General features: G+C 36.8%; 38 protein-coding genes and 1 riboswitch (1 of these 39 only partly in view). Of the genes, 14 read left to right on the plus strand and 24 right to left on the minus strand.

The genetic code is table 11. The annotated features are described in order from the left end of the window. From TY11_RS06430 to TY11_RS06460, 7 genes are all read right to left on the minus strand, one after another. Positions 1–771: the 5' portion of an iron-containing alcohol dehydrogenase gene (locus TY11_RS06430; protein ID WP_042144087.1), read on the minus strand. It extends 402 nt beyond the left edge of the window; only the first 771 of its 1173 coding nucleotides appear in the window; it begins with the start codon at positions 769–771; its stop codon lies off the left edge, out of view. Positions 772–783: 12 nt separating this feature from the next. Then, positions 784–1161, minus strand: a complete 378-nt coding sequence (locus TY11_RS06435) for a RidA family protein (RefSeq protein WP_042144089.1) — start codon at positions 1159–1161, stop codon at positions 784–786. Between the two features lie 60 nt (positions 1162–1221). Continuing rightward, a complete protein-coding gene (locus tag TY11_RS06440; protein WP_042144091.1) occupies positions 1222–1827 on the minus strand; it encodes a lysozyme family protein in 606 nt (201 codons plus the stop codon). A gap of 137 nt (positions 1828–1964) precedes the next feature. Then, the gene (locus TY11_RS06445; RefSeq protein WP_042144093.1) at positions 1965–3311 is read right to left on the minus strand and encodes an MATE family efflux transporter; all 1347 of its coding nucleotides are present in this window, start codon (positions 3309–3311) and stop codon (positions 1965–1967) included. 104 nt (positions 3312–3415) lie between these two features. Beyond that, entirely contained in the window at positions 3416–5362 is a 1947-nt protein-coding gene (locus TY11_RS06450; protein WP_081755855.1) for a TRAP transporter permease, read from the minus strand. Between the two features lie 52 nt (positions 5363–5414). Beyond that, positions 5415–5945 (minus strand): DUF1850 domain-containing protein, encoded by a 531-nt coding sequence (locus tag TY11_RS06455; protein WP_042144097.1) that lies wholly within the window; start codon positions 5943–5945, stop codon positions 5415–5417. 93 nt (positions 5946–6038) lie between these two features. Continuing rightward, positions 6039–6983, minus strand: a complete 945-nt coding sequence (locus tag TY11_RS06460; RefSeq protein ID WP_042144099.1) for a TAXI family TRAP transporter solute-binding subunit — start codon at positions 6981–6983, stop codon at positions 6039–6041. Between the two features lie 325 nt (positions 6984–7308). On the opposite strand from TY11_RS06460, the gene TY11_RS06465 reads away from it, so the two are divergent. Further along, complete coding sequence (locus TY11_RS06465) at positions 7309–8928, plus strand: long-chain fatty acid--CoA ligase (protein ID WP_042144102.1); 1620 nt, start codon at positions 7309–7311, stop codon at positions 8926–8928. A 268-nt stretch (positions 8929–9196) separates the two neighbouring features. Next, positions 9197–10489: a hypothetical protein gene (locus TY11_RS06470; protein WP_042144104.1), complete on the plus strand. Its 1293-nt coding sequence runs from the start codon at positions 9197–9199 to the stop codon at positions 10487–10489. A 362-nt stretch (positions 10490–10851) separates the two neighbouring features. Here the strand turns inward: TY11_RS06470 and TY11_RS06475 are convergent, their stop codons facing one another. The 4 genes from TY11_RS06475 to TY11_RS06485 form a co-directional block, all read right to left on the minus strand. Next, complete coding sequence (locus TY11_RS06475) at positions 10852–14022, minus strand: DEAD/DEAH box helicase (RefSeq protein WP_042144107.1); 3171 nt, start codon at positions 14020–14022, stop codon at positions 10852–10854. A gap of 162 nt (positions 14023–14184) precedes the next feature. Then, positions 14185–15381, minus strand: a complete 1197-nt coding sequence (locus tag TY11_RS06480; protein ID WP_042144110.1) for an MFS transporter — start codon at positions 15379–15381, stop codon at positions 14185–14187. A gap of 309 nt (positions 15382–15690) precedes the next feature. Next, positions 15691–15876 carry a putative holin-like toxin gene (locus TY11_RS21085; RefSeq protein ID WP_369797396.1) on the minus strand — a complete coding sequence of 62 codons (186 nt, stop codon included), beginning with the start codon at positions 15874–15876 and terminating at the stop codon, positions 15691–15693. 139 nt (positions 15877–16015) lie between these two features. Next, positions 16016–16615 (minus strand): superoxide dismutase family protein, encoded by a 600-nt coding sequence (locus TY11_RS06485; protein ID WP_042144112.1) that lies wholly within the window; start codon positions 16613–16615, stop codon positions 16016–16018. Positions 16616–16723: 108 nt separating this feature from the next. On the opposite strand from TY11_RS06485, the gene TY11_RS06490 reads away from it, so the two are divergent. After that, complete coding sequence (locus tag TY11_RS06490; RefSeq protein WP_042144115.1) at positions 16724–17101, plus strand: PH domain-containing protein; 378 nt, start codon at positions 16724–16726, stop codon at positions 17099–17101. Between the two features lie 47 nt (positions 17102–17148). Here TY11_RS06490 and TY11_RS06495 read toward each other — a convergent pair whose 3' ends face one another. Next, on the minus strand, positions 17149–17655 hold the full coding sequence (locus TY11_RS06495; protein ID WP_042144117.1) for a DoxX family protein: 507 nt from the start codon (positions 17653–17655) through the stop codon (positions 17149–17151). 345 nt (positions 17656–18000) lie between these two features. Here TY11_RS06495 and TY11_RS06500 point away from each other — a divergent pair, with 345 nt between their 5' ends. Genes TY11_RS06500 through TY11_RS06525 form a run of 6 tightly spaced genes read left to right on the plus strand, consistent with a single transcriptional unit; the run spans position 18001 to position 22913 of the window. Beyond that, complete coding sequence (locus tag TY11_RS06500; protein ID WP_042144119.1) at positions 18001–18729, plus strand: hypothetical protein; 729 nt, start codon at positions 18001–18003, stop codon at positions 18727–18729. A 14-nt stretch (positions 18730–18743) separates the two neighbouring features. Continuing rightward, the gene (locus TY11_RS06505; protein WP_042144120.1) at positions 18744–19469 is read left to right on the plus strand and encodes a hypothetical protein; all 726 of its coding nucleotides are present in this window, start codon (positions 18744–18746) and stop codon (positions 19467–19469) included. Positions 19470–19487: 18 nt separating this feature from the next. Next, positions 19488–19889 (plus strand): GntR family transcriptional regulator, encoded by a 402-nt coding sequence (locus tag TY11_RS06510; protein WP_042144122.1) that lies wholly within the window; start codon positions 19488–19490, stop codon positions 19887–19889. A gap of 1 nt (position 19890) precedes the next feature. Continuing rightward, positions 19891–20799 (plus strand): ATP-binding cassette domain-containing protein, encoded by a 909-nt coding sequence (locus TY11_RS06515; protein ID WP_042144124.1) that lies wholly within the window; start codon positions 19891–19893, stop codon positions 20797–20799. Next, the gene (locus TY11_RS06520; protein WP_042144126.1) at positions 20768–21700 is read left to right on the plus strand and encodes an ABC transporter ATP-binding protein; all 933 of its coding nucleotides are present in this window, start codon (positions 20768–20770) and stop codon (positions 21698–21700) included. The genes TY11_RS06515 and TY11_RS06520 overlap by 32 nt, the downstream gene beginning before the upstream one ends. Beyond that, entirely contained in the window at positions 21693–22913 is a 1221-nt protein-coding gene (locus tag TY11_RS06525) for an ABC transporter permease (RefSeq protein WP_042144127.1), read from the plus strand. Before TY11_RS06520 ends, TY11_RS06525 begins: the two co-directional genes overlap by 8 nt. Positions 22914–23018: 105 nt before the next feature. Here TY11_RS06525 and TY11_RS06530 read toward each other — a convergent pair whose 3' ends face one another. Next, positions 23019–23810, minus strand: a complete 792-nt coding sequence (locus tag TY11_RS06530) for an RDD family protein (RefSeq protein WP_042144129.1) — start codon at positions 23808–23810, stop codon at positions 23019–23021. Between the two features lie 82 nt (positions 23811–23892). Between TY11_RS06530 and TY11_RS06535 the strand changes: the two genes are divergently transcribed. After that, positions 23893–24873, plus strand: coding sequence for a stage II sporulation protein M (locus TY11_RS06535; RefSeq protein WP_042144132.1), 981 nt, complete (start codon positions 23893–23895; stop codon positions 24871–24873). On the opposite strand, the gene TY11_RS06540 is transcribed toward TY11_RS06535, so the two are convergent. From TY11_RS06540 to TY11_RS06565, 6 genes are all read right to left on the minus strand, one after another. After that, positions 24851–26209 (minus strand): DUF58 domain-containing protein, encoded by a 1359-nt coding sequence (locus TY11_RS06540; protein ID WP_042144134.1) that lies wholly within the window; start codon positions 26207–26209, stop codon positions 24851–24853. The two genes, TY11_RS06535 and TY11_RS06540, sit on opposite strands and share 23 nt — an antisense overlap. After that, the gene (locus TY11_RS06545; RefSeq protein ID WP_042144137.1) at positions 26160–27089 is read right to left on the minus strand and encodes an AAA family ATPase; all 930 of its coding nucleotides are present in this window, start codon (positions 27087–27089) and stop codon (positions 26160–26162) included. Before TY11_RS06545 ends, TY11_RS06540 begins: the two co-directional genes overlap by 50 nt. Beyond that, a complete protein-coding gene (locus TY11_RS06550; RefSeq protein ID WP_042144139.1) occupies positions 27086–28207 on the minus strand; it encodes a DUF4350 domain-containing protein in 1122 nt (373 codons plus the stop codon). Before TY11_RS06550 ends, TY11_RS06545 begins: the two co-directional genes overlap by 4 nt. A 14-nt stretch (positions 28208–28221) precedes the next feature. Further along, the gene (locus TY11_RS06555; protein WP_042144140.1) at positions 28222–28869 is read right to left on the minus strand and encodes a DUF4129 domain-containing protein; all 648 of its coding nucleotides are present in this window, start codon (positions 28867–28869) and stop codon (positions 28222–28224) included. Positions 28870–28891: 22 nt separating this feature from the next. Then, a complete protein-coding gene (locus TY11_RS06560; protein ID WP_042144143.1) occupies positions 28892–29806 on the minus strand; it encodes a hypothetical protein in 915 nt (304 codons plus the stop codon). 465 nt (positions 29807–30271) lie between these two features. Next, a complete protein-coding gene (locus TY11_RS06565; RefSeq protein WP_042144145.1) occupies positions 30272–31048 on the minus strand; it encodes a 3-hydroxybutyrate dehydrogenase in 777 nt (258 codons plus the stop codon). A 173-nt stretch (positions 31049–31221) separates the two neighbouring features. Between TY11_RS06565 and TY11_RS06570 the strand changes: the two genes are divergently transcribed. Next, complete coding sequence (locus tag TY11_RS06570) at positions 31222–32061, plus strand: N-acetylmuramoyl-L-alanine amidase family protein (RefSeq protein ID WP_052345764.1); 840 nt, start codon at positions 31222–31224, stop codon at positions 32059–32061. Positions 32062–32192: 131 nt separating this feature from the next. On the opposite strand, the gene TY11_RS06575 is transcribed toward TY11_RS06570, so the two are convergent. Both TY11_RS06575 and TY11_RS06580 read right to left on the minus strand, forming a co-directional pair. Then, a complete protein-coding gene (locus tag TY11_RS06575; protein WP_042144147.1) occupies positions 32193–32663 on the minus strand; it encodes a GyrI-like domain-containing protein in 471 nt (156 codons plus the stop codon). 96 nt (positions 32664–32759) lie between these two features. After that, positions 32760–33788 (minus strand): MerR family transcriptional regulator, encoded by a 1029-nt coding sequence (locus TY11_RS06580; RefSeq protein WP_042144151.1) that lies wholly within the window; start codon positions 33786–33788, stop codon positions 32760–32762. Between the two features lie 122 nt (positions 33789–33910). Here TY11_RS06580 and TY11_RS06585 point away from each other — a divergent pair, with 122 nt between their 5' ends. Together TY11_RS06585 and TY11_RS06590 are read left to right on the plus strand one after the other, a co-directional pair. Then, complete coding sequence (locus TY11_RS06585; protein WP_042144153.1) at positions 33911–35158, plus strand: hypothetical protein; 1248 nt, start codon at positions 33911–33913, stop codon at positions 35156–35158. A 347-nt stretch (positions 35159–35505) separates the two neighbouring features. Further along, complete coding sequence (locus tag TY11_RS06590) at positions 35506–36285, plus strand: TerC family protein (protein WP_042144155.1); 780 nt, start codon at positions 35506–35508, stop codon at positions 36283–36285. A gap of 373 nt (positions 36286–36658) precedes the next feature. Here TY11_RS06590 and TY11_RS06595 read toward each other — a convergent pair whose 3' ends face one another. From TY11_RS06595 to TY11_RS06605, 3 genes are read right to left on the minus strand one after another with little or no spacing between them, the layout of a single operon-like run. After that, entirely contained in the window at positions 36659–37702 is a 1044-nt protein-coding gene (locus TY11_RS06595; protein ID WP_042144156.1) for a ribonucleotide-diphosphate reductase subunit beta, read from the minus strand. Further along, positions 37683–38120 carry a flavodoxin gene (locus TY11_RS06600; RefSeq protein ID WP_042144159.1) on the minus strand — a complete coding sequence of 146 codons (438 nt, stop codon included), beginning with the start codon at positions 38118–38120 and terminating at the stop codon, positions 37683–37685. The genes TY11_RS06595 and TY11_RS06600 overlap by 20 nt, the downstream gene beginning before the upstream one ends. Next, on the minus strand, positions 38105–40309 hold the full coding sequence (locus TY11_RS06605; RefSeq protein WP_369797398.1) for a ribonucleoside-diphosphate reductase subunit alpha: 2205 nt from the start codon (positions 40307–40309) through the stop codon (positions 38105–38107). Before TY11_RS06605 ends, TY11_RS06600 begins: the two co-directional genes overlap by 16 nt. A 138-nt stretch (positions 40310–40447) precedes the next feature. After that, a riboswitch (cobalamin riboswitch) is annotated at positions 40448–40626 on the minus strand. 147 nt (positions 40627–40773) lie between these two features. Here TY11_RS06605 and TY11_RS06610 point away from each other — a divergent pair. After that, complete coding sequence (locus TY11_RS06610; protein ID WP_081755844.1) at positions 40774–41523, plus strand: SIR2 family NAD-dependent protein deacylase; 750 nt, start codon at positions 40774–40776, stop codon at positions 41521–41523. Positions 41524–41884: the final 361 nt, after the last annotated feature.

Consider the following 41884-nt stretch of genomic DNA (forward strand, 5'->3'; position numbering starts at 1 on the left):
AAGCATATTGTTTAATGCGAGTGTTCCGGATAACATAATGGTTTCCCGTAGCTCATAATTTTCCAAGTCCATCAAAAGTTTTGGAGCTGTTTCCATAACTGTAATTAAGACAGATTCACAAAAACGGTCTTGCACTTTTGTATTTGTAGTTTGATGGAAATAATGCTCCAATACATGTGACATCATGTCAACTATCCCATAAATAGTTTGATTTTCTGGTACGGAAAACGTATGGGTTGGATCTAAGATTGAAAACTTGGGAAATGTGTATGGTGCTGCACCCCAGCCATGCTTTTCATTCTCTTCCCAATTTGTAATCACAGAACCACTATTCATTTCTGAACCTGTTGCAGAAAGTGTTAATACAGTTCCAAACGGAAGGGCATCACTCGCAATATGCTTTTTCGTCACAATATCCCACATATCTATTTCGGTTTTTGCACCTACTGCAATTGCCTTTGTACAATCAATTGTGCTACCACCACCAACAGCTAGTAAAAATTCAATTCCTTCCTTCTTACAAATTTCAACCCCTTTACGTACAGTTGATATTCTTGGGTTTGGCTCAACTCCTGGTAACTCAAAAACCTCTGCATTGATTTCAGCAAGCTTTTCCATAACAGTATTATAGATACCATTATGTTTAATGCTTCCACCACCGTAAATAAGAAGCACCTTTCTACCATACGGTTTTACTTGGTCGGGCAGTGCATCTAATTGCCCTTTACCAAAGATAAGTTTTGTTGGGTTGTAATATGTAAAGTTATCCAATTTTTATTCCTCCTATTCAAAAACTACAATTGCATCTATCTCTACTAGTACATCCTTTGGTAACCGACTCACTTCAACTGTCGCACGTGCAGGATAAGGTTTTTCTAGATAACTACCATAAATTTCATTTACCGTAGCAAAATCCTCCATTGAAGATAAGTAAATTGTAAACTTACCAACTTTAGAAAAGTTAGCCCCTGCTTCATGTAGAATTGCCTTTAAATTTTCCATTACTTGTTTTGTTTGAGCCTCTATTCCTGTTACAACCTCTCCAGTTTCCGGATTAATACCAATCTGCCCAGATACAAATAGTAAATTGCCTAGTTCCACTGCCTGAGAATATGGCCCAATTGCGGCAGGGGCTTTTTTTGTAAAAACTTCTTTTCCCATGCTATTTCCTCCTTCAATACTTTTGTTTACATCATAGCGCTTTTGAATCCTGATAGCCATTTATTGATGTTCTTTTATACGGTCTACATAGCCCATGACTGATTTTACATAATAGATATCGCCGTAACAGGCATTGAACTGCTTCGCTTCTTTTCTTAAGCAAGTGTATATGGATTGGTCTGGGGCGTTTTCATACATCTCTTTCGAAAAAGAAATGGCTACTTCTTGTGTATAGTGTCCGGTTTTTTCCTGTACATAATTAATAAACCCTCTTCCAAAATTATAAGATTGGATGGCTAGTTCTAGATCATAACTCGCATCTTTTAGTGTTTCTGAAAAGTAAAATACGCCTTGTTTAATCGAAAGTTCAGGATCATCAATACATCCAATTTGTCCACAATAGCTTTCCGATGATTGCATGGGGTCAGTCCCCCTTCCACCGGATTCCTGCATCATCATTGCTAACAATATATCAACATAACTCGCTATCTGGTATTCTTCTGCATATTTTTCAACAAGTGGCTTATATTTCAGGACTTCTTCATTAACAGCTGGCTCTTTCCATTGGTTTTTATCAACAACAAGTGATAGTAACACCAAAACCACTACAAGACCCACAGCTAAATATGTCGTTTGCTTGATCGCTTTTTTTGTTTGTTTTTTCATATCCCCATCACTCTACATCTATAATATAGTTATCCACAGAAAAAGCATAAAACATGTCAATATTTCGTACCTTTTGTCAAAACCCACTACAAAATATTGAGGTTATCCTCAATCTATCCACAATTTGTGTATAAGTTTCAATTTTTTCTCTCTTTAAATAATACCTTCTCTCGCCATCTTCCAAACCGAAAGTACAGAAAGGCAAATACACTACTAATCATGAAGCTCACACCCATTCCCATCGCAATCCCACTATTGCCATATAACGCTGAGAAAAGAAATGTTAATGGATATCTCAGTATCCAGAACGAGATAATATTGAGCACTAATACCTGGTACATGGCTCCAGCAGCACGTACAACTCCATTTAATATGAAATTAATTCCTAAGAATGGATAGCAAAGTGCGATTACTTTTAAATATGTTGCACCAAATTGAACAGCTTCCTCTTCTTGGATAAAAAGTCGAACAGCATGTTCTGCTAGTAACACCACTAGTAAACCAATGAAAACCATGATTACAAAGTTATACAAAACACCGTATTTGGCAATTTTATTTACACGGTCCCAATTCTTAATCCCAATATTCTGCCCACTCATGCTTCCTACCGCAGTTCCAAGTGCATGTGCTGGAAGCATAATGATACTATCTAAACGTTGTGCTGCACCAAATCCACCAACTACTGAAGGACCAAAGGAAGTTACAACACTCATGATTGCGGCAGAACCTGCAGATATAACAGACATTTGTAACCCTGAAGGAATGCCTAAATGTAGAATCAGCTTAATTTCCTGCCACTTCGGAAGCCTTGGTACAGTAAACGGAGCAAGCTTTTTATGTAGGACATGAATAATTCCATATAAAAAAGCAAATCCCTGTGAAATTATTGTTGCATATGCCGCACCTTCTACTCCTAGCTTAAATACAGCAATAAATAGCGGATCCATCACTAGGTTTAACATAACCGCTATAAGTACAAATTTCAATGGGGTTTTACTATCCCCTAATGCACGAAGGGCTGTACTAATAAAGTTGTATCCAAATAAGAACAACATTCCAAGAAAGTTAATCTGTAAATAGGATGTAGCTAGTCCTAGTATTTCAACTGGCGTTCCTAATAAACGAAGAAGATTTTCAGCAAATACAAACCCAATAACTCCTAAGGAAACAGACATGATTGTCAATAATACAACAAATGCATTTAAATATCGTTTTAATCCATCCTGATTCTTTTGACCTTTTTGTTGTGAAAGAATAGTTAATGCTGCATTATTTAATCCAATGATAAAGGATAGTACAGTAAAAATAATCGTTCCTGAAACAGCAACTGCACCTAATGCATTCGCACCAAGCAAGTTGCCAACCCATAAGCTATCAATTAATTGATAAGAAGTCTGGAGTAAATTCGCTAGTAGTATTGGTCCAGAAAATACGATTAACTGTCTCCAAATATTCCCTTGTGTAAAATCATGTTGCTTTTTCATTCTGAAAAACAACCCTTCCATTTATAATCCAATATCAATTGTACCATTTCGAAATGAAAAGGGAAGGTTTCTCAAAACTTGAGAAACCTTCCCATATTCTATTATTAAGCTTCTGCTTGTAATTTCTCACCTGAACCTCGATTGCCTTTGAATAAGAATTGATAAGCAAGCATTAGAACAAATAATACTAGGCCAATAATATCACTATAACCTTCTGGGTACATGAGTAGTAGACCGGTAATAACGGAAATGGTTCTTTCGATACCGTTCAGTTTCTTATACCAGAATCCTATCAACCCAGCCCCAATAGCTATCATACCCGTTAATGCTGTGATTAATATCCACACAACGCCTCCGATTGTTGTATCAATCATAAGCATCTCCGGATTTAATACAAACATATATGGAATGATAAAGGCTGCAATTGCAAGTTTTGAAGCATTAAAACCAGTTCGTATTGGTTCTCCACCAGATATTCCCGAGGCAGCAAACGCTGCTAATGCAACCGGTGGTGTTATATCCGCAACAATTCCAAAATAGAACACAAACATATGTGCAGCAAGTACTGGAATTGCAACATCAAGCTGAGAGTTTAATGCCAAAATAGCAGGCAATGCAATGGTTGATGTAATAATATAGTTTGCAGTTGTTGGTGAACCCATTCCCAAGATAATAGATGCAACCATAGTAAATGCTAGGGTTAATAATAATTGAACGTTGATGTTTGATGTAAGAGCACCAGCAATATCAACAATTCCATTGCCAAGCTTTAATCCTAAGCCTGTTTTCGTTACTACCCCAACAATCATACCTGCACTTGCCGTCGCGGCAGCAACCCCTAATGCCGTACGAGCACCTGAAGTTAATGCATCCACAAATTTTCTCGGAGTAATGCGGGTTTCTTTCATGAACAAGCTAACAATAATGGCAGAAAGAATACCTAATAATGCAGTTCTTTCAATACTGTAACCCATGAATAATAAAATAATAATGACAAAGATTGGAATTAATAGATGGATCTTTTTGAATACCTCTTTCTTTGGAGGTATTTCACTCTCTGGTAGACCTGTTAAACCTGTTTTCTTAGCTTCCAGATGCGTCATGATCCAAATTCCCGCAAAATATAGTATTGCTGGGATTAGCGCGGCTTTTGCAATTTCCCAATATGGAACTCCTGCAAATTCAATCATTAAGAAAGCTGCAGCACCCATAATTGGTGGCATTATTTGACCACCTGTTGAAGCAGCAGCCTCAACAGCACCTGCGAATTCTTTTCGATAACCAAGACGTTTCATCAGTGGAATCGTATAAGCACCGGTCGTAACCGTATTGGCAACCGAGCTACCTGAAATAGTACCGTTCAAAGCACTAGAGAAAATCGCAACTTTAGCTGGTCCACCTGTTCTTCTTCCAGCTAGAGAAATGGCTAGATCATTGAAATACGTACCAACACCTGTCTTTACTAGAAACGCACCAAATAATAGGAATAAGAAGATAAATGTAGACGATACCTTTAATGGAGTACCAAGAATACCTTCCGTAGTGAAAAACATCGTATTAATCAACTGATTTAAACTTAAGCCTCTATGCGCTAGCATTCCTGGCATGAACTGCCCCAGAAGTGCATAGAGCAAAGCCAAACCTGCAATGATTGTAATTGGCAGTCCAACAGCACGTCTTGTAGCTTCCAAGGTTAGCAATATTGCAATACCACCAATGATCATTTGCACCATGTCTATTGAGCCTATTTGTTGTACAAGTTCTTCATAAAATACCGGCCAGTATAAACACACGACGATAGATAATCCCGCAAGTATATAATCAAACCATGCAACCTTTCGTTTATTTCCACCCTTCTTAGCTGGGAATAAAAGAAAGATTAGCACTAAAGCAAATCCTAAGTGGATTGTACGTTGAATATAGGCTGTATATGCTCCAAAATAACCAGTAAACAATTGGAAGAGCGAGAATGCAATTAACAGAACAAAAACTATTATAGCAGCAATACCTGTTAAATTACGTGTATTTGACTCTTGATCATATTTTTGCATTAGGGCTTCTTGTTCTTCTGGTGTTAGTTCTACGTTTTCGTGCTTATTCTTTTCAGTCACGAATTTTCACTCCTTTCAGTAATTGCCATAATGATAGATTCTTAATTTTAATCGTAAATCTGGCACCTGGTTCAAAGTAATCTTTAAACCATGCGATATGTTCGTTTTGATCTCCCCATACCAGTCGATGCCTAGGAACCGTTTTTCCATTTCGCAGATTGATAAAAGGAAAAACCCTATTCATATCTTTTATATGAATTTTTCCATCTTCATATTCTAAAGTTCCACCTTCAACAGAATTAGCTGGCATACCAATACCATACTGCTCGTAAATCATTCCATTTTGTTTAATCGAATGATCTGGTAAGACTTCATAGATTTCGACTACATCTGTCAGGTGTATAGAATGCGTAAATATAATTTGAAATGAGTCCCCTTCTTCAGTTGGAAGGAACGCCTCAATATGGTTTGTATTTTCTTTGTAAAATACTAGGGCAGTTCGGAAGGGAACAAAAAGTATCAATGATAGGGCTAACAGTAGGAGAAAAATAATTATAAATCGTTTTTGTACTAGTTTTAGCATGCTGACACAACCCAAAAAATGGACTGACCGGCTATCTGATCCTGTATCAGGCAATAAGCCGGCCAATATCCATCATACTATATTTTATTTATATTAATCTAGTAATCCTGCTTCTTTGAAGTATTTTTCTGCTCCTGGATGAAGGTCAATTCCAATACCATCAAGTGCGGATTCTTTTGTAATTAACTTACCTTTTGCATGTGTAATTTTACCTGTGTTTTCATAAACTGCTTTTGTCATTTCATAAACATCATCTTCAGATAAGCTATCTGATACAGCAAGCATTGCAAGAACTGCAACTGTTGTAACTTCACTTTCTAGTCCATACGTACCTGATGGAATTGTATCTGCAGCATAGTATGGGAATTCTTCTACTAGCGCATCAATTTTATCTTGAGCGATTGGAACAATTGTAATATCAGAAGTTGCTGCTAATCCTTCTACACTACCAGTTGGTGTACCTGCAGTAATGAATGCAGCATCAATGTTACCGTCTTGGATTCCACCAGTTGACTCATCGAAGTCAAGATCCTGAGCTTGAATATCACTATCAATATCTAGTCCATGTGCCGCCAAAATTTGCTCAGCATTTACACGTGTACCTGATCCAGGTGCACCAACAGAAACTTTTTTACCTACTAAATCTTCAACAGAAGTAATTCCAGAATTAGCAGATGTTACAATTTGAATTGTTTCTGGATATAAAGAACCCATTGCTAATACATTATCTACAGCTTTTCCTTCAAATGAGTTCGTTCCTTCAACCGCATTAGCCATTACATCTGTTTGGGTAAATGCAATGTCTGCTTCTTCATCTGCAAGTGCTTGAATATTATCTGCAGAAGCATTAGAAGACGATGGTGTTACTTTCATTTCCGCCTCATCAGAAATAATCTTAGAAATTTCCCCACCTAATGGGTAATAAGTACCACCAGTACCACCTGTTAACATCGTTAATTGTTTACTTCCACCACAAGCTGCAAGTGCTAATGACAGAACTAGTAGCACGGCAAAAGTAATTATATACTTCTTTTTCATGGAAAAAACTCCCCCTTTTTTAAATTCCTATCTAGTATTCTACTTAAAAACACCTAATATTGTCAAACTATTGTTAAAACTGAAAGCGTTGCATCACGCTAGATTCCTATTAAATTAGGGTTTCCAAATAAATATTAATTTTATTACAAATTATCTAAATAATGTGATATTATATAGTCAAGTATCTAAACTTATGGTTCTTTTTACTTAGATTATTGATTTATAAAAGCCTGCATGTGATCTAATCTCTTACCTTGTACTGCGCTTGTAAACTCAATAATCTAATTTTGAAAGGCCAAATTTATCGAAGGAGTTGAAGATAAGTATGATGCAGGTTCCGTTGTCGGTTGGATCATTGATGGAGCACGCGGAGAGTTTTTTCCCAAAAAAGGAAGTTATTTCTCAGACGCACGATAAGCTTCACCGGTTAAATTACGGGGAAATTGGCCAGCGAACTAGACGGTTAATGAGTATCTTGAATGAGCTTGGTATCAGTAAGGGGGATCGGGTAGGAACGTTAGCCTGGAATCACCATCGTCATTTGGAAGTTTATTTCGCAGCGCCAGGAATGGGAGCCGTCCTACATACGATTAACATACGTCTATCCCCAGAAGACATTATTTACATTATTAATCATGCAGAAGATAGGATTTTGTTTATTGATGAAGATATTTTACCTCTCATTGAGCACATACACACTCATTTAGCTACTGTAGAAGCTTATGTAGTTATGACAGATAAAGCTGAACTCCCAGATTCTACTATTCAACCACTCTACTCTTATGAAGAACTACTCTCAACTGGTGATCCATCCTATGAATTTGCTAAAGATATTGATGAAAATCAACCCGCTGGTATGTGCTATACATCTGCAACAACCGGCAAACCAAAAGGTGTCGTGTACACCCATAGAGCAATCGTATTGCACAGTTTTGCTTTAGGTCTGGCTGATACAGCAGCTATATCAGAGTCTGATGTATCCATGCCTGTTGTACCACAGTTCCATGTTAATGCTTGGGGTACACCTTTTGCTTGTACGTGGTTTGGTTCTACACAAGTATTGCCTGGTCCACGTTTCACACCAAAACGATTGGCTGAATTCATTGACCGCTTCAAGGTAACCATTACTGCTGGAGTACCAACTATTTGGTTAGGTTTATTACGGGAGTTAGAACAAGGTGACTATGATACTTCTAGTCTAAGAGCTGTTTTATGTGGAGGTTCTGCAGCACCACTAGGACTAATTAAGGCATTTGAAGAAAAGTATAAAATACCATTCTATCACGCTTATGGTGCAACAGAAACGACACCATTAGCAACGATATCCCGTTTAAAAAGCTATCAACAGGATATTTCACAGGAGGAAAAATTCCAGGAACGGGCTCGCCAAGGTATCCTTGTCCCTGGCCTTCAGATGAAGGTTGTTAGTGATAAAGGAGAGGTTGAGTGGAATGGGAAAGACATGGGTGAATTATTACTAAAAGGACCATGGATTGCGGATGAGTATTATAAGGACAATCGAAGCTTAGATGCATTTAAAAATGGTTGGTTCCATACTGGCGATGTTGTAACAGTTGATGAAGAAGGAACAATTAAAATCGTTGATCGTACAAAGGATTTAATAAAAAGTGGTGGTGAATGGATTTCCTCGGTTGAAATTGAAAACGCCATCATGGCATTTGGACCGGTTTTCGAAGCGAGTGTTGTTGCTATTCCAGATGAAAAATGGCAGGAAAGACCAATCGCATGTGTTGTATTACATGAAGGTTATGAGAATAAAACAACGAAAGAAGATATTCTAGAATTCTTGAAGCCACAATTTCCGAAATGGTGGTTACCAGATGATGTGCTATTCTTTGAAGAAATTCCTAAATCGTCTGTCGGTAAATTCCTTAAAAGAGAGCTTCGTGAACAGGTAAAAGCTAGATATAGTCCACAGGGATAAGAAAAAATACAGAGGAGTTACGGTAAACTCCTCTGTAAATTCTCTAATATAATAGAAATATTTTATTCACTTGACAATATTATGAAAATTCCTTAGACTGAGATAAATTGACAAATCTGTCGCTTATTAGTTCGCTTAATAGGCGTCATTCTTTTACTAAAAATTAACTGAATTTTCATTATTATATAATGATATAATCCTTCTTTAAGGTAGTATCATCATATAACAGTTGATATTGCCTCAATATTACATTTGGGAGGGAAGATTGGTGAAAATAAAGGTTGCTTTATTCGGAAGAAGTGAATTAGTTGACCGCTTTCAAGAATATGTTAAAGACCATAATGAAATAGAAGCAATTCCTTTTATTTATAGAAAAGCAAGTGAAGCTTCCGAACTAGTCGAAAAGGCCTTTATGTGCGATGTTTATTTATTTTTAGAATGCCTTCCATACTTACACGCACATAGCAAAATCAAAAAGAAACGATTACCGACTATTCAAGTGGCCTTTGACGAGTACATGATTCTAACGTCATTCTACCATGTAAAAAACAAATACCAACAACAGTTAACCCGTTTGTCCATTGATGTGCTGGATGAAATCCACGTTTCCGAGGTATTAAGTGAATTAAATCTAGCTGGTGATAATATCTATACATATAGTTATAAACAGGATGATGAAGTAGATATTAAAAAAATTGTTGATTACCATAAACAGCTCTTTGAAGATGGAAAAATTGATTATGTCCTTACATCCCTAAATGAGATTGAAAAGCAGCTAAACGAATATGGAATCCCGACCTATCAAATGGTTATACCTAAACGTAATATGGAACGAGCTATTCAGGAGTGTAAAACAATCGCTACTTTAAATATGAGTAAGAGCGCTCAAATCGTTGCTGGTTATATACGAATAAAGGAAATAGACAAAATCATTGAAGAAAAAGGAGATTCGCATCTAAAAGAACTTCAGTTTAAGCTTTACCAGATTCTTCTTAAATTCGGACATAAAACATATGCTTCTGTACTTACCAATAACGAAAATCAATATGTCATCTTTGGTACTAGAGGCGTTTTAGATCATATTACGAACCACTATCGAGATTTTCCACTAATTAAAGAGATTGAAAATACATTAGATACATCCATTGAGATCGGTTTCGGTCTTGGATTAACTGCAAAACAAGCAGAGGACCACGCAATACTTGCATTGGATGCGTGTACCCATAACAGTAATAGTAGTTGTTATATTATTAATGATCGTGGGGAAACAATAGGTCCACTCGGTGTGAAAAAGCACTTTGACACCTCAAGGCTATATCAAGCACTTATTCATAAGGCAAAGTTAAATAATGAGCTCTCTTATAACTTTATTGATTTTGTTCAACTGCGAAACAATGAGCCATTTTCATCCAACGACATCGCCAATTATTACCGCGTCACAAAGCGAAGTGCTGAAAGAACCGTTAATAAGCTCTTAACGGGGAATGTTATTAAGATCGTTGGGGAAGAAAAGCCATATGTAAAAGGAAGACCGAGGAAGTTGTTTCAGATTAATATGTAAGCACTAGTCGTGGTATGAGTATCAAGGGACAGACCCGTAACATTTGCAAATTACGTTGTTAGGGGTCTGTCCCTTTAATGTCATTATTCTATCACATCATTTCATACCGTTATTGTGTTTGAAATGATGTATGAGAGAGCTTTGTACATTATTTCAAACTAATGTTGCGATGTAAATGATGTATAGGTATGTGATTACGGCTATGATAGTATGGAATTTCAGTGGCATTGCAATAATTTTCTTTTTTTACAAAAAGCTCCCCGAAAGTTAGATGATTTTTTCTCTTACTTTTGGGGTGCTTTTTCATATACGTTCCACTTTAACTTACAGTAATAAACGGATTCTGTAATACTGGTAGACTTTTAAATACTCAATAACTCTCTTACATCATCTTCACTTAAAGAGGACAACATCTTCTCTCCCGGTTGGATGACTTTATCAATTAACTCCCGTTTTTTCTGTTGTAATTCATAAATCTTTTCTTCGATTGTGCCTTCTGTAATGAGACGAATTACTTGAACAACATTCTTTTGTCCAAATCGGTGGGCTCTACCTGTTGCTTGATCTTCAACTGCTGGATTCCACCATAAGTCATATAGAATGACAGTATCTGCGCCGGTAAGATTTAATCCTGTTCCACCAGCCTTTAATGAGATAAGAAACACTTTCTTTTCCCCGCCATTAAACCGTTCACTCATTTCAACACGCTCACTAGATGGTGTTTGACCACTTAGATAGAAGTAATCAATATCGGCTTCATTCAGTTTTTCAATGATAATCTCATGCATGCTTGTAAATTGCGAGAAAATTAGCATACGTTTTCCATTCGCAATAGCAGTTTCGACTGTTTCCATTAATAAATCAAGCTTTCCAGACTTGCCAGTATAATTCTCTATAAACAGTGATGGATGGCAGCAAATTTGTCGCAGCCGCGTTAACCCTGCGAGTATCTTCATTCGATTATGTTGGAAGCCGCTCTCTTGGATAGATTGTGCCGCTTCCTGTTGTACCTGCCTTAAATATCCAACATATAACTCTTTTTGCTCATTGGTAAGTTCGGATACGCTGACTGATTCAATCTTATCAGGTAGTTCTTTTAATACATCCTTTTTCAATCGACGTAATATAAATGGACCTGAAATAGATGAGATTTTATCATGAGACAGTTGTTTGAAAGCTTTTTGATTCGGCATTAACCCTGGTAACACGACCTGGAATATTGCCCATAGCTCATCAATGGAATTTTCAATTGGTGTTCCGCTCAAAGCAAACCGACGGCCGGCTTTTATTTCACGTATTGCTTTTGATGTTTTAGTTGCATAGTTTTTTATAAATTGTGCTTCATCTAAGATTAATGTTTGAAACGTTAGTTCACGGTACTGTTCGATGTCTTGTCGCAATGTTGCATAGGACGTAATCCATACATCAGAATCTTTAAAGAGACTAATCTTTTCCTGACGCTCTTGTGGCGTTCCGGTCATAACCGCTACTTTTAAAGTAGGAGTAAACTTTTCAAATTCATTTTTCCAATTATAAACAACAGATGATGGCACAACAATTAAATTTGGATGTTCTCCAAGCTCAGATGCTAAATAAGCAATGCTTTGTAAGGTTTTCCCAAGCCCCATATCATCCGCTAAAATTCCTCCTAAATGATAATGACTAAGCGATTTAAACCATTGGTAACCAGTCATTTGGTACGACCTTAACGATGCATTCAAAGTACTCGGTAACTCATAGTGCTGTTCTTCTGGCTCTTTTAATTGATGTAGTAATTGCCTAAATGCAGGATCATAGTTTTTCTTCGTATCAATTAACTCGTCAATTTGTGTACCACGGAATACTGGCATTTGAATTTTTCCATCTTGAACATCACTTTTATGAATATCCATGTCTCGGAAGAAGTTCTGGATGGAAGTAAATTCTTCTCCTTCAAGGGATAGCATTTCACCACTTTGTAGGCGATAGTATCGTTTTTTCTCAATCACTGCATCTAGAATCTTATTAATTTCTGAATCATCCATGCCATCCATATCAAAACCAATCTCTAGTAAATTACTAGAGGTTTCCATTCTTACACTTGTTCTAGGTATTGGTTCATTTTCAATAATAAATCCTCTGACCTCAGATGTTAGGAACAATTCAACATATTCATCAAGTACTGGTAAAACCTTATACAGGAAATCATACAATTCTTCCTCATCCGCATCGATAAATAATTCGCGGCCATTATAATGGAAGTTAGCATATTCAATTAACTGCATGATTTGTTTTTCTTTGTCTACATCTCGGATGATAATGACTTCATGATCGTCACGACTACCGAATGGATCGATAATATGATTGCCATAATGGTATTCTAATTTCCCAGTAATCCATTCTTCCTTAGCCTCTAAATATAGCTTCGCTCGTAGCGGAACTTGAATGATTTCTGATGAAACTTTTTCGGAAATCTCAACCTCTCCAACTTTCTTTAGAGATGGAAGTACCTCCGATAAAAAGGCATCCGCTTGTTTTTTAGAAATCGGGAGTTGTTGGTCAATTTTCCCGAACTGACTAACAAGCTCTAAGATTGGTATTTGTTCTTTTAATGGGAAATAGAAAACTCCATTATAGAAAAGCATTTCGTAGTTACTGAAATACACACTGTCTTCTACCTCATGCATGGTTAAGAACAAATCATCTCGTTCATTTTTGTTCAGGGCAAAGTGGAAAGGTAGTCTTCCTTTTTCAATGGAAACATTTGAAAAAGATTGAGAGTTTGCTTCGACCACCAAATCTCGTTGGAGTAACTTCTCCAATAAATTCTCCGCAATTAATGGAGGAATAATAATTGACCTTTTATCACTAACATTACCTCGGTAATGATACACATGATAGCCATCATAAATTTTTTCATTCTTTTGGATAGAGCCAAGAAGTTCAAATATCTCTTGGTCTTCTGGCAGTAAAAAATGCTGACTTGGTGCATATGCAAACAATTTGGTAAAGAAATGTTCATTACCATTTAAGACATCTCGCAAAAATTCATGAACATCTTTCACTACATAATCACGGGATACACCTGCTTTTAATTCAATTAATAGATTTCTATCGTAGGACCACTTCAATATATATTCCACATGAAGGGGCTCTTTTTCTGGCAATATATCTGACATCTCTGTAGGCTGACCAACATTACTTAGCGCTCGGATAAAACGATTGGTAATTTCATAATCATAATTGGAGTAAGACAATTCCTGTGGTGTTTCTTTATTGGCAATGCCAATTAATGTAGCAGCAATATGTTTACATGACCCGTAAGAATCAAAAGCCGGGCAGTCGCAATATGTATCAACTGACCCTTTTTCAAAATCCTTCATATTGATTTCTACAAAATAATCCTCTGAACCTTGTACCGTTGCTGTCCAAACATTATAGTTCATGTCATAGGATAAATCGGAAACAAGACCTTTATTATAATATTCTAATCCTCGTTTATAGATTAATGATGGAAATAGCCTTTGGATATTGATCTCGCTTAGTTTTTTCAAAATCTATTAACCTGCCTTTTAAGAACGCATTTATATACTTATTGTATAAGAGATTTGAATAATTTTAAAATGATTCATTTCTATTCTTATAGGATAGGAAAACCTATGGTAGATTATACCTTTTAGTAAAAAAAAACGAAGCAACTATTAGAATTGCTCCGTTTAATGACTAACTTCCTGTTTTCTGGCTCTTATCACTAATAAAATATAGACTAACATAGATACGAGTATAGACCCGGCTCCTGTTGCATAAATCGTACTATAATTGAATAGAAAGGCAATTTGACCAAATATTATCGCACCCAACCCAATACCTAGGTCAAAGAATGAAAAGAATGTTGCATTTGCCATTCCCTTTCGATTACCAGCAGCCTTTTCCACTGCCCATGCTTGTAAGGCTGGTTGTACAGTTCCAAATCCAAATCCATATAGTCCTGCAGCAACAAGTAAGATAAACGTACTTGGTAACCAAGCTAATAGGATCATGGCGATAAGTATCATGATTGTACCTGGTAAGAATACATACAGATGACCTTTTTTATCATATATTTTACCAGCAAAGGTTCGAGAGATTAATAGAAAAGCTGCATACACAAGAAAGTATGCTTCGATTCCTGCAACATTTCGTTCAATTGCATGTAATGGCAAGAATGTTGCAATTCCACCAAATGTGAATGTGATAAATAAAACTAGAATAGATGGCTGAATTGCCGTCTTCTCAAAGATATCAAATCTTGGTGCGGCTGCTTTTTCCGGTATTTCTTCTACTTTTTTGTAACGAACTTTAGACGAAAGAAGGAAAGCCACTAAACCAAAAGCTGCACAAATTAAAAACAAAGACATAAAGGATATTTTCCCTACTAATGCAAGGCCAAGTCCAGGTCCAAATGCAAGTGCAATATTTCCGGATAATCCAAAGTAACCAAATCCCTCGCCTCTTCTGCTTGCGGGAATAATATCCGTTGCAATAGTACCGGTAGCTGTAGTCGACAATCCCCAACCAACACCTTGCAAGACCCTCACAATCAACAGAATAGCAATACTTCCTATAAACGCAAAGGATCCAACCGAAACAACAAATATAGCTAAACCAGTCATGTATACAAATTGTCGTCCTTTTGATTCTAACGCATGCCCCGCATATGGTCGTAAAACAAGAGCTGAAAAGGTGAATATCCCAACAATAATACCAATTAACTGATCACTACCACCTAATTCTTTAACGAATAAAGGTAAGGTTGGTAAGGTCATTTGAAATCCAAAAAAGATAAAAAAATTAGCCAGACATATTAAAATAAAGTCTCGCGTCCAAATTTTTTCTTGTATTACTTCTTGTTGTACTTCAGCATGTGCCCCCATAGTTATCTCCCTTCTTTCGATACTCGAAACATATTATACAGGAGTCTTATTGGAAATGGAATGGGGGACAGGTAATTAATTTATTATCTCAATTCTAGGTTGTCATCCCCCCTAAATATACCTGCAGAAATTTTCATTCTGTGACATCATTCAAGACCCAGCAGTGCAGTGCTTACCTTGTCCTGGGTAGATGTGGTATAATATGTTTCAAAAATGAAATAGAGTCCAGCTGCAACTGGACTCTTGATAAGTGGTTCCCTATAGGGTTCTGCAACAAAAGTGTTTAGACTCTCCTAAAAGGTGGGTCTATTAATTTTTATTGATCATGGTGAGAACTAAAGCAAGTAGGGATAGTAGTAAGGTACCAAAGTTCCCTAGCACCATCATGACTTCATAAATTCTCAGTGGCATCACCCCCAACTTATAAGCTAAAACCCCTATCGGAACATTATCTTGTCCTCGATTATAGCATAGCATTACCAAAAATACGAACATACATTCGTATTTTGTGTTATTTTTTGTTTATTACATAATCCTCAGCATAGACCCGAGTATACTCCATGAAACTTAAACTGTATTTCACGTTGCAGTAAAAAGGGCTCTGAGAATAAAACTCAGAGCCCTTCTCAACCAATTATTCTGCTATCACACCACAAGCAATACGCTCGCCAGCATTCCCAGCCGGCTGTGATTTATAATCATCTGCTTTGGAATGAATCACCAATGCAGTACCGCCTTCTTTTAATAAGGAATTCTTTTTCCCTTTTTCCAATGTCACCATATTCGCTAGAACAGTTGTTGATACAAATCCATAATTTGTCGTATTTATATTTGGTAAATCACCAGCATGCGGACCTTGCGGATGATCAAAACCGTGCTTTGCATTGGTTGGATTAAAGTGTGCACCAGCTGACTCGAAGGATGGTGCCTCACAGGATCCATTCTCGTGAATATGGAATCCATGTGTTCCTTGTGGTAATTTTGATGCATCTAGGTTAATACTTACACCGTCCGGCTTTTGCTCAAGCCTTGCTTCACCAATCGTTTCCCCATTCGTGTTAACCATTGTAACTAATAGTGATTTACCAGATTCTTTAAGCATCCCAGACGTTTCAATACTTGGATTCTCTTCTCCATTACTAGTCTTGTCGTTATCCACCTTTGTAGCTCCATAAGCAATAAGATATATAACAACAAAAGAAGCTACTATAACTAACCAATTGAATTTTTTCATGTTAATCCCTCCAGATGATGTGTATGGTAATCGTTTACATTATTTACATGAATAGGTATCATTAAACATAGAATAGACATGAATTTTAGGAATCAGGGAGGGATTATCATGGGCTTTTTTGATGGTGTGATGGGAAATGCATCCGAAATAAAGAATGTAGATGCTGAAAAGGAGCTTAAAGAGTTACTATCGGCATCAGAACGTGTCGAGCATGCTTACAAACTAATCCGGGACTTAATTGTTTTCACCGACAGAAGGCTAATCTTAGTAGATAAGCAAGGTGTTACCGGGAAAAAGATGGAGTATCATTCTATTCCATATAAAAATATTTCTCACTTTTCCATCGAAACAGCAGGAACGTTCGACTTAGAAGCAGAGCTAAAAATATGGTTGTCAGGAAGTGCTGCGCCAATCCAAAAGAACTTTAATAAACAGTTAAATATATACAAGGTACAAAGTGTATTAGCTGATTATGTTTGTCGGTAAACTAAAAAGCTGGCCTTCATAATGAAGACCAGCCTTATCTTTATTAATTAAGCAACTACTACTTTTTTAGTATGTTTACGAGTTGGAGTATGGTCCTTTAGGAATGGAATGACCCATCTGTCTAGACCGTAGCGTCCTGCGTTGAAGCCTGCAACTACTAGGAATACTGTTAGTAATACCATTTGAGCGTTTGTGCTTACTGTGCCACTGAATAAGAATGCGAAGTTCATTGTGGTACCCATCAATGCTGCAAAGTTAGTAAAGATTCCTAGAATTAATGCTGCGCCAACTAAAATTTCTCCCCACATTACCATGAAGCTAAATAATTCTGCATTTGGCAGGGCTACTGCCTCTAAGAACGTTGCCCACCAGCCTTGAACAGCTGGATGATCTCCACCTGCACTTGCAATGGCACCTTGGATGAAGCCACTTGCATCGAATCCGCCACCTGTTAATTTACCAATTCCTGCTGTTATCCAAGCATAACCAATATAGATACGAATGATTGCTAGAATACCTGCAACTACCTTGTTTTCGCGAATGAAGTTTAACATAATAGATACAACTCCTTTTGTTTGTTTATATTTTTAATGCTCATCTTTTCACATAAACTGTTACATGCTCAACTTTTCACAATATATTGTAAGTGTGTTTCCTTATTACACTTTGATAATAGCATGGAATTTTTCGTATGTAAATATGTTTTTGCTCACTAATTCACAATATATATTACAAAATTGTGAACTGCTTTGTAGAAGTCACTTAGTATCTAATATGTCGTGTCCTCGTGCTAAGTTCATCCTAATGCCCGAATCAACTATTGACATCATATATCTTTATAGTTATACTGTGTATATAAACATATACACTATAACACTTTAGTAAGGAGGATTACTCTAATGAATAATTGGCGAAAGGCATTTGAAATAACTAAATTAGAACTTCATCAATCCATATACAATATACTACTTGCCTACCTTGTAACAGGTTTATTTATAGCTATGTTTGTTACCCAAATGCCTACATATTTAGATGAGGGAACGGCTTTATATGATCTACTATTTCTTTTGGTATTTGGTTCATCGCCTTTGTTTCCAAAACTAAAAAGCTTTGAAACCCAACATATTGCTCACCAGTTTATTGCTTCACCAATAGTGGTCATGCAAAATCATTTAGCAATTCCACATGACACTATTGTAAAAAGCAGATTAATCATTCATGGTTGCTATACATTTCCAGCACATTTGTTAGGACTGATTATTCTTTATTTCTTCACACCACTCGTTGATATGTTATCAGTTGGTTCGTTTATTGCGTTCTCAACAATCTGGTTATCCTTATCAATCTTCATTGGATACCTCGTTCCCAGATTGAGTATCGGTGTAAGGGGGTTTTGGGTATCCAATTCGGGAATTAGTATAATTTTATTGGTATGTTGCATGTTGTTATTTTTATTAATTGCTATGGTTCACTCCTTTTCTAGTCACGGCATTGTCTATTGGTCCATAGTTTTTGCAAAAGATTTACCTATTTTGGCAACCTGCATATCAATTATCATTGCTATTTTAGGATACGTTTTATGGATAACTAAAATGAAAAAGGTTCTTAGGAAGCTAAACTATAGTTAATAGAGGTGTTTTTTGTGTCTGATGATTTTAAGCTTGCTTTACAATTATCGAAACCTGAGTTAAAGGTATCTTGGAGTAGTTATATCGGGCAATATCTCCTCTACTCTTTATTTACATTCCTCTTTATCCAAGGTTTCAATGCCCAAGAATCTAGATTTGTTGGCTTAGATTTATTCTTTTTAATCCTATTTGTTTATGGGCCAATATGGTCTCGGGTGAAAGGTTTACAGTTTCAGCAAATAAGTGGGAATATTTGGGCATCCCCAACACTAATCATGGGACTGCACCTGCCAGTGAAAAAACAAGTTATCGTATTAAAGTCCATCATTTTATATCTAATTGGGTCATTTCCATTCCAGTTATATATGTTGATTATGTTATACCTCATTAGCCCTAAAGTAAGAGGAATAATGGAATTGGATGCTTATGTTTCGTTTGTTATTATCTGGTTATCTTTTGGAATATATGCTGGTCTTAGTGCACTTTCTGCTGATGTTGGATCGAATATGAAGAGAAATTCTTTATCATTTATATTGTCCCTTCTATTGATTGCTGTCATCATTGCTTTCATATTTTTTATGCCATTCTTCGTGACATATGGAGTGGTAGAATGGACTATTATCCTTGCTAAGAAGTGGAGTATGGCCTCAGCAATCTTATCCATTATATTTGCCATTATAGGCATTCATTATTGGAAGAATAAAATGGTGAAACTAATGAAGAATACGGATTATCTCTAATGGAAAGGAGTGTAGACATTGGAGCTTCCGATCAAAATTTCCAAGGATTCAAGAGAACCTATTTATCACCAAATTGTCAATCAATTTAAAGCACTTATTGCTGGTGGACAACTTCCTACTGGGACACCACTTCCTTCGATTCGTGCATTATCGAAGGATCTCGAAATCAGTATTATTACCACTCGAAGGGCTTATCAGGATTTAGAAGTGCAGGGCTTTATAAAAACACTTCAAGGAAAGGGTACATTTGTAGCCGAATTAGCAGATGATCTAAAACAAGAAGTAAAAGTATCCTCCGTTCATAAAATAATGGAAAATGCTATCAACACAGCCATTAACTATGATTATAATCTCGAACAGATAAAGGATATTTTCCTTGAAATACTTCATACTTATCCAAAGGGGAAGGGAGATAACTGATATGGAGCCATTATTATATATATCGAATTTAGAAAAACATATTATGGATGATTTTCATCTTGGACCGATTAACTTACACCTGGAGCCTGGTACCATTACAGCCTTAATAGGGAATAACGGTTCCGGTAAAAGTACGTTACTTAAAACAATTATGAATCTTGTTAAACCTGATCATGGAAACATTAAGATTGATAATAAGTTTGTTCATGGGGAGAATGAAAGCTGGAAACCTTTAGTAGCCTATCAACCACAAACCATTATTGGATGGAATGCATTTACAGGTGAAATACTAAAACGTTTAATAGCTCCACTTTACCCAAACTGGGATGAGCGACTTTTTCAGAAAATGATAGAATTGTTTGATGTTCCACTTCATAAGAAGTTCAGCAAGCTATCCCAGGGTGTTCAGCAAAAACTAAATCTAGCACTTACTGTTCCCAGGAATGCTCCGTTACTTATTCTAGACGAGCCAACATCCTTTATGGATATCCCTTCTAAGAAACTATTGATTGATTTACTAGTCGATTGGATGGAACCAGGTAATCGATCAATTTTAATTGCAAGTCATCAAATTGATGATATTAAGAAACTTTCCGATTACTTATTCGTATTACATAACGGGAAAATGCTAGGTCACTTTGAAAAAGAGGAGCTTACTTCTACCTACGCCCGTTTTTGGCTAAATGATTCGCTTTCAGACACTAGTATTCCGGGTGAAGTATCACGTGAAGATAGGATGATTATTTCCGACAATCCAGCGGAAACAGAAGCTTTCCTCGAAGCGATGAGCATCAAATGGAGTAATCGTAGTTCTTTAGAATTGGACGACATTATTACCATCCTGTTAAATAATAAAAAGAAAATGGGAGGAATTCAACATGGAAGTCATGTTAACAGTGGAAGGCCTTGAAAAATCCTTTAAAAATAAGAAGGCCCTAAAAGGAATAACCTTTGAAGTAAGAAAAGGTGAAATCATGGCTATTCTAGGACCTAACGGTGCTGGAAAGTCAACAACTATCCGAAATATTATGGGAATCATGTATCCCGATAAAGGCTCAATCACGTTTCATAATCATCAAGGAAAGGAAATCCCAAGACATAAAATTGGCTATTTACCAGAGGAGCGTGGCCTATACAAAAACGTAAAAGTTATGGACATTTTACTATATCTTGCAGATTTAAAAGATTACCCACTTGATAAGGCCAAAGAACGAATATTAATGTATTTAAAGAAATTTGATTTAGAAGGAAAAGATAAGGTTTCAATCGATGAATTATCTAAGGGAATGGGACAGAAGGTACAATTTATTGGTTCCATCCTTCACGAACCAGAGCTACTTATCCTGGATGAACCTTTTTCAGGTTTAGACCCTGTCAGTCAGGAATTATTCAAAGATGAGATTCGTAATTTAGCAGACAATGGCACTGCTATTCTACTTTCCTCACACCAAATGAATCTAGTAGAAGAAATGTGTGACCGATTATTTATGATCCAGAATGGACAAAAGGTAATTTACGGTACACTAGATGAAGTGAAGACAAAATATGCGAACTTTAAATGTACAATACGAGGTAAAAATAGTCTACAAATATTAGAAAGTATCCCAAAGGTCGGGCGCGTAGAACAAAAGGAAGAATCAGCAGTGCTATTTCTTGAACAAGATGTTGATCCGACTAGTTGGCTCAAAGACTTACCTAGTAATGTGGTCGTACAAGAATTAAAGATGAACCGGATTTCACTACATGAGATATTTATTGATATTGCAACTAATAATAACTTAATTCAGGAAGCAGGTGAACTTGATGCGTAATTCTATGAAAGTAGCAAAATGGGAAATAAAGCGTAATTTGAAAAATAAATCATTTGTTATCGGACTATTCCTAACACCAATTCTCATTCTTGGATTTGGATTTTTAGGGAGTTTATTTGGTTCAGATGATGAGCCATCCGAAACGACTGTTTTTGTGAATGATCAACTTGAGATTTTTGATATGTTAGCTGAAACTGTTGACCAGTATGAATTAGGTTGGGAGTTACAGCAAACGGACTTAACAGAAGGTGACATTCATGATGAATTAGAAAACAATGAGGATACAGCTTATATCTTCTTAACACCGGAAGCATTGGAAAGTGGCGTAATTCCTGTTTATACAACAGATGAAATTGACTCAGGATTTAGTTCTCAGGTTCAACTACTGACAGGTCCTTTACAACAAATAAGAATTGCGCAATTAGATTTAACAGAGGAAGAATTAGCAATAATATCTAGTAATGTTGTTTTTGAAGAAACTTCTGCAGAAGATTATGTAGCGGAAGAATCAGTTTCCCTAGCTAGCCCGCTTGAGAAATTAGTACCTGGGATCTTTGCGGGCATCATACTATTTGCGATTGTTGTAACTGGTATGATGATCTTCCAAAGCGCATCACAGGAGAAAAAAGATAAAATTGCAGAAATTATCTTGTCCTCCGTAACTCCTGGAGAGCTAATGAACGGTAAGATTATTGGTTATTTCGTACTTGGTCTTATCCAAGTTGCTGTATTACTCATTTTTGTTGTACCATTTGCTGCGACTAAAATTGATGAACCAATTATCGAATATTTATTCGTACCCGAAACACTATTGCTAGTCTTCATTGCAATACTTGGCTATTTATTATTTGCTGCCATCTTTGTTGGAATTGGTGCTACAATGGCTGATATGACAACCAGTGGGAACTTCCAAGGGTTAGTGATGATGTTACCATTCCTATCCTTTGTATTAATGGCCCCAGTACTAAGTAATCCAAGTGGAATGGTTGCTAAAGTTGCATCCTATGTCCCATTCACTTCACCTGGTGTCCTAATTATGCGATTAACTGCTCTTGATGAATGGCCATGGGTGGAAATTATTATTGCGATAGTCGTTCTGGTAATTAGTATTCTATTATTTATGAAACTAGCAGGTAAGATATTTAAGGTTGGTATTTTAATGTATGGAAAGAACGCTACTCCAGGAGAAATTTGGAAGTGGATTCGTTCTTAATGTTTATGCACATTAGTTAAAACTAAGCACAGAGGGACAGCCTCCCAACATGGTCATCATATTGTGGGGCTGTCCCTCACTCTTTAATCATAGCTATTGCTTACCTTATAATTCATACTCCCATTCATCCTTCGTAATCAAATAAAGAGTTAGGAGGATATTTTCTAGTTCGGTAATTTCTTTATCTCTTGCATCTAGACCAACTTTCGGTAGCAGCTTTGTAGAAAGCTGTCTTGTAAGTTGCACTCTATCATCCAATTTAATATTCAGGAATTTCCCACTGTAAATACGTAGTAGCTCCCACTCTTTTTTTCCTAAAGATCGAAGTGCAAAATCCTCTAGCGATAAACTTTCTTTGGTCAGTCCACGTCGTAAAATTTCTTTATCAATTTTAGAAGTACCCTGTTTTTTAGCACCGCGTTCATGTACAACAATCGTGCCCGCAACCAGATCTCCTAGGCGCTTATGTTTAGAATGAAAGAATATAAACACCATTCCTAAGAAATAACTCGTTGGTAGCATATCAATAATACGTAAAAGGTTGCGAATTAAACTAGATAAAAATGTGATGCTATGGCCATTTTCTTGAATCACTCGAATCCCAATTAGCTTCTTTCCTAGTGTTTTTCCACCAAAGAAATACTCTGACACAAAGAAATATCCCCAATTGATAATAAATACAATAATGATGGCAACTGCGATTGGTACCCATGAGTTTGATAGATAGAATATTTCTGCTACATTTGCCATTAAGAAGATAAGGTAAATAACGGTGTTAGCTACAAGTAATAGTAATTGATCTATAATCATTGCAGCCCCTCGGCTACCTAATCCTGCTATTTGATAATTTAAGGAAACAAATTCCGGTGTTTTTATTTCTATTTGTCCCTGATTCATTTCTGACCCCCTGTTGGTGTTTCACTATTTTTTAAATTATAATAATAGATAATAAAACTAAGCCCTGAAAGAAGGTTCTTAAGTGGATATTAAACAATTTATTAAGCTCCACCGCTCGGAATGGAAACTGCTTGAACAGTATGTTAGCCAATTAAATAAAGGGAGAAAAAACATCTCCAGTGAGACTATCTCTGAATTTGACCGCCTGTATCAGAAAGTAGCTCAACATTTATCCTATAGTCAAACGTATTTTCCAAATGAGGATGTTACGTATTATATTAATGATCTAGTTGCAAAATCTCATAATATACTTTATAAAGATCAGGTAACTAGTGGTAAACAGATTCGAGATTTTTTTACAAGGAAGTTTGTTGGGTTATTATATGAACAATGGAAGTTCATTGTAGTTGCTATGCTCCTATTTTTTGCAGGTGGTCTAGCAGGATTTCTTGCCATTGTAGATGATCCACTTCATATATATTCTGTTCTACCTGCTGACGTTTCTCAAAGCGTTGACCCTGAACGATTAGGAGAAGGACATGACGCAATTGACTCTTCCCTCATGTCCGCTGAAATTATGACGAATAATATTCAAGTTGCGATTCTAGCATTTGCAAGCGGCATTACGTTTGGGATATTAACAGTATATTTAATGGTGTTTAATGGTCTTTTAGTTGGTGCATTGGCCGGACTCTTCTGGCACTATAACATGACATATGAATTCTGGGCCTATATTGTTCCACACGGCATGATTGAATTAACTGCTATCTTCATTGCCGGTGGAGCAGGACTCTTAATGGGTTATAAACTTTTTGCTCCAGGAAAGTATTCCCGCGCATATCAATTAAAATATCACGGGAAACGTAGTGTGCAACTATTTCTTGGAACTGTCCCATTATTTATTATTGCTGGAATCATTGAAGGCTTCATCACACCAGCATCGATTTCATTGGAAGCAAAATATGCTGTAGCAGGAATAACTGTAATTGGATTGATCAGCTATATTGCACTTGGGAAAGTTCTACCTGTACAAAAGCAAACTAAAGCAAGCCTTGATTCATAATGTGTATATATTGGGAGACGGCATCAGTTGCAAGCCGTTCTTCCTTTGCCTCTACCAGTATAAATCCCCTTCGTTCCCATTTCGCCTTTTGTCTCTTCTTGTGTAGTATTTGCTGTTGTGCAACCCCTTTTACCATTGCCTGATTGACGCCGGTTGGTTCCTCTTTAGCTCTTTTCACCATCAACTCATCTTCCACCGTTACTAAAAGGAACAAATGTCGTTTCCTAATTCCTTCAAAGTACATTAGTGTCCTATCCTCTTGCAGAAATGTTTGGATATCGCTAAATAATAGTATTAAACTACGCTTCTTTTGAACGGATTGTAAATATTGTAATGCTTGTAGATAATTAGATTCAGATGCATCAACTTCCAAATGATAAACGGACTCCAGTATCTTATGTAATTGTGCCATACCCTTATCGGGAGGAACAAACACAGATACTTGTTTAGAAAAAGCTATGACACCTACATAATCCCCATTATCTAGAGCTGCAGCCGCAACTGTAATCGCCGCTTCCAATGCTTTTTCCAACCGATTGGTACGGCGTAATTCCGCTCCCATCATCCGTCCACAATCAATTAGAATCATGACATGTTTTCCGTGTTCTGGTTCAAACTCATTTGTCATCACATTTTGTAATTTTGCGGTTTGGCGCCAATTGATTTTCCTCGGGTCATCACCAACTACATAGTTACGAATCTGAGAGAATTCCCCAACACCAGTCTTATGCTTTCGAACTTTCAATCCTTCATGCATGAGGTATTTTTGGGCATCCTCCAGGTATTTTTTTGTTTCTATTAAGTCTGGAATAACATTAACTTCATCGATTACCTCAGCTGAAGATTGCTTTTTCCACAGCCCTAAACTGCTAGCATATCGGAAATAGAGCTTGTTTAACTCGAATTTCCCTCGGACAGGAGCAACAATATGATAGGATAGTTTTACTTTTTCTCTCTTTGGTATTAACCCAATTATTGGAGAATTCACCTTAAAGGACTGAGGTGTACCATCGATTAATTGGACTTTACAGCTTAAATCCGATAGGTTCTCTACATCAATTCCAACCGAATAGGTAATTCCTCTTTCCAGTTGTTTAGGTATACTACGTTTGAGTATAAGTTGGCTTCTTTTTGGGGTAAAGAATAAGTCTATGAAACTTACAAGTAAAATCATTGCATTCAGTACAAATACAGCTACCCAGGAAATTCCGACTAAGGTTAATAAGGTAATAGTAAACGAAATAAAGAGATAAAAAACTAGAAATTTCTTCGTTGGTACAATTCCTCTATCTTGGAACAGGAACCGACCCCACAAGTTCCTCAATAACTTGGTCAATGTTCACTCCCCCCAATTCCATATGCGGAGATAGTTGAATACGATGGCGTAGTGCTGGTTTTGCTACCATTTTCACATCATCTGGTGTTACATAATCACGCTCTTGTATATAAGCCCAGGCACGGGCTGCCTTACCAACCGCAATTGCCGCCCTTGTACTAGCACCGAATCGAATATCTTCCGTTTCCCTTGTACGACGGACAATTTGCATAATATATGCCAAGACCTCTTCACTCAATGTTACTGCTTCAATCTCTCTTCGGATAGATAAGAATGTATTCATATCCATTACCGACTGAAGATCTTCGATAAATTGCTTATTTTCCAATACGTTTTTTAGCACATTTGTCTCCTCTTCTACAGATGGAAAGGAGATGTGTAGTTTGAATAGAAAACGATCTTGTTGTGCTTCTGGAAGAGGATACGTCCCTTCGAACTCGATTGGGTTCTGAGTAGCTACTACAAAGAACACCTCTGGAAGTTGATAGGTTTCCCCTTGGATCGTAACTTGTTTCTCTTCCATCGCCTCTAGTAATGCTGCTTGTGTTTTTGCCGGCGTACGGTTTATTTCATCTGCTAATAATACATTCGCAAATATTGGCCCTTTCAATGTCTGGAATGTACTATCCTTCATATTGTAAATCGTACTACCCGTTATATCACTTGGTAATAGGTCCGGTGTAAATTGAATCCTATTAAAATCACCGCCTAGTAGATTAGCTAGTGTTTTAACCATCTGTGTTTTACCTGTCCCAGGCACACCTTCTAAGAGTACATGCCCACCCGATAGAATAGCAGATAATAGTAAACGTAGATTTCTAGACTGTCCTAGAATTCTTCTTTCATAACTTTCAATTAAGGATGTTAGTTCCATTCTCATCCTTCCTCCACCTCTTTCCGCAATCGGTCAATTCTCCCAGACCATAATAAGTATTCTTGCTTGGTTATCTGTTGTTTTTGCAGTACTGACTCAATGTCATATAAAAATATTGATAATTCTTCATCATTCATCACGTTTATCTTTGGTGTAAGTAGTTCTTTTAGATCCTTCCATTCCTTTTGATAAGATATCCCCCATTTTTCCCCGAGGACTAATCGTAGATATTCAGCTTGGTTATTAAGTGATTCCCGGTAAGCCTTTCCTTTTTGATACCAAGATGCTAATGCGGTTATTCGTTCATCACTAAAACGAACATAGTCCTCCCTTGGAATCCGGGTTGGTCCGAATCTTTTCCCTTTATAAAGCAACCATAATAGTGTAAAAAGAATCAGTTGTAATCCAGCGACTAATAACCACATTGGATATACGTCTGAAATACCTTTTCCTTTGGATTGATGGGTAAACTCATCAATCAATATACTAGTCCAGCTTTCCTCTTCCAACAATCCAAGAACTATGTCTAGATTATTTTCTTCCAAAATATGTTGATTGGTTAACCAGTCAGGCGAATTTACTGCTATTAAATGCCCACTACCGATTTGCCGCTTAATGGCAATAACCCCTAGATCATCTTGCAGTAACACTTGATCATTTGCTTCTGGTAATATTCGTACTTGCGAAAACATCGATGCATGGAACTCAGTTCCAGCATCGTTCTCCAATATGACAGTTTCACTATCTATCATGCCATAGTCTGTACTTATATCGAACATACCCTCTAAATTCCGTTTAAAAATAAGTATCGTATTCCCCGCTTCGACAAATTCAAGATAATCCTTCATGACAGCCTGGTTTGTTATTAATGCAGGTTCAACCATAAGAAGCAGTTGATTCTCCTCCTCTTTTAATAGCGATGGTGCGTGATTCCAGCGTCTTGCAGAGTTCACTTCTTCTTCTAAATATGTATAAAAGCCTTTTATCCCGGACGGAGATGGAGATGCAGAAAGAAATGGCGGATATTCTTTTGGCTTATTCGAACTCAAGACTATACTAACAGTGACAAAGATGATTAACAGTACCAACAGCCCGATCCATGTCTTTTTAATTGATTTTTGCATTTCTCATCGCCCCCTTACCCTTTTACCATTCCACTTTCGGGTGGCTCCTGAATCCAATGTAAAACCATTTCCTTATAACCTTCATAAGATTCTGCTTCTACCGTTCTTTCCCCATAAACAACATCATCAAAATCTCTCGCCAACTGATAAAAACTCTCTGCCCGTTTATTATCTGATCGTTTCAATTCCTCAAAATACTCCCAGTTTGTCTTCCAAATCCTTGCTTCTACATAACCTTTTTCATGAAAATACAATAACAAGGCCAAAAACAAGTGGCGTGTAGAAGCTTGAAGATTTCCTTTTTTCTCCTGTTCCTTAGACTGTACTATGTGGTCCTGATACGTCCAATCCCTCTCACTCTTATGGTAGAGCGGTGATTGCTCTTTAAAAATTTTCTTTCTATTGTAATAACGAACGGAAAAGAAAATCGCAGTAATCACTAAAATGAGGGCAACTAAACTTAATATAATCACCAAACCAGTGGCAAATCCGTTTGAGGGCTCTAGCGAAGTAAAAATGCTCGCTAATAGTTCTTGGAACCATTCCACAACAGAATCCCACCATTCCTCAAGGAAATTCCGGTTATCTTCGTAATAAATTCGGTATTCTCGGGTATTTAATATATCTTCCATCGTATCTCGTGCTTGGTTTAATTCTATCATTATCATCACCTTAGGTTAGGGATTATTCATTTGGAGATTCATAGCTTTCAATCATTTCCATTAGATCATCACCATCATTACGTTGTTTTAAATCAAAGTAGATTAATGCATAGCCTACAGAGAAAAACATGGTTGTGATAATCGTAACGATATTAATAATAATCGAATATAAGACACTATATCCTAGTAATGCGGTACCTAATAGGTCAAAAACAACACTTATAATGATTGTAATCGCACCGATTACAACAATCAGTCCAAATGTTCTCCAAAAGTTTTTACGTGTTAAGTTCCAGCTCCTACCAAGGCCTGGTGCACATGGTTCAAATGCTACTGCTGGAAGGTAAAGACTCCATCTAGTTAGAAAGTAAGCAATTACACTACCTATAGCCAGAAACAAGACAATAAAAATAACGACTCCCGCTATTGGATTTACAAGCGCACCAATTGCCGTAATTGCGGAGATGACTAACACTGGTACAAATACCATTCCAAATACAATAACACCAAATAAAAGTGAACTAGCAAAAATTGGCCAAAATCGAGAAAAAGCTTCCTTAATGACAGATCCTGCTGTAAATTCTTCGTGATTCCGTATTGCTTCAATTGCATAAATAACTGCAGCTTGTGCAATAGGGTATAATACAATAGTCGCAAGTCCTATAAGCAAGGCTCCAAGATCTTCAGCTAGTGATGTTGTTCCATAAAGGGAGTCATCTATTGTGTTTGATAGTTGTTCAAAGAAAGAGCCTCCACCAGCCACATCTCGAAAAAAGCTTGATCCCGCTAATAAAGAGATAAGAGCATCCAATAAAACAATGGGCCCAACAACGATTAACATAATCATAAAAAACGTTGAAAAGTTATTCTTACTAATACGAAAAGTTTGGTCTAACACAGCCCCAAAACTCTTAGGTTTTGTTAAGTGGTCTTCCATTTCAATCCCCCTGTTTTAAGTAGATAAAATATTTCTTACATTTACTTTCTATTTTACCATTATTCGTATCCGATTCGATAAATTTTGTTTAATATAGGAGTTTGTTTTTGAAATGTTTGTTGCTATTATTTTCGTCGTTGATAGAAATTGTTCGGTAACTAAATCAAAAATTACTTTCTTGAAGAATGTAGTGATAGGATACCGCTTCGGCAGAATACTCAGCCTTCACTTTCAGTACAGGGGTGACATCTATTCGAAAATACCTCACAGTGTCTACCTTGCCGTTTAGCGGCTGAGGCCGTGCCCTCGGAAAGCCGAGTGTATTTCCGTAGCGAGTCAGTTGCTCTAACAAGAATATTATTAACCGCACAGTTCCTATCAATTATGTAATTACTAACTATCTTTAAAGAAAACAGCAATAAAAAAATGCCCCACTGGGGACTCTACACCAATGAGGCTCCTTTATTATTGAGCCGTATATCCTCCGTCTAATACTACTGCTTGTCCAGTCACCCCTCTTGCCTTATCACTAGCTAGAAACACTACGTAGTCGGCAATTTCTTCTACATCAAGAAGTCTTTTCTGTGGAACCAGCGGATAAATAACCTCTTCTAAAACTTGATCTAGCGCTACATTTCTTGTCGAAGCCAAATCCTGTAGCTGATTCCGAACAAGCGGTGTATCGACATACCCCGGACATATTGCATTTACCGTAATACCAGAATCTGCTGCTTCTAGTGCAGCAACCTTTGTTAATCCAATTAAGCCATGTTTAGCACTATTATAAGCCGCTTTCCCTGCAAATCCAATTAAACCATTTATGGATGCCATATTAATGATTCTTCCGCTACCTCGCTTCCTCATAAGTGGTAGTGCATACTTTGTCGTAACAAATGGCCCAACAAGCATTATATTAATCATTTTTTCGAAAGTATCCGTTGGAAAATCCTCAATTGGAGAAACATACTGCATCCCAGCATTATTAATAAGAACATCAAGCCTTCCAAATTCAAAAACCGTCTGGTTAATTGCTTTTTCTATATCTTCCTCGCTTGTGACATCACATCTATGACCGGACACTTCATATCCTAATTCTATTAGCCCATTAACAGCAGCCTCTAGTTTTTCCTGATTGACGTCTGATAGCATAACCTTCGCGCCAAGTTCTGCAAATTCCTTCCCGATTGCATAGCCGATACCACTCGCTGCTCCAGTAATAAATACGACTTTATTTTTCACCATCTTTTCCCCTCCAAAGTTCCACTTCAAAAGTAAGTGTGAGATTTTCCCATGTCTTTAACCTTTCGACAGTACCATTTATTTTCCTGCCAAAAAACCCATTAAATCTATTGTTTAAAAAAAGGCATTTAAGGAAAATCTTACATTGGAGTACTTTTTTATTTAAGGAGCTTCGCATGGACTATATAAAACGCATTACAATACTAGCTATTTTTTCACTTTTTTTTATGATCACTACAGCTATAAGCGCACACGCAAAAACTGGACAAACATATGAAGTAAATACTGATTGGTTAAATATTCGTAATGGCCCGTCTAATCATGCGGAAATTGTCGGCAAACTAAAAAAGGGAAACCAAGTCAGGATTTTCGGGGAAATTTCTGGTTGGGCTCAAACCTATTATAATGGGGAAGCAGTATGGATAGCTTCTAATCATTTAGTACCTAAACAGGATAAAGAAGTGTTCTTACCAGATGGGTTGTTAACAGGTTATACCATTGTGATTGACCCAGGTCATGGGGGAAAGGACCCTGGGGCGATTGGGCATAACGGTGTCTTAGAGAAAGATCTCATTCTAGTAACATCGAAAAAGATTGCAGAGCAACTAACAAATAGCGGGGCTACTGTAATTTTGACAAGGGCAGATGATTCTTTTGTTCCCCTAAATGATCGGGTGGCAATTAGTAACAAATCGGAAACAGATGCTTTTATCAGTATTCACTTTAATGCTTTTCCTGAGGATTATGTTGGTGGAATCAATACCTACTATTACCAAAGTGGTCATAGTCTTGCTCAGCATATCCAAAACGCGTTATCTCAGGAAGTACCATTACGTAATAGAGGTGTTATCCAAAGTAATTACCGGGTTCTCCGAGATAATAAGAGCCCTGCCATATTGGTTGAATTGGGGTTTATTACAAATACGACTGAGCTTGTAACCCTTCAATCGGAAAGCTATCAAGATAAAGTTGCTAGAGCCATTACTTTGGGATTGATTGAGTACTTTTGGGAATGAAATAGATAGAATGTTTTCGTAAAATATGTTTATACGGACTTCTCCAAGTGGTAACCAAACTTTTATAAAAAATAATAAAGAGAATGTCTCGCGTGTGGCCATCTAACTCCACTAGCACACGAGACATTCTCTTAAATCATCTTTACTGGAATATTGATTGTTAATCTTGGAGCATCATTTATTGGATGATAATCAGATGGATAAATCTCTAAATGTTGGAGGTTTATTTGATCATCCAATCGATAACCTTCCTCTTTAATCCACTTATAGACAGCTGTGTATGTTTCACTGATATTTTCCTCAGGTTTGTGATAGTAGCTAGCATAAGTTAGCTCCGGGACATTGATTTCAACCATATCTTCAGGTAATGAATACTGTCCTTTTACTTCACAGCAAAGATAATACGTAAAGCCAGTTTCATTAATATCATAGGATACGCCCAAGATAAATTCTTTATTAATCGTTTCAGGTAGATTATCTAACCTCATACGAAATTGCTGCATAAGTTCTTTAATTTCACCTGCTTGAGCTTGCTGAAATGTCCCTTGCCAACGGACGCCAATCGCTTTAAAAGCATCTCGTTTTTTGATTGATATCTCCATTCTCTCATCTCCCTAATTGGTATATTACGCCATCCATATGTATGGTTTTGTAATTGTCTGTCTTTTATTCTATATTAAGGGTTGAGAAAATGGGTTTCAATAGTTTCTTGCGTAAACCAATCCTAAAATATCATTAAATTGTATTGTTTCTATTTGAAATCCATTCTCCCTTAGCCAATTCACCAGTAAAGCTTTATCTGCAAAGTATTCGTCTTCAATTACTTCTATTGCTATATGTTTACCTGCTTGTTGATAGGATTCTATTACCTTTTTACGATGGCTTTGGTCTTCGAACATTAAATCAGCGATACAAATTTGACCGTTGTTTTTTAATACCCTTGTCATTTCCATTAATGCAAGCACTTTTTCCTCGTCTGGTAGGTGATGTAATGCGTAACTAGAGACAATGGAATCAACAGAATGATCCAAGAGAGGTAATGCAAGAAAGTGACCTTTTCTTGTTTCAATTTTAGGGTGTTTTTCCTTACAAACTTTCAGCATCCTCTCTGATTGATCAACACCTATAACATGTACTTCGCCCTTTAAGAATCTTGAACCTAGGTTACCGGTCCCAATGCCAATATCTAAAACAATATCTCCCGCCTCTACGTTCACCAACTCTTCCACTGTTGCAAGTGCTTCATCATATCCTTCGTGGACATTAAATATATGCCCTTCTTTCTTGATGTTTTCATCATAATCCAATGCCTGGTCATCAAAGTTCCAGCGGTCCTGCCATTTACTTCGAATTTCTTTAAGGTTTTTTAAGTGATTGGCTAGTTGATGTATGTTTTCTATGGAGTTATTGCCTGATTCTATCATTTGGTCAATGGTTTCAATCATATCTCGCATTTCAATCCATTGTTCAAACAGAGCAGAACGCTGAATATCTAGATATTGATTCATGCTCAAATTCGGATTGTTTAGTAATGTTTTTATTTCCTCAACAGAAACTCCAATTTCCCGCAATGCAAGTATTGTGCTGATCCGATAGAGATCGTGCTCCGTGTAGTAACGGTACTGATTGTTTTCATCCTTCTCAGGTGTAATTAAACCTTTACTTTCATAAAAGCGAAGTGTCTTTGGTGTCGTGCTTAAGAATTTAGCAGCTTCATTTATTTTCATGGTTACAACTCCTCCTTGGTTTAACTATAAACCTTACCCTTAGGGGAAGGTAAAGTACATTTTATAAAAAATTATTTTATTCTGTTATACTATAATCGAATTCAGCAAAGTGAGGGATAAAGATGAACGAGCAAATTCACGCCATTGCCAATTCGTTACAGAAGGACTATGGTTTAGATGACTATGTACTAAAGCGACATCACATTTTTTCGGAAACTAATGTTGATAATAATACAAACTATATCCTTTCATTAGAGTGGTTTCCAGAAGATCAAGTAAATAAGGAGAATGAGGACTTTAATCCTGATGGTTCTGTTGTGATGGATGTCGATCTCCATACCAATAAAATAAGGCGTATTATATTTGTTAACGATGTCTCTTTTGCTCAAGAAGGAATTTTTCCTTCACCAAATATTGAACATGTTATCGAATGGATAGAGGAACTAACCGGGTTGATGTTTGGTAGGCAATTTAAGCTTATGAGTGAAACAGAGAGGAAATTTACTTTTCATGCAACCATTGATAATATCGATATTGCACCTACAGGGGATATCGAGGTTGCCTTTAATGAAGATAACCAACTCAGCCTATTCTCAATAGGTGGTGTTTTTCCGACAGAAGATGAAGTAGATTGGGAACCTTTTTCTTTAACAAAAGAGGATATTAGGAATGAGGTAGAACAACATATAACATTAATTGATATACCAATTGAAAAAGAAGAAAAGTGGTTAAAAGCTTGGAACTTAAACCAACTTTTTATTCGTAACGATAAGTCAGAGATTCTTTTACCTGAAAGTCTTTATAACCTGAATACCTTAATAGAAATGAATGTTAGTTTAGAGTGGGATAGCGCCAATACATATGAATTAACTCCTAAAGACATTGATTTTTCCACCGAAGTTTCGTATCAGGACGCCATGGAAAAGGTCACCGTAACACCTATTTCAGAAGAAGAAGTTCATCGTTGTATAGAGGAAACTAAAAAACTTGTCAGTAGTTTATTTCCTAAGGATTCCGGAAAATGGACTGTAACTGGCATGTATCCAGAAAAGAACTATATTATAACCGAACTAAAAGGTGATATGTTTAACGCTTTCCGGCGAAAATTAAAAGTAATTATAAGTAGAGAAAACTATAAAACGGCAAATTATTGGGATAACAAACTTTTTCTAGATATGTACCAATCCTATAAGGAATCTGAGGATGCAACAATAAACAAAACCGATGCAATGGAAAAGATGTATAAGCATATTAACGTTACGCCTATATATGTCAAGGAAAACAAATCAAATCGTTATGTCTTATGTGGAAGAGTAGATTGTGACATTATAATTGACGGGGTAACAGGGGAAGTATTAACGATTCAGTAGATCTCCTAATTCCAAAAAATTACAACGAGGCCCCATTACGTACTTGTATAAAAGACTGTAAGTAAAACAAACTAAAATTAGGTAAGGGCACTCACCCAAGTACAGACATTCTATTGACACAAATCCACATTTAGGTTTATAATAATACTATAATTTCAAAGGGGAGTAGCTTTAACAGCTATGTCGTCAATTCAGAGTGTACAAATACTCTCGGCATACCTGGCAACCCTACGGTGTTGTTAGCAAGACCTTTGCCAATGTGGTAAAGGTCTATACTTTTTTAGAGGCCTTTATCATGTTAAATGGTAATAGCCTCTATTTTTTTATTTTGGAAGGGAGAAAATTTAATGGAATCAATTTGGCTAGAATATGCCTGGACCCTGTTAATTCTAATAGGGTTAGAAGGTATTTTGTCTGCTGACAACGCACTAGTTTTAGCGGTAATCGCAAAGCATTTACCGGATGATCAGAAAAAGAGAGCAATTAATTACGGTATTATAATGGCATTTGTGTTTCGCTTTGCTGCACTATTTGCCATTTCGTTTATTGCTAATGTATGGCAGGTTCAAGCAATTGGTGCTGCATACCTAATTTACTTAGGAGTTAAGCATGTGATTCAAGGACCTGAAGACCACAAGGAAGATGCAGAAGGAGAAGCTGCAGGAAAAGGTTTCTGGCCTACAGTTGCTAAAATCGGCTTAGCTGACCTTGCTTTTGCAATTGACTCTATCTTAGCTGCAGTCGCACTTGCAATCGTATTACCAGAAACAGGATTAGGACACTTTGGTGGAATGGACACTGGACAGTTCTTTATTGTTGTTATAGCAGGTATTGCTGGATTAGTCCTTATTAAATTTGCTGCAGGTTGGTTTGTTCAGCTATTGGATAAACGTCCAGGCCTTGAAACAACAGCTTATCTAATCGTTGCTTGGGTTGGGGTTAAACTTGCTGTAATCACATTAAGTCATGACAAGGTAGGTATTTTACCACATGATTTCCCACATAGTACTGGGTGGACTATTGCATTCTGGGTAATATTACTTGGAATAGCTATATTTGGTTGGATCTTGTCTGGTAAAACAGCTAATAAGGATAAAGAAGTGTCGAGAGAAGGTTCTTCTTCTTAAGATAGTAAGACAAGAGTTTTAATCAAAGAAAATCCGAACGATATTTTTAAATTCTTTTAGTAGAATTTAAATTAGTTCGGATTTTTCTTTTTATTCTGGTGAAATAAAATGTGCGGTAACAACTATTGTCTTTTCCATACTTTAAATAGAGTAGTGAAGTGTTATGATACCGCTCCGGCAGAATACTCCGCTTTCCACGGGCACGGCCTCAGCCTCCTCGCAGAAAGACCACAGCTACGGGGTCTTTTCGAACAGATATCACCCTATACTGGAAGTAAAAGCGGAGTGTATTTCCGTAGCGGGTCGGATACTCTAATACAAGTATGGCACACTTTTTATCAGCTAAGCATTTAGGATTTAACCCATGTCATCTCTATAAGTCATCAAATCCATTTAAATCACTTGTCTTTGTGTATTGTCTAGACTTTTGTTCAAAGAAATCTGTCTTCGTTCCATCGATATTATCAACATATGCACGGATCCATCTCATCGGATTTTCTACATATTCTGGATAGATTTCACTTAATCCAAGTAATCTAAGCATTTTGTTAGCACGGTATTTGATATATCCTTGCATTTGCTCTAAATCTATTCCCTCTATCCCCGATAGAACATAAGTTGACCATTCTATTTCTAAATCAACCGCCAATCTGAATTCCTCATATACCCAATGTACAAAATCATCATTGTTATGTTCCGGGTATTCTGCAAGTGTTGCACGGAATAGCTCTGATATAAACCTCCCATGCTCTAGCTCGTCCCGATTAATGTAACTAATCATGGTAGAAGTTCCAACCATCTTGTTATCCCTTGCTAGGTTATAGAAAAAAGCAAACCCAGAGTAGAAGAATAACCCTTCTAAAAGCGCCGTATAAATAAGTGTCTTTAGGATGTTTTCAAGCGTAGGTTCCTCAACAAAACGGTTGTATCCCTCGATTAGTCTTTCATTTCTTTTTAGTAAAACAGGATCCTTTCTCCCAAGTTGAAATGCCTCATTTTGTTCTTTTAACGATACAACTGATGAAAGGACATAAGAATAACTTTCATTGTGTACCGCTTCTTGCTGAGCAATTACAGCCATAATCGATTGTACAGATGGATCTGATGCATGTAATGAAAGCAATAACGCTGTTCTGGTCTGTGGTGCATCTAAAGTCGATAACAAGCCAATTATTTTTAAGTAAGCATCTTGTTCTTCTTCCGTAAGCATAGTAAATTGCTTAACATCAGAAGACATATTAATTTCATCGGCCTGCCAGTAGTTTCCAACCAAACGCTTGTACATCTTATACCAATGTGGATATTTAATATCGTTCCAATTTAATATCCCACTAGACTCGCCACCAAAGACCTTTGTTGACTTGTTAGGAAAGCGTGGTTCCAACGTTTTTGCCTTTTTAAGCAATACGCTTGTCATGCTGCATAACTCCTTTCAACCAAATATCAATTAATCTTTCCTGTGAACCTCTTGGCGATTGCTCAATTTTCAGTCCTGGCCATCTGCAGCCATAAAAATTCACAAGCTTATCAACTGCACCACAAAAGTAACCAAATTGTGTATCACCTGTACCAAAAACAGCAATATTAGTTGGCTTATAACCTATTTCCAGTACAAAATCCTTTACTTCATCAGGTGTAGAGCCATTCGCCCAGGTAAATGTTCCAAGAAACACAACATCGTAATTAGCTGGATAAATTGGGGGATCAATGCCAATCCGGTGCATTTCTACTGATACTCCCCTAAAATTAAGCTTGTTCTGTATTAATTCCGCTGTTTCTTCCGTATTTCCACTGTATGATAAATAAGCAATTGCTACTCTCAACTTTGACACCACTCACATTCTTCGACATCATTTGAGGTGGATCTTACATAGTAGGTTGTTTTTAACCCTTCCTTCCAAGCCTGAAGATGTAATTGGAGTAAGACGGATGCTCGGATTGTATTTGGAACATAAAAGTTAAAGGAAATACTTTGGTCAATATGCTTTTGTCTTACCGCATTTTGTTTAACGGAAAAGCGTTGGTCTACTATATAGGCAGAACGACGATAGATATTATATGTATGGTGGTCCAACTCTGGTGCTGTTGTTGGAATTTTAAAGTCCTTTTTCTCTTCATGGTAAAAAGGTTTAAAAACAGGATCGATACTTGCCGTCGACCCAGCAATCATGGCAGTAGTTGAGTTTGGTGCAACTGCCATTAAATATCCGTTTCGCATTCCATTTTTCATTACCAGTGTTTTTAATTCCTGCCATTCTGTACTGGTATATCCTTTTTCATTAAAATAATCACCGGTACTCCACTTGCTTCCAGAAAAGACGGGATAGCTTCCTTTTTCCACACTCAGCTCCATGCTGCTTTTAATTGTTAAATAGGCTATTTTTTCATAAAGATTATCCGCTAGTTGAACTGCCTCTCCTGATTCCCATGGAATATTCTTTTTAGCAAGCAGATGATGCCAACCAAATGTTCCAAGTCCTATTGCACGGTACTTTTGATTAGTCAACTGCGTTTGCATAATTGGTAATGTATTAATGTCAATTACATTATCAAGCATTCGTACTTGAATCTTGATTAGGCGTTCTAGTACTTCATCCGTAACAGCCTTGCCTAGGTTAATGGAACTCAAGTTGCAAACGACATAGTCTCCTGGCTTATACTTCTTTACTAGATAGCCAGACTCATCCGTATGTTCCTCCAAAAATTCTGTTGGGGATTGGTTTTGAGTTATTTCTGTACATAGGTTCGAACAATAAATCATACCATTGTGATTATTGCTATTATGTCTATTCACTTCATCTCGATAAAACATAAACGGGGTTCCAGATTCTAATTGGGACTTCATGATTCGCTTCATGATTTCAATTGCTGGAACTTTTTTCTTGGATAATCGACTTTCCCCAACACACTCTACGTACTTCTCGCGCCAGGAACCTGAACCTTTTTCTTTATCGTAAAAGTCTTCTAATGAAAAGCCCATAACTTCACGAACCTCATGCGGATCAAATAAATACCAATCACCACGTGCTTCCACTTGTTCCATGAATAGATCTGGGAGGCATACTCCGGTGAAGATATCATGAGCACGCATCCGGTCGTCGCCATTATTTAATTTCAAATCTAAGAATGATTCAATGTCCATATGCCAAACATCTAGATAAACAGCTATTGCACCTTTACGTGTCCCGAGTTGATCGACACTTACAGCAGTATTATTAAGTTGTTTAATCCATGGAACTACTCCACTAGACATTCCTTTGAACCCTTTAATTGAACTACCTCTTGCACGGATTTTCCCCATATAGACACCGATTCCACCACCGTTTTTGGAAAGCTTTGCGATATCGGTATTACTGTCATAAATGGATTGCAAGCTGTCATCAACCGTATCAATAAAACAGCTCGATAACTGCCCATACGTTTTCCCTGCGTTTGCAAGTGTAGGTGTTGCTACTGTCATATATAGATTACTTAATGCCCAATAGGCTTCTTCTACTAAATCTAATCGTCTCGTAGGATCTTCATCTTGCATTAAATGCATGGCAATTACCATCCATCTTTCTTGTGGTAATTCAAAAACGTGTTTTTGATGATTAGTTGCTAAGTATCGATTTGCTAATGTATATATTCCTAAATATGTAAACATGAGATCATGGTTGGGATCTATTTTCTCAGCAAGAAAATTCACTTCTTCTTTACTGTATTTTTCCATTAAAATTGGAGTATAAATGCCCATTTGTGTTAATGTTTCTATTAAGTGATAGAAGTTACCATACTTTATGGATACATCATAACCCCGATTTTTGGCTGCTTGATGGTATAAACTTTGTAATAAAAATCTTGCTGCAACAAACGTCCAATTGGAATTTGCCTCATCGATATTTTCTAATGCTTTCTTAGCAAGGTAATCTGCAGCTTTTTCCATTGTAAATTCATTAGGTACCATTACATTCCATTCAGCAACATTAATTTGTAAGTCTTTCGTGGCAAAACGTATAAGGTCAGTAATATTTTCTTTCATCATTGTCTCTGTTACCACCATATAAACCTCCTAAAAATATTAAAAGCCGCTCATCAAAAGGGATGAACGGCACATAAAAACGACAGAAATTATCCAAAATGTATAACTCCATCGTTCCATGCTCTTTCAACCCGAAGAAAAATGAAACTATAAGTGATGGCAGGTCTCCTGGCTTGTGCTTCATTCTACTAGAGTCCTTCCCATATCATTGATACAGTGGATAGCTCGTTCGTCGACACTTACAGTTGCGGGGACAGCTCCAGATTCTAACTGAATTCCCTTTTAAGACAATATTTGTCACCATTACCTAACGGTACTATATATAGTATTTAGTTTATTAAAAATCACAATATATTGTATTAATAGACTATATCATAGTTTTAAAAACTTTGCAATGTAAATTAATAGATTAGGAAAATGATTATTGATTGGATACAATAGGATTAATCATATGGAGGTGGAAAGCTGTGAAAGAAATTATTGAACTAATACGTTCATCTTCTTATACCATTGTTTTTACCGGTGCTGGGATGTCTACTGAAAGTGGATTACCAGACTTTCGTTCAAAAGAAAGAGGACTTTGGACTAAATTCAATCCTGATGAGTTGGCAAATGTGTATGCATTAGATAATAATTTTGAAGAGTTTACAGACTTTTATCAATATAGACTTCGAGAAATTGATAAATATCAGCCCCATGAAGGGCACTTTGTACTTGGGAAGTGGGAACAAAAGGGCATCATTAGAGGGATAGTTACACAGAATGTTGACGGCTTTCACCATGATGCTGGGAACCGAAATGTGATGGAACTACATGGAACATTTCGTAACTTCTTCTGTAATCAGTGTAAAAGAGAACATATTCGGGAGGAATATTTATATGGAAATAGCCATTGTGAGTATTGTGATGGTCCAGTACGCCCTGGTATAGTTCTTTTTGGCGAAATGCTACCGGAGGAAGTTTTTAACAAAGCAGAAATTGAAACATCAAAGGCAGATTTATTTATTGTTCTTGGCTCTTCTTTAACCGTGACACCCGCTAATATATTTCCAATGATGGCAAAGGAGCATGGGGCTAAGCTGGTTATAGTAAATCGCGAAGCAACTCCATTGGATCATTATGCGGATTATATTATTCGGGATAAAAGTATTAAGGAATGGTTGATAGAGGTGAATGAGGGATTATCTTCTACTATTTTAAAAGAACGTGATGAGTAATATTATCATAGACAATTTGGATGGATATTAGCTGAAAGTGTCCTTGAGACTTGCTCTCACAGACACTTTGGACGGATTTATACTGAATAGTGTCCTTGAGACTTGTTCTCATAGACACTTTGGACGGATTTATACTGAATAGTGTCCTTGAGACTTGCTCTCATAGACACTTTGGACGGATTTATACTGAAAAGTGTCCTTGAGACTTGCTCTCATAGACACTTTGGACGGATTTATACTGAATAGTGTCCTTGAGACCTGTTCTAATAGACACTTTGGACGGATTTATACTGAATAGTGTCCTTGAGACTTGCTCTCATAGACACTTTGGACGGGTTTATACTGAAAAGTGTCCTTGAGA

This window comes from Paucisalibacillus algeriensis (genome assembly GCF_000577245.1).
Lineage (GTDB): Bacteria > Bacillota > Bacilli > Bacillales > Amphibacillaceae > Ornithinibacillus.

Excerpts from the sequence above, each read along its gene's own strand:
- TY11_RS06435 (WP_042144089.1), bottom strand. The coding sequence starts at position 1,161 with ATGGGAAAAGAAGTTTTTACAAAAAAAGCCCCTGCCGCAATTGGGCCA.
- TY11_RS06440 (WP_042144091.1), bottom strand. The coding sequence starts at position 1,827 with ATGAAAAAACAAACAAAAAAAGCGATCAAGCAAACGACATATTTAGCT.
- TY11_RS06445 (WP_042144093.1), bottom strand. The coding sequence starts at position 3,311 with ATGAAAAAGCAACATGATTTTACACAAGGGAATATTTGGAGACAGTTA.
- TY11_RS06450 (WP_081755855.1), bottom strand. The coding sequence starts at position 5,362 with ATGCAAAAATATGATCAAGAGTCAAATACACGTAATTTAACAGGTATT.
- TY11_RS06455 (WP_042144097.1), bottom strand. The coding sequence starts at position 5,945 with ATGCTAAAACTAGTACAAAAACGATTTATAATTATTTTTCTCCTACTG.
- TY11_RS06460 (WP_042144099.1), bottom strand. The coding sequence starts at position 6,983 with ATGAAAAAGAAGTATATAATTACTTTTGCCGTGCTACTAGTTCTGTCA.
- TY11_RS06465 (WP_042144102.1), top strand. The coding sequence starts at position 7,309 with ATGATGCAGGTTCCGTTGTCGGTTGGATCATTGATGGAGCACGCGGAG.
- TY11_RS06480 (WP_042144110.1), bottom strand. The coding sequence starts at position 15,381 with ATGGGGGCACATGCTGAAGTACAACAAGAAGTAATACAAGAAAAAATT.
- TY11_RS21085 (WP_369797396.1), bottom strand. The coding sequence starts at position 15,876 with ATGTTCGTATTTTTGGTAATGCTATGCTATAATCGAGGACAAGATAAT.
- TY11_RS06485 (WP_042144112.1), bottom strand. The coding sequence starts at position 16,615 with ATGAAAAAATTCAATTGGTTAGTTATAGTAGCTTCTTTTGTTGTTATA.
- TY11_RS06490 (WP_042144115.1), top strand. The coding sequence starts at position 16,724 with ATGGGCTTTTTTGATGGTGTGATGGGAAATGCATCCGAAATAAAGAAT.
- TY11_RS06495 (WP_042144117.1), bottom strand. The coding sequence starts at position 17,655 with ATGTTAAACTTCATTCGCGAAAACAAGGTAGTTGCAGGTATTCTAGCA.
- TY11_RS06500 (WP_042144119.1), top strand. The coding sequence starts at position 18,001 with ATGAATAATTGGCGAAAGGCATTTGAAATAACTAAATTAGAACTTCAT.
- TY11_RS06515 (WP_042144124.1), top strand. The coding sequence starts at position 19,891 with ATGGAGCCATTATTATATATATCGAATTTAGAAAAACATATTATGGAT.
- TY11_RS06520 (WP_042144126.1), top strand. The coding sequence starts at position 20,768 with ATGGAAGTCATGTTAACAGTGGAAGGCCTTGAAAAATCCTTTAAAAAT.
- TY11_RS06525 (WP_042144127.1), top strand. The coding sequence starts at position 21,693 with ATGCGTAATTCTATGAAAGTAGCAAAATGGGAAATAAAGCGTAATTTG.
- TY11_RS06530 (WP_042144129.1), bottom strand. The coding sequence starts at position 23,810 with ATGAATCAGGGACAAATAGAAATAAAAACACCGGAATTTGTTTCCTTA.
- TY11_RS06545 (WP_042144137.1), bottom strand. The coding sequence starts at position 27,089 with ATGAGAATGGAACTAACATCCTTAATTGAAAGTTATGAAAGAAGAATT.
- TY11_RS06550 (WP_042144139.1), bottom strand. The coding sequence starts at position 28,207 with ATGCAAAAATCAATTAAAAAGACATGGATCGGGCTGTTGGTACTGTTA.
- TY11_RS06555 (WP_042144140.1), bottom strand. The coding sequence starts at position 28,869 with ATGATAGAATTAAACCAAGCACGAGATACGATGGAAGATATATTAAAT.
- TY11_RS06560 (WP_042144143.1), bottom strand. The coding sequence starts at position 29,806 with ATGGAAGACCACTTAACAAAACCTAAGAGTTTTGGGGCTGTGTTAGAC.
- TY11_RS06565 (WP_042144145.1), bottom strand. The coding sequence starts at position 31,048 with ATGGTGAAAAATAAAGTCGTATTTATTACTGGAGCAGCGAGTGGTATC.
- TY11_RS06570 (WP_052345764.1), top strand. The coding sequence starts at position 31,222 with ATGGACTATATAAAACGCATTACAATACTAGCTATTTTTTCACTTTTT.
- TY11_RS06575 (WP_042144147.1), bottom strand. The coding sequence starts at position 32,663 with ATGGAGATATCAATCAAAAAACGAGATGCTTTTAAAGCGATTGGCGTC.
- TY11_RS06580 (WP_042144151.1), bottom strand. The coding sequence starts at position 33,788 with ATGAAAATAAATGAAGCTGCTAAATTCTTAAGCACGACACCAAAGACA.
- TY11_RS06585 (WP_042144153.1), top strand. The coding sequence starts at position 33,911 with ATGAACGAGCAAATTCACGCCATTGCCAATTCGTTACAGAAGGACTAT.
- TY11_RS06590 (WP_042144155.1), top strand. The coding sequence starts at position 35,506 with ATGGAATCAATTTGGCTAGAATATGCCTGGACCCTGTTAATTCTAATA.
- TY11_RS06595 (WP_042144156.1), bottom strand. The coding sequence starts at position 37,702 with ATGACAAGCGTATTGCTTAAAAAGGCAAAAACGTTGGAACCACGCTTT.
- TY11_RS06605 (WP_369797398.1), bottom strand. The coding sequence starts at position 40,309 with ATGATGAAAGAAAATATTACTGACCTTATACGTTTTGCCACGAAAGAC.